Genomic DNA, 46,356 nt, shown 5'->3' with positions numbered 1-46,356 from the left:
CCACCGTGCCATGGCCGCTCGCCCCTCAGAGCAGGCGCCGTTCTCTCTCCAAAACTTTTTGCAGAACCTTCAGCACACTATCTTTCTGAGAAATTTCCGATACTTCATGCAAAACAGGCCAGCTGACCGGCTGGAACTCCTGCCGATACTGCGATCGAGCATGGTTACCGTTTGTCGTCTCTCCGTCATACACCCTGCCTATAGGCTGTGCGAAAGACCCGCTTCCGAGCAAACCGGAACCGGCAGGCAAACAGCCAGATCAGGACATGACCGGGACTTGGAATCGCATCGACCCCATCCGTCAGATCGAGTTTGCAAACGCCGTCGCTGTTGAGATCGAGCGCGTGCTGGCGCGGCAAGGCAAGGTGACGAACAGCGATGCGGTCGTTGCAGCGGGCAGGGTCGCCGGCGCCGTTGCCGTCGCCGTCGCCGTCGCTTTGCTTGCGCCGACCGACATCAGTGCGATCGACACCATGCAGGAAAGACTACCCGGCATGGCGTCGCGTTTCGTGCGGATATTGGCTGCCGAAGCTGCGGAACGCCGTGCCCGGACGCATCTGTCGACGGCGCACGACGGCCAAGGGGCAGACATCCAACGCCTGGCCGGAACGGGCGACCTCGACTCGATGCGGGTCGAGGACTGGGCCGGTCGGGTCGCCGGGTCGACGTTCCTGCAGCAAAATCTCGGCATATCGCGCTCGACCCTGCATCGCTGGCAGCGGAGCGGCACGGTCGTTGCGTTGCGCACCGGTGGCCGCAAACATGTATTTCCCTTGGCCCAGTTCATCGACGGCAGGCCGGCGCCGGGTATCAAGGAAGTGTTATCCGCGATGCCCGATCCACGGCATGCCTGGTCGTGGCTGATCGGCCCCGCGCCCGGCCTCGCCGGACGTATTCCCATTGAAATGCTCAAACGGGATCTGGTGGCGGAAGTCGTTCTTGCCGCACAGAACGCAGCGATGGCGAAGTCGGCTTGATCTCGCTGCCAACGTTAAAAGCCTATTCAAAAAAAAGAACACGTAGAAGGAATGTATGTCGGATTCAGATCGGTTTTCCGGCTAATGTCATAAGTATATTTTCGTACAATTGTGACAGTGTCTCGTTTGTGCCGGAGGAAAATGTGAAGAAAATATGAAGTGATATTTGTGCAACATGGATTTATTCTGTTATGCAAACATTGATTATTTTTGGAATCGTCATTGAGACTGGAATGCGGATGAGTATGTTCGCCGCCTGAAGAGGGGTGCGGTGCGCGCCTTTTTCGACGTGGGTGAGGCGTTCAGCCGTTCAACCCATGAATCCAAGCCATTTTTAACTTTGACTGGAGAGGTCAGAAAATGAATATCAAGAGCCTTCTTCTCGGCTCAGCCGCGGCATTCGTCGCGGTCTCCGGTACGCGCGCCGCCGACGCTGTTGTGGTCGCCGAGCCGGAACCCGCCGAATACGTCAAGATTTGCGACGTCTACGGCGCCGGCTACTTCTACATTCCCGGCACCGAGACCTGCCTGCGCATCGGCGGCTATGTCCGCTATGACGCCAGCTTCGGCGACGCCGGCCGCGTTTTCGATGGCGCGACGACACATGACCTTTTGGACGGTGACGAGCAGCAGACCTGGAACAAGAATGCCCGCTTCAATCTGAAGACGTGGACCGGCCAGGAGACTGAGCTCGGCACGTTGAAGACCTATACCGAGACCCGTTTCAACTTCGGCAATACCAAACGCACCGTGAGCGGTGTTGATTTCAGCGTGCAGGACAACAAGGCGGTTACCCTGAACTTCGCCTGGATCCAGCTTGGAGGTTTCCGTGTCGGTAAGGATGAAACTGTCTATGATTCGTTCATCGGCTACGCCGGCAACGTCGTCCAGGACACTATCATTCCTTACGGCACCAAGGACACCAACCTGATCAGTTACTACTTCGACTGCGGTAATGGCTTTACGGCAGTCGCCTCGGTCGAAACGGGCTCCGGCGCTGACCAGTCGATCGACAGCTACGTTCCGTTTGTCGCCGGCGGCGTGAAATACAAGGGTGACTGGGGTGCGATCACCGCGGTCGGCGCCTATAACAGCACGTCGGAAGAATGGGCCGGCAAAGCTCGCCTCGACGTCAAGCCGATTACTGACCTGACCCTGTTCGTGATGGCGGGCTACGGCAGCGACGACAACGTCGCGAAGAACTTCTACAAGCCGTGGACTGGCAACTTTGCCGTCTGGGGCGGCGGCAGCTATGCCGTCAACAAGAAGACCTCTTTGAACGCCCAGGTCTCCTATACCGACGACCAAGACTTCGCCGTTGCGGCCAACGTCGCCTACACCATCGTTCCTGGTTACACGATCACCGCCGAAGTCGATTATTACGACAATTTCGATGCCGACGATGCCGACGCAATCGGCGGCATCTTCCGCTTCCAGCGCTCGTTCTGATCAAACGACGATCTCGCAAAAACGGCCCGTAGCGATACGCTACGGGCCGTTTTGGTTTAAGGCGGATAAGTCGCTCATCTTGATTTCGCCATGCAACCGGTGACAAGCTCTCGTCATGGAATGGCGCGACGAGGGAATCATTCTCGGCACCCGCAAGCATGGCGAAACCAGCGCCATTCTTGAGGTGATGACACGCGCGCATGGCCGCCATCTCGGCCTCGTGCGCGGCGGCCGTTCGCGCAAGCAGCAGCCGGTCTTGCAGCCGGGCAATCGCGTCGACCTGTTGTGGCGGGCGCGGCTCGACGAGCATCTCGGCACTTTCCAGGCCGAGGCTATCGAGATGAACGCCGCCCGGCTGATGGACAGCGCCGTTGCCGTCTACGGCCTGCAGACGATGGCCGCGCATTTGCGTCTTCTGCCTGAGCGTGACGCCCATGGCGGCCTTTACGAGACGCTTGCGGTGATGATCGCTCATCTCGACGATGCCGATGCCGCCGGCGAGCTGGTGGCCCGCTTCGAGCTGCTGGTACTCGACGAACTCGGTTTCGGCCTCGATCTCAGCCAGTGTGCGGCGACCGGCACCAGGCAGGACCTTGCCTATGTCTCGCCGAAATCCGGCCGCGCCGTGTCGCGGGCGGCGGGCGCGCCGTGGCGCGACAAGATGCTGGCGCTGCCTGCCTTCCTGCAGCGCGGCTCCGGGCTGCGCGCCGATCCGGCGGCGATCGAGGACGCCTTCCGGCTGACCGGCTTCTTTTTGACCCGCCATGTCTACGAACCGCGCGGCATCGAGCCTCCCGGCGCCCGCGCCGGGTTTCTCGCCGCCTTGCGCAGGCATCATTCACCCGGCCATGAATCCGGCAAGGCAAGCGCCGGGGAAACCGCCACCGGGGAAACCACCAGATGAGCGAAGTTGAACCTGATCCCGAAAACGTTTCGCCGCTCGGCCTTGGCACCATTTCGCAGGTGGGCGAGGCCTATGCGACGGCCGAGTTCAAAGTGAATTTGACGCGGCCGATCACGCCAAGGACGGGCGAGGTGGTGTGCGAGGGCAAAATGGTGCACAAGGGCCGCACGCTGACGGTTTCGGAAGCGGCGCTGAAGGACGCCAACGGCAAGCTGCTGGCTTTCGGCACCGAAACATGCTCGATCTTTCCGGCCAATCTGGCGGCACGTTGAATGGACCGGCCGTTTGGCCGCCGCATTTGAATGTCACTGAACATTGAATGTCAGTGACAACTGGCCTGGTTTGGGGGAACCGCCATGTTTGAAAGCCTGATTGGCCTCGTCGCCATCATCGTGCTGTTCGTCATCATTTCACGCCAGCAGAGCCGCATCGGCCTGATCGAGCGCGAGCTTGGCGCCTTGCGCAGCCTTGTGCTTTCGGGCACGCCTGCGCTGCCGCCGCAAGCCAAGGAACCGGCTGCAAACGACAGCAAACCGGCGGATGCCGCAATCCCGCTTGCGGCCGCAGCCGATATGGCCGTATCGCCACGGACCGCAGCGGTCGTGTCAGCTACAGAGGCCGATGCCGATAGAACGGCGCCGTCCGCGCCGGAGTCGGCGCAACCGGCGGCAGCGGCGAAGGCAGCTCGCCAGTCCGACGTCGAAACGGCGCTCGGTACCCGCTGGGCGGTCTGGGTCGGCGGCATCGCGCTGGCGCTGGGTGGCTTGTTTCTGATCCGCTACACCATCGAGGCCGGCATTTTCGGGCCACGCGTGCGGCTTGTCATGGCGGCGGCACTCGGGCTGGTGCTGGTCGCCGGCGGCGAGTTCATCCGGCGCACCGGCTTCAGGGTGCCGGTGCAAGGTGCCGCCGGTGCCTATATCCCGGCGATCCTGACGGCGGCCGGCGCTTTCATCCTGTTCGGTACCGTCTACGCCGCGTACAGCGTTTACGGCTTCATCGGCCCGACGCTCGCTTTCACGCTGCTCGGCGCCATCGGGGTGGCGACGATCGCGGCAAGCCTGGTGCACGGTCAGGCGCTGGCCGGCGTCGGCCTGCTCGGTGCCATGGTGACGCCGCTGCTGGTCGCCTCGCAGGCGCCCAATCCGTGGGCGCTGTTCGGCTATCTGGCGATCGTGCTCGCCGCCACCTGCGTCATTGCCCGCATCCGCGACTGGAGGCTTTTGATGGCCGCAGCCTTCGTCGCCACGGGCATCTGGACCATCTTCTACATGACCGACGCGCCGGGGGCGAACCTTGCCGTCATCCTCTTTATCGACGGGGTGACACTGGCCGTGCTCGCCTTCGTCTGGCTTGGCCGCCGCGCCGAAGCGGTCGCCGGCACCGGCTTCGACTGGCCGTCGATCGCGCCGGGCTTCTTCGTCGGCCTTTCGGCGCTGGCCCTGTTTGTCGATCCGGCCTTCGCCGCCATCCGCGGTGCATTGCCGGGGGCCGCCCTTGTCGCAGCCCTGGTGGCGGTGGCGCTCTACCGGCCGCGGGCGCTTGCACTGCTGCACGCCGCCGGGCTGGCGACGGTACTGGTCTATCTCGGCACCATTCCGCCGACCACGATCGCTTCCGATTTTTCGGGTGGCGCTCTCGGCGTCGACGGCATGCCGGTCGTGGCGTCCGATGCCTTGATGCTCAGGGTCGGCATCGCGCTCGGCCTGGTCTTCATCGGCGCCGGCTTTTGGGCGGCGCGCCGTTTTGCGGCCTCTGGCTGGCTGCGCGCCGCCGCATGGGCGGCCTGGAGCGCTGTCGCGCCACTGGTCATCCTGCTGGCGCTCTGGTCTGCCTTCGGCAATCTCGACCGTGACCTTGCTTATGCGGCGGTCGCAGCCGTTTTGGTCGGCGTCTTCGTCGCCGGCGGCGAATGGATAGCGCGCGGCGAAGCGCCGCCGCTGACCGGCGGCGCTGCCGTCTCCTTCGCGCTCGGCGGCGCGGCGATTGCCGGCCTGCTGATGCTGCACATGGCCTTCGGTTCAGGCTGGACAACCACCCTGCTCGGAGCAGCCGCCGTCGTGCCGGCGCTGGCGACGCGCTCGCGCAGCTATCCGGTGCTTGGCTGGATTTCGGTCGGTGCGGTGATTGCAGTGCTCGGCCGCGCTGCCTTCGACCCGACCATCGTCGGTGCCGAGTTCCTGTCGAAGACGCCGGTGTTCAACTGGCTGCTGCTTGGATATGGCGTGCCGGCGCTCGCTTTCGGTTTTGCCGCCTGGCAGCTTGCCCGAACCACCAACGGCCGACCGCGCCTCGCAATGGAGGCCGGCGCCGCGCTGTTTGCCCTGCTCACCGTCGCCATGCTGGTGCGCCATGCCATGCATGGCGGCGTCATCGATACCGCTGCTGCGACGCTTGCCGAACAGGCGATCTACACGCTGATCGCGATCGGTGGCGGTGCCATCCTGGTCGCCATCGACATGCGCTCGCCAAGTTCGGTGCTGCGCTACGGCTCGATTGCAGCGGGCGTGGTCTCGGTCGCCTTCATCGTCCTCCAGCATTTTCTGGCGCTGAACCCGTTGCTGACGGATGAATCGACCGGCAGCATTCCGGTGTTCAACCTTCTGTTGCTCGCCTACCTCTTGCCGGCAGTCGCGACAGGCGCACTGGCGCTCTATACCCGCGACAAGCGGCCGAAATGGTATGCGGCCATGCTGGCGGTTATGGCGGCGGTGCTCGCCTTCGCCTATGCGACGCTGTCGGTCAGGAGGCTGTTCAAGGGTGAGTTCATCGGCCTGTGGAGCGGTCTCGGCCAGCTCGAGACCTATACTTATTCGGCACTGTGGCTGGTCATCGGCGTGGCGCTGCTCACCGCCGGTGTCTGGCTGAAGTCCCAGGTGCTGCGCATAGCGTCGGCGGCGCTGATCTCGATCGCCGTGCTCAAAGTCTTCATTTTCGACATGTCGGAACTGGAAGGCGTGTTGCGGGCGCTGTCCTTCATCGGCCTCGGCGCGGTGCTCATCGGCATCGGCCTGTTCTATCAGCGGCTGCTGACAAGGGCGGCGAGAGAGGTAAATTAGTGTGAGTCTATGATCACGGGAAAAGGCTATTGACAGATGGCTGTTCAGCATACGGACGTCGTGGATATTGTCGCAAAAGGCAAAAATGGTGAATATTTGCTCAGCATTGTAGATGATCTCGGTTGGGATGATGTAGAAAATCATCTTGAGCTTCTAGAGAATAAACTGAATCTATATTGTGTTTTCGTTTTAGAAGGGCAATTCTACAAAGAACATCCGGATGCTGTGGGGCGACCCGTTATGATTTCGGTGGCATTGTTGTCTATTATGCCAGCCGAGGTACAATGGTTCTTTACCGCAGCTGCGGTATCAGTCGAAAAGGCCGGATTGCAATTTGAAGTTCAGCACCTCTCGAAGGGGAATTTGTAGAGGGGTCTTCAGGTGGGGATCGGCCGGGAATAAACCTGCCGCTGGCAGCGTTATTCAGATGCTTGGGTGACCGGGGCGGCGGACCGCTTCGCGCTGGCCGCTTGCGCCGCGCCGCGAAGGCGCGTTCAATCACCACGGACAGGGCGCCAGAACCAGCGGTCATGGACGAAAAGAAGGCAGCAATCCTTGGCGAAATACCGCGTCTGCGCCGCTATGCACGCTCGCTGTTGCGCGACCGCGATTCCGCCGACGATCTCGTCCAGGATTGTCTCGAGCGGGAGCTTGTGCGGCTCGACAATTGGCAGACAGGAGAAAGCCCCAGGAGGTGGCTGTTTACGATCATGCACCATTTGTTCATCGACCAGATGCGCAAGGTGAACCGGCGCGGCGAGGCGGCGATGCTGCCGCTCGAGGCAAGCGAGGCGCAGGCAGCACCCGCCGAGCAGGTCGAGAGCATCGCTTCCCGCGAGATCGTCGACGCCCTGCAGGCGATCAGCCCTGACCGGCGGGCGGCACTTGTGATGGTCGCCATCGAAGGGTTTTCCTATGCCGAAGCCGCCAACATCCTTGGAGTCCCCGCCGGCACTTTGATGTCGCGCATCGCGCGCGGGCGTGAGGAGTTGCGCGGGCTTTTGGACGACACCGCGCGCCGCCGCTCGATAAGGATCGTTGAGAAATGAGCCGGCGCGATTTCTCCGAACGCGACATCCACATGGCCCTCGATGGCGAGTTGCCGGGCGACGAGCGGACGGCCTATGAGGCATGGCTCGAGGCCAATGCCGAGATGAAGGCCAAGAGCGCACGCTACGCCGCTGACCGGGCAGCGTTGCGCGCGGCCTTTAACGGCGTGCTGGACGAACCCATCCCGGTGCGGCTGAATAAGGTGGTGCTCGGCGAGGCGCCGGTGGTCAAAGCGGCGGCGTCGCGCTCGCGTTGGTGGCTTGCGGCCGCCGCTGCCGCCATGCTGGTGATTGGCGGTGCTGGCGGCTATCTTGCCGGCATCGGCGGCCTCGGCCTGGAAAATACGGCCGAGGACCAGCTTGCCGAAGAGGCGATTGCCGCCCACGTCATCTATGCCGCTGAAAAGCGGCATGCTGTGGAAGTGCCGGCAAGCGACAAGGATCATTTGCAGAACTGGCTGTCTAGCCAGGTGGGTTTGAAGCTGGTGGCGCCAGATCTGGCGGCGCAGGGATTCCAACTGGTCGGTGGCCGGCTGCTGCCTGCCGGCCAGGGTAAGGCCGCGATGCTGCTTTACGAGGACGACAAGGGCGAGCGCATATCGCTCTTCGTAATCGCCGAATCGGCGGCCAAGGCCAAGGGCACCTATGGGTCCGAGGAAAATGGTCCTGAGGCCGTCTACTGGCTGGACAAGGGTTATGGCTGCGCCGTCGTCGGATCGCTGCCGCGCGAGCAGCTGTCTGCGGTGGCCAAGAGCGCCTATGGCCAGCTTCTGGCGGGCTTGAAAAGCTGAGCAGGAGCTCGTTTTTCCGGAGCCGCGCCGATGCCGAAACACGAAGGTCGTTTCAAAGCCTTTGCGCGACCTGCCTGCCTTGAAAACTGTCACAATTCGGCCCTAATCGAGGTGCGATAGCGCTTGCTGAATGCTGGCACTTCGGCTGGTGTGACCGATGTTTAGACTAGGGCCGTTTCCACAACCCAATCGAGGTTTTCTGAGCCCGCATGCCTGCCGAGATTCGCAAGGCCCGCGCGTCCGACGTCGATGACCTCGCCGCCATCGAAAAAGCCGTTTTCTCGAGCGATCGCATTTCTCGCCGCTCCTTTCGCCAACTGATCGAACGCGACACCGCCGAACTGCTGGTTGGCGAGAACGATGGTCACGTCGCCGGCTATGCGGTCGTGCTGTTTCGCAAGGGCAGCGGCGTCGCGCGACTCTATTCGATCGCCGTCGGTCCATTTTTCGGCGGCCGTGGCGTTGGCCGCCTGCTGCTGGAAGAGGCTGAAGCCGCCGCTTTCGAGCACGGCCGCATGATGCTTCGTTTGGAAGTCCGCGAAGACAATCCGCGCGCCATCCAGATCTACGAGCAGAGCGGCTACCGTAAGATCGGCCGCGAACCGGACTATTACGAGGACGGCGCCACGGCGCTGCGCTATGAGAAGACCTTGCGCGGCGACATTCCGGTCGCCACCGAAGTGCCGTTTTATCAGCAGACTTGCGAATTCACCTGCGGACCATGCTGCCTGATGATGGCGATGGCTTACTTCGGCCCCGGCTTCGTGCCGGACCCGGTGATGGAAATCCGGCTGTGGCGTGAGGCGACGACCGTTTTCATGATGTCGGGGCCGGGCGGCTGCGAGCCGTTCGGGCTTGCCGTCGCCGGCTATGAGAGCGGGCTTGCTGCTGAGATCTATGTGTCCTTCTACGGCGCGCTCTTCCTGCAGTCGGTGCGCAGCGAAGACAAGCGCCGGGTCATGGAACTGGCGCAGGTCGACTTTCGCCGCCGCGCGGAACTTTACGGCATCCCGGTGAATTACCGTTCATTCGGGCTTGACGACATTCGCACCGCGATCGCAGAGGGAAAACTGGTGCTGGTCCTGATCAGCGGCTTCCTGATGTTCGGCAAGAAGGTTCCGCACTGGGTATTGGCCATCGGTGACGACGGCGATCATATTCTGATCCACGACCCTTGGGTCGAGGACGAGCGGCAGGAGACGATCCTCGATGCTGCCAACATTCCCGTGCCTTACGGCATCTTCATGAACATGGCGCAATTCGGCCGCGACGGATTGCGCGCCGCCATCATTCTCGGAAAGCGCGACAGCCAATGACCTGGGTCATCCTTACCGGCCGGCAGAACGATCTCGACCAGGTGGCGACGCCGCACAAGATCATCACCAATCGCGACTACCTTGCCCATCCGGCACTGTTTCGCGGTCAGCGGCCGAAGGTCATCAACCTGTCGAACAATTATGGCTACCAGAGCCGCGGCTATTACGCGTCGCTGCTTGCCGGTTCGCGCGGCCATAAGGTCATCCCGACGGTCGAAACGATGATCGACCTGTCAGAACGCAAGCTCTATGAGCACGCGTTGCCGGAACTCGAACTCGCACTCAACAAGTGCCGCAAGGACCTGGGTGGCGCTTTTCCGCAGAAGGTCTGCATCTTCTTCGGCATCGGACCATCCAGGATCTGGGACCGCTTCGCAAAACTTCTGTTCGACTGGTTCCGTGCCCCGGCGCTCGAGGTCCACGTCAGGGACAGCGCCGAATGGGCCTCGATCCGCAAGATTGGCTTCCATCCGCTGGCCAGGATGACCGAGGACGAGGAAACGCACTTTCTCCAGTGCCTGGAGACCTACACCAACCGCGAGTGGCGCGACACCAAGGGCCGCACGCCGGCGCGCTACACTTTCGCAACGCTGGTCGATCCGCATGAGGAACTGCCGCCGTCGGAGATTTCGTCGCTGCGCCACTGGGCCAAGATCGCTGAAAAGATGGGCGTCGAAATCGAGCCGATCACCAAGCGGGATCTGGCCAAGCTCGCCAACTACGACGCGCTGTTCATCCGCGAGACCACTTCGATCTCCAACCACACCTACCGCTTTGCCCGCCGCGCCCAGCAGGAAGGCATGCCGGTCATCGACGATCCGCTGTCGATGATCCGCTGCACCAACAAGGTCTATCTCAACGAGCTGATGACCTACAACAAGGTGCCGGTGCCGCCGACGGTGATGATAGCCGGCCCTTCGGATCTGGAACTTGCGGCGCAGACGCTGGGCTTCCCGCTGGTGCTGAAGATCCCGGACTCCTCGTTTTCGCGCGGCGTCAAGAAATGCGGCACCTTTGAAGAGTTGAAGACGCTCGCAACCGAATGGCTGGAGGATTCCGACCTCCTGATCGCGCAAAAATTCATTCCGACGGAATATGACTGGCGCGTCGGTGTCCTCGGCGGCCAGCCCTTGTTCGCCGTCCATTATCTGATGGCCAAGAAACATTGGCAGATCGTCAATCATAAGGCCAACGGCAAGCCCGACCAGGGCGGCATCAAGACCTTCACCCTGAAGGAAGCACCGGCCCATGTCGTCGAGACGGCGGTGAGCGCGGCGCGCTGCATTGGCGACGGCCTCTACGGCGTCGACCTCAAGGAAACCAGGGACGGCGTCTTCGTCATCGAGGTCAACGACAACCCCAACCTCGACCACGGCTGGGAAGACTCCGGCGAAAAAGACGAGGTCTGGGTGCGGCTGACGCAGTGGTTCCTGGAGCGGCTGGACCGGCCGGGGCGATAATATCCGAACTGAGGGGAAAAAGATGCTGTTCTTCGTAACCGAGGATTTTCGCGGCTGCGACCGCAAGGAGATCTACCGCCGTTTCCGCGACCAGGGCCGACTGAAGCCGGACGCGCTTCTCGTGCACCACAGCTGGATCGCAGCGGATATGAGCCGCTGCTTCCTGCTGGTGGAGGCCGATGACGTCACGCTCCTGCAGCGGTGGGTCATCGAATGGGCGGATCTGGTCGAATTCGAGATCGTTCCCGTGGCGACGAACAAGGATATGGTGGAGGCATTGAGCGGACATCTCTGACCCGTTGGGAACCTCCTGGTTCGCCACACCTGAATGCCGCCTTCTCCTATCAAGGAATTAACACGCGGATCGAGCGTCATCTCAAGGAGATCTGAGCCGGTTGCCCGCGCTTCGCACTTAGCCGGACTGCCGGATCGTCGCGCTCGACTTCAGCAGCCGATTAATGTCCGACGCCTTTGACGGCACCCCGATCAAATAGCCCTGGGCCTCGACACAACCCTCCTTTTGCAGGAATTCAAGCTGCGCTTCGGTCTCGACACCTTCGGCGGTGACGGTGATGCCCAGCTGTGCGCCAAGCCCGATGATGGTGCGCACGATCGCCGCGGTATCGCGACTGTCGATGTCACGGGTGAAAGAGCGATCGATCTTGATCTTGTCGACGGGAAAGCGCCTGAGGTAGCCCAGCGACGAATAGCCGGTGCCGAAATCGTCCAGCGCGATGCGGACGCCCAGATCGCGTAGCTGCCTGAGTGTCTTGAGCACCAGATCGCTCTCGTCCATCAGCACCGTTTCGGTGATTTCCAGTTCAAGCCGGTTGGCCGGCACGCCCGAGAACGCCAGTGCCGAGATAACACTGCGGGCAAAGGTACCGCTTTTGATCTGCACGGCGGAGACATTGACTGCGATGCGCCAAGCCGCCCAGCCTGCCGCGGTCGTGCAGGCTTTTCGCAGCGCCCATTCTCCAAGCGGCACGATCAGCCCGGTCTCCTCGGCGGCCGGAATGAAGTCGTCCGGCCGTACCAGGCCGCGCACCGGCGAACGCCACCGCATCAAGGCTTCGGCGCCGACGATTTCGCCGGAGGCGATGTTCATGATGGGCTGGAAATCCAGCTCGAATTCGCGGCGCGACAGCGCGGCCCTGAGATCGATTTCGAGTGCCCGGCGTGCCCGCACCATCGCGTCCATGGCTGGTTCGAAGAAGCGGTACAGGTTGCGCCCTTCGCTCTTTGCCCGATAGAGCGCCATATCGGCATTTTTCAGCAAAGTGTCGGCGTCCTTGCCGTCATTCGGAAACAGCGCAATGCCGAGACTGATGCCGACACGCATGTCGTGTCTTTTGTCGCGAAACGGCTTTCCGATGATCTCGACGATGCGTTTGGCCAGCTTTTCCGCGTCGCCCGGGCTTTTGAGATTGAACTGGATGATGACGAATTCGTCGCCGCCGAAGCGGGAGACAACGTCCGTTTCATTGCGCAGGCACCGTTGCAGCCGTTCGGCCACGCATTTCAGCAGCCAGTCGCCGGAAGGATGGCCCCAAGTGTCGTTGACCGCCTTGAAGTGATCGAGGTCGAGCGAGAATATCGCCAGCGATCCGTCTCTCGTGTCGCTCAGGGCTTGGTCGAGCCGTTCGCGAAGCATCGAGCGATTGGGCAGGTTGGTCAGTGTGTCGTGGTGCGCAAGATGGGTCATGCGCTCTTCCACACGCCTGCGCTCGGTGACGTCGTCGAACGTCGCGACCCAGCCGCCGCCGCTCATCGGCCGCCGCGCAACCAGCAGCGTTCTGCCGTCAGCGAGATGGCGATGCGTTACGTGTGTTTTCCCCGCCCGCAGGCAGGCTTCGATTTGCGAGATTTCGCTGTCGGGGTCGAGCTTTGTATAAATGCCCAGTTCCAGCAGCCGCTTGAACGCATCATGGTGACTCATGCCAAGCGGGAAGTCGGCCGGCCTGACATGATAAAGTTCCAGGAAACGTTCGTTGCGCACGATCAGCTTGCCATCCGCATCGTACATCAAAAGGCCTTGCGACATGTTGGCAAGTGCCGCGTCGAAACGGCGGTGCTGCTCCTTCAACTCCTGCTCGGCGCGCCGTTGCTCGGTGATGTCCTCGTAGATCGATACCCAACCGCCTGACGCCAGCGGCCGGTGCGAAATGTTGACGATACGCCCGTCTGCAAGCGTTTCCTCATAGGTGGAAGGTTTTGCCTGGTCGATATAGGGCTTGCGGATGGCATAGAGTTGCTCAGCGCTTTGCGAGGCGATGCCGATATCCACGCTGTGCTGGAGGATGTCGAAAAACCGGATGCCGGGCCGCACCACTTCGGCGTCGAGGCGAAAGATGCTGATGTAGTTCCTGTTGCAGATGATCATCCGTTCATCGGCATCGAACATGCACAGGCCATGCGACATGTTCTCGACCGCTGCCGAAAAACGCTCGTTCTGTTCGCGCAGCTCGTCTTCAATAGGTTGCGGCTGACCAACGCCTTTGGCCCTCCGTAGGCGGACGGACGAAGCAGCCTTGATACCGGCAACGGGCATGAGGCAAGCCTATGGACCATGGTTAACCATGGCACTGTTGTCCCTGCCGGTTAATTTACCGTTTTCAGCCGGCTGGAACGGCAGTCTGGCGTCGCGACTTTTCGATCGCCGCAAAGCGTTTGAGAAAGGCATTCTGCGCCCAAGTCACCGAGCGCGGCGTGACGTCGAAGCGCTCGGCATTGAAGCCGCGCGGCCTGCCGAAGAACTCCGTCGCCTCTGCCGTCGAAAAACCCGCAAGCAGCGTTGCTTCGAAATAAGCGGCGATCTGATCCGCTCGCTTGATCTCCTTGCGCAGTCCCGCGTCGAGTTCGGCCGGCAGTGAAAAGCGCAGATGGATGGCGCGCTGCAGCCTGATCTCGCAATCCCTGTAGCTGCCGCCCATCACGGATTTGAACGGCGAGATCATGTCGCCGATGACATATTCCGGCGCGTCGTGCAGCAGCGCCGCCAACCGCGCGTCGGCGTCGGCATCCGGCATCAGCTCGCCGACAAGCGTTTCGACCAGCAGCGAATGCTGGGCGACCGAAAAGGCGTGATCGCCTCTGGTCTGGCCGTTCCAGCGTGCGACGCGGGCAAGGCCATGGGCAATATCGGAGATCTCGATGTCGAGCGGCGAGGGATCGAGCAGATCGAGCCGTCGGCCGGACAGCATGCGCTGCCAGGCGCGCGGCGGCGCCCCGGCGCGATCGGCAGCCATCAGGCGTCCTCCGCGCCGATGGCTTCCTGCGGAAAGCTGAATTTCGCCCAGGACGGGATAGCGAGCGACACGGCGACGTCCTCCGCCAGGATCGGCAGGCCGGCGTCGAGCGCTGCCTTGACCCGGTCGATGCGGGCAATGGCAAGGCCTGTCCTGGCCGCGGTCGAGCCAAGCGTGCCGACCGGTCGCCCCTCCACGGTCAACTCTGCGCGCGAAGTGGGCAGGGTGCGTTCGGCCGAGACAATCAACACCCGACGCCTGGCAGTGCCGCGATGCTGCATGCGCGAGACGACCTCCTGGCCGACGTAGCAGCCTTTCTTGAAGCCGATACCGCCGATCTGGTCGAGCAGCACGTCATGCGGAAAAGCGTCGCCGAGTTGGTAGTCCGCACCGCTTTCGGCAATGCCATGGGCGATGCGAAAGGCTTGCCATGCGGCAAGGTCGCCGCCATCTGCGGTGTCATCGTAGAAGCGCTTGACGGCAGTATCGACAAACCGCGCATCAGCAAACGGTGCTGATTCAAATTGCGAAGTGGCTGAATCGCTTCCCCATGCGACGGCCACAACCGGCTGATCCAGCTTGGCAATTTCGACCTTGGCGCGCAATTTGTAGAGCGTCAGCCGGCGCATGAAATCATCGGCGGTCTCGGTACGGCATTCAAGTCGGAAAGCATTTTCGCCGGCGCGCGAGATCAGGAAGTCGAAAAGGATCTTGCCTTGCGGCGTTAGCAGCGCACCGGGCTTTGCTTCGCTGCTGCCGAGCACGTCGAGGTCGGTGGTCAGGATGTTCTGTAAAAAGTGCTCGGCGTCCGGCCCGGACACGGAAACGAGTACGCGATCTCTGAGCGAGGCAAAGGGCATGGTGGGAAAACGAGCCTGATCTTGCAAAACTATCGGCCATTACGTAAGCCGCTGGCACTTCCCCCGCAAGAGACCGGATCCGTATGGCCCCCATCTACGATCTCATCCTGACAGGCGGCACCGTGGTCAATCACGACGGCCAGGGTTTTCGCGACGTCGGCATCAATGGTGGGCGCATCGCTGCCATCGGCGACCTCCGCGAGGCGTCGGCCGGTGAGACGATCGACTGCCGTGGGCTGCACATCCTGCCGGGCGTCGTCGACAGCCAGGTGCATTTCCGCGAGCCGGGCCTGGAGCACAAGGAAGATCTGGAGACGGGCTCGCGGGCAGCGGTGCTCGGCGGCGTCACCGCCGTCTTCGAGATGCCGAACACCAACCCGCTGACCACCAGTGAGGCAACCCTTGCCGACAAGGTGCGGCGTGCCACCGGCCGCATGCATTGCGACTTTGCCTTCTGGGTCGGCGGGACCCGCGACAATGCAAAGGACGCTGGCGATCTCGAGCGGCTGCCTGGTGCGGCCGGCATAAAAGTTTTCATGGGCTCGTCCACCGGCGACCTGCTGGTCGAGGACGACGAAGGCGTTGCCTCGATCCTGAGGAACACACGCCGCCGCGCCGCCTTTCACTCCGAGGACGAGTTCCGGCTGCGCGAGCGGCTTGGCGAGCGCATCGCGGGCGATCCGTCCTCACATCCGGTGTGGCGCGACGAGATCGCTGCGTTGCGCTGCACCGAGCGCCTCGTGCGAATCGCGCGCCAGGCCCGCGCCCGGATCCATGTGCTGCACATCTCGACCGCCGAGGAGATAGGCTTCCTCGAACAGCACAAGGATGTCGCGACCTGCGAGGCGACGCCGCATCATCTGACGCTGAGCGCCGATGATTATGCGCAGTTGGGCACCCTGATCCAGATGAACCCGCCGGTGCGCGCCACGCGCCAACGCGACGGGGTCTGGCACGGCGTTGCGCAAGGCATCGTTGATGTGCTCGGCTCCGACCATGCGCCGCACACGCTGGCCGAGAAGGCAAAGCCTTATCCGGCGTCGCCGTCCGGCATGACCGGGGTGCAGACTTTGGTGCCGATCATGTTGGATCATGTCAACGCCGGCCGGCTGACGTTGCAGCGCTTTGTCGACCTGACTAGCCACGGCCCGCAGCGTATTTTCGGCATCGCCAGGAAAGGCCGCATTGCCGCCGGCTACGATGCCGATCTGACCATCGTCGATCTGAAGCGCCGCGAGACCATCGCCAACGCCCAGCAAGGCTCCAAGGCCGGCTGGACGCCTTATGACGGCAGGCAGGTGACCGGCTGGCCGGTCGGCACCATCGTGCGCGGCCGGCGCGTGATGTGGGAAGGCGAGATCGTCACGCCGGGCCAGGGTAGGGCGGTGGAGTTTTCCGAGGCGTTGGCGGGCTAAGCTCCTGTCTCCAAGAGACCATGCTTAGCCACTCAATCGCCGGCGACGAAGAACGTCCATTGTCCGGTCGGCGTGATGCCGACGCGGTAGAAAATGTAGGCACCGAACTGCTTCATGTCGTCATAGTCGCTGGCGGTGACGATCTTGAACAGCTCGACCCGTTGTCTGGCGTCGAGCTTGTCCAGCGGCAGGGCGAAGAAATAGGGCCAGACATAGAGATCCTGCGGCGTGCCGGCATCGACATGGACAAAACCGGCACTGAGCACTTCTTCCAGGATGGCGAGGATCTCCTGGCCTTCCGTATCGCCCGAAAGGCCCTTCAGGAAGGCGATCGGGTCGCCCTCGATGTCGCCCAGCGACAATTGGGTCATCATGTCTCCCGTGCCGATCAGCGGCCGAAGTTTTTCGATGTCGCCGCTTTTGCACGCCTCGACGATCAGATCGTGCATGCGCCTGACCGGTTCCGGCAACTTGGCCAGGTCGTAGACGACTTCGGGCACGGGCGCGTCCGGATCGACATGCGGATTGGCCATGCCGCCATCGTTGGCCGGCCCTTTCGGTTCGGTTTGTTCCGGCTCGTCGGATGGCGTCGGCTGGCTGGTCGGTGGTGGCGTCGTGCCGAGCGGGCCGGGCATCGGCACGGTACTTCCGGGCGGCGACATGTCACCGTCGGGTGGCGGCGTGACCGGTGAGGGAAGGTCTTCGCGCTTGATCTCGCTGAGGGCTTGAGAGGGACTGCTCGCAAGAAACAGTGCAAGGGGAATCGTGGCGCAGGAAGCAGTAAGCCAAATGCTGAGGACCAGGCCGCGCGGCTTGCCTGATATCGAAAAATTCACCGCCTGCTACTCCCTGGTTCCAGCCCATCCATGTGCCCGGACATGATGTCCGGCGGCGCGCCGTCGTCAAAGAACCGGGGTCAGTGCCGCAGTCTTTCGGGCTCGAAGGCCCCGGCAATCACCTTTTCACGCATGCGATCGAGCAGGGCAAGCGCCGAGGTCTCGCCATTGGTGCGCAGCATTTCGCCGAATGCCGTTTCGAGGGCTGCCTCGGCGATGATTTCCGGCTCGATCCCGGCCGACAATCCTTCTGCCCAGGCTTCGCTGTGGCTTTCCACGGCGGTCAGGCGCTTTTCTTCCCTGACCAGCGCGTCGATGTCGTTGACGCCATGTTCCATTGCGATTTCCACCCTTTCAAGCGGTGATCCGTTGGACAGGGATCAAGCTTGAGTTGTCCCTTTTACACGCAGGCGCAGTAAGTATTTGTAAATACGACATTTTTTTGGTCGTCTTCTACAATTCCGTCGCGTCCAGCAAACCTGCGTCCGATCCGTTTCAAACTTAGCCGATTAGGCCGGCCAAGGGGACGGAAACCTTCAGTTTGAGTTAATTTCACATTCGCGCGCTAACGTTTCGTTAACATAGTTGCAAAAGTGCAACATCAGGTTTGCACCAAGACCTCACCCGAGGCAAGCGGAGAAGTGTCGAACGCGTCCGCCGCCCACAGCGCCGCGGTTGATGCCGGTTTGCCGGAACGGCAGCTGCCGTCGTCAGTTTCCGTAGCGCGAAGCGATGTCGCGAGACAGCGTCTCGCCTTCCTTCATGTAGCGGCTGATGGCTTCCGTGGCCGAGGCGGTGCATTGCGTATAAGTACCGCCGAACGACCGGTAGCCGCGGTTGAAGCTGGCGATGAAGCGGGCGCGCCGCTCCGGGTTCGGATTTTCCGATGCGATCAGTTTTTCCATCTCGGCTCGCCACCGATCGCCCTTCTCGCCACACAGATTACGCAGGAAATGCAGCGAGCCAAGCACTTCCGCCAGCCGCATCAGACCAGGCTCGAACGGTGCTTCGGCAGCAATCGCCGGGCGCGCACCGACAACCACGCTGGCGGCGAGGCATGCGGCGAGAAACGAAGACGTGCGGCTCATGAGTCCTTGTGCTGAAACAATTTGTCGCCTGCAAGGCGATTCTCTGGCTCAGGTCTCGCCGTCTTTGTTGGGACCGAGTAGATCGTCCGCAATTTCAAACACCGCATCGGCGAGCGGCATCGCTGTCATTTCGGCCAGCGTATAGAAAGCCGCGGTTTCGGCGTCGTCGCTGGCCACCGCCTCGCCGCCAGCATAATTGGCCCCAAACACCGTCAGCCAGTAGTCGACCGGATGCCCGTCGCCGCTGCCGTCGATGTGGATTTCCCGCAGCGGCTGGTAGCTGCGCGCCTGCAATCCGGTCTCTTCCAGCAATTCGCGCCGTGCTGCCTGTTCCAGCGTCTCGCCGGCTTCGACCTTGCCGCCGGGAAAGGCATGGAGGCCTTGCGAGGGCGGCCTGGCCCGCTTGACCAGCAGCACCGTGTTCTCGCGCACGACGCAGACCGAGACTGCCGGAATGATCTTGCGTGCTTCCATGGGCTTCGGATCGCTCGATTGGCATAGCCCGTTGTGGACCGGCCGTCGGCGAACAGCTTTAGCGGTTGCGAAAGGCGGGTTCCATGGCCACTTTCACATGCCACCAATTCGAGAGCTGAATTCATGTGCGGACGCTTTGCCTTGACCGCCACTCCGGACCAGACCGCCGCCTTTCTCAGCCTGGCGGAACTTGAGGAGTTTCCGGCCCGCTACAACATCGCGCCGACGCAGCCGGTGCTGATGGCGCTCGCCGGATTGCCGCAGGCGCCGGGCTCGAACCTGCCCGACCGCCGCTCGATGCTGGTGCGCTGGGGCCTGATCCCGGCCTGGGTCAAGGATACGCGTAACTTCCCGCTGCTGTTCAACGCGCGTTCTGAGGGGGCTTCGGAAAAGGCGTCGTTTCGCGCTGCCATGCGCCATCGCCGCGCCCTGGTACCGGCTTCGGGATTCTACGAATGGCACCAAACCGGTGGCAGAAGAGGGCAGCCCTATTGGGTGCGACCAAGGCGTGGCGGGCTTGTCGCCTTCGCCGGGCTGATTGAGACCTATGCCGAGCCGGGCGGCTCGGAAATGGACACCGGCGCCATTCTGACCGCCCACGCCAATGCCGATACTGCCCATATCCACGACCGCATCCCGGTGGTGATCCATCCCGAAGATTTCGCGCGCTGGCTGGATTGCAGCACGCTCGAGCCGCGCGATGTGGCCCATCTGCTGAGACCCGCCCAGCCCGATTTCTTCGAAGCGATCCCGGTTTCCGACCTCGTCAACAAGGTCGCCAATACCGGGCCGGAGATTCAGGAGAAGGGCGTCGTCGAGCCTGAGCCTGAGAAGGTCAGGCGCCAGAAGTCCGGCGCGAACGACAGTCAGATGAATTTATTTTAGCAAAAGCTACTATTGCTGGTGCGCCGTGAGCGCCTCAATCTTCCCGACGGCATTCTCAGGCAGCGCGCGGCGAAACGATCTTCTGCGCCGGCTTCTTCTTCTTCGCGGTGTGCAGAAGAGCTGCGACGATTGCTGCCGGGCCGATCGCCCGGTAGTGGCTGGCGAGCGCCGGTTGCTTGGCGCGGTTGGATTCTTGCTTAGGCATTGTTCTCTTCCCTGGTAACGTCTTCATGTCTGCGTTTGCTGGCCGAATCCGACCAAATCGTGACGCTTGCTGATCTAGCCGGCGAATGTTTCATCACAGTGCCGACCTGTTTAATAAAATGTTTCAGTGGCTCAATTCCTGTGAGCCAACGATATTTTTGGCGAAGGTAGCGACTTGACGGCAACACCGGGCAAGGCGATAAAGCCGGCCATGAAAACGTCTTTCGCCATTTGTGGCATTTGCATTATCGGCTAGCCTCGCGCTGGTCCTGGACGTTTTCGCCTCATCTCCTCCCAGATTGGACAAACGCCCCGGCCAGCAGGCTGGACCCCGATTTGCGCCTCGGCGTAACCGACTCCATCCAGAGCACGATCCCAAAAGATCATGCCAAAGTAACGCACCGGGAACGCACGTATGTCTGACGCATCGAAGAGCCTGCGCCTCTACAACACGCTAACGCGGAGCAAGGAGGATTTCTTCCCGATCGATCCGCGCAACGTGCGCATGTATGTCTGCGGCCCGACGGTCTACGACTTCGCCCATATCGGCAATGCGCGGCCGGTGATCGTCTTCGACGTGCTGTTCCGTTTGCTGCGCCATCTCTACGGGCAAGCGCACGTCACTTACGTCCGCAACATTACGGACGTCGACGACAAGATAAACGCCCGCGCACTGCGCGATTTCGGCGGCGAGATTGCCTCTGGCAGGCTGTCGCTGAACGAAGCGATCAGGCGGGTCACCGAAAAGACCGCCGGTCAGTTCCACAAGGACGTGGCGGCGCTCGGTTGCCTGGAGCCGACGGTCGAGCCGCGCGCCACCGAGTTCGTCGAGCCCAGGCCCGACGGCAAGGTCGACATGATCTTCTTGATTCAGCGCTTGATCGAACGCGGCCATGCCTATGTCGCGGCTGGAGAAGTCCTGTTCGACACCGCTTCCATGCCGGATTACGGGCAGTTGTCGAAGCGCAATCTCGACGAGCAGCAGGCAGGCGCCCGCGTCGCCGTCGATGCGCACAAGAAGAACCCGCAGGATTTCGTGCTGTGGAAATTGTCTTCGCCCGAGGAGCCGGGCTGGGACAGCCCGTGGGGCAGGGGTCGGCCAGGCTGGCACATCGAGTGCTCGGCGATGTCGGCCGCCTATCTCGGCGAGGTGTTCGACATCCATGGCGGTGGTCTCGACCTGATCTTTCCGCACCACGAGAACGAGATCGCGCAGTCGCGTTGCGCCCACGGCACCGAAACGATGGCCAAGGTGTGGATGCACAACGGTTTCCTGCAGGTCGAGGGCCAGAAGATGTCCAAGAGCCTGGGCAATTTCTATTCGATCACCGAATTGTTGGAGACGGAGACTTTTGGCGGCCGCAAATGGCCTGGCGAGGTGCTCAGGCTGGCGATGCTGATGACGCATTATCGCGAGCCGATCGACTTTTCCGTACGCAAGCTGGAAGAGGCTCTGAAGATCGCAAACGATCTCATAACGCTCGGTTCCCAATATCCTAACGGCGTTCGAGATACAGAGTTTTTACGGGTTTTGGGCGACGACTTAAATACGACCGAGGCAATCAAATATATCCAAACGTTACGGAACAAAATTGTCCACGACGTTGAAGGCGCCTTTGGATCAAGGCTACGGTTCTGCCTCGATGTACTCGGCTTCGAACATCAATCTATCCAGTCCTGGACTAGTAAGAGAGCTGCTAGCGCAGGTGTGGATATCGAGCAGCTTAGGGAGACAATCAACGACAGAATCGCCAAACGCCTCGCGCTGATCGCCGCCAAGAAATGGGCCGAGGCCGACCGCATCCGCGACGAGTTGCTGACGCAAGGCATCCAGTTGAAGGACGGCAAGGACCCCGTCACCGGCGAACGCATCACCACCTGGGAGGTAAAAAGATGATCGATCATCTCGGCATCACCGTTTCGGATTTCGACGCGTCGAAGGCTTTTTACGACAAGGCGATGGCGCCGCTCGGCGCCTCGCTGCTCTACATGGTGCCGCAGGAATATACCGGCGGCGCCAAGGTCGGCGGCTACGGCCGCGACCGGCCGGTGTTTTGGCTGCATGCCGGCAAGGACAAGCCGAAGGATCATCAGCATGTCGCCTTCACCGCTCGCAGCCGCGCCGAGGTCGATGCCTTTCACGCCGCGGCGATTGCCGCCGGCGGCAAGGACAATGGCGGGCCGGGCCTGCGCCCGCACTACCATCCGAACTATTATGGCGCCTTTGTTTTCGATCCCGACGGCAACAATGTCGAGGCGGTTTGCCATGCCCCGGAGTAGTGCGCGATGAGCCTCGACAACAGACCGGTCTATACAGGCGGCTGCCAGTGCGGCGCGGTGCGCTTCCGCGTCGAAGGAGCGCTCGGCGATGCTTCCGTCTGCCATTGCCGCATGTGCCAGAAGGCGAGCGGCAATTTCTACCTGCCGCTGGTCTCGGTGCGCGGCGCAAGGCTGGACTGGACGCGCGGTGAGCCCAAACGCTTCCGCTCGTCCAACGCGGCTTTGCGCGGTTTCTGCGCCGAATGCGGCACGCCGCTGACCTTCGAAGCGCCCGACGGGGTGGCCCTCGCCATCGCCACATTCGACCACCCCGACGAGATCGCCCCGACCATCCAATGGGGTGTCGAAGCCAAGCTCCCGTACGTGGATCACGTCCACGAATTGCCAGGTGAGGAAACGATGGCCGACGTCTCGTCGGCCTCCTATCTCGCCGATCTCGTCTCCTACCAACATCCCGACCACAACACCGAACAATGGCCGCCGGAGGAAAAATCATGACCGAAACCGTTCGTACCGGCGGCTGCCAGTGCGGCGCCGTGCGCTTTCGCATCCACGGGGCGCTCGGCCGCCCGTCCATTTGTCATTGCCGCATGTGCCAGAAACAGTTCGGGTCGTTTTTCGGCGCGCTGGTGACAGTGCCGAGCGACGGCGTCGAATGGGTGCGCGAGGAGCCGAGTTACTTTCAGTCGTCGGTCAACATCGATCGCGGCTTCTGCGCCCGCTGCGGCACACCGCTGACCTACCGCCAGCCCGGCGCGCTGGAGATCGCCATCGGCGCCTTCGACGACCGTTCCGATCTGGCGCCGCAGATCCAGGTTAACTACGCCGCCAGGCTGCCTTGGGTCGAGACGATCTTCGACGCGCCGATCCATGACGACCCGGATTTCTACGCGCGACAGGAATCCATCATCTCCTTCCAGCATCCAGATCACGAGACGGCCAACTGGCCGCAGCAGGGCCTGAAATTATGAGCAGCGAATTCCGTACCCTCTATCCCGAGATCGAGGCTTTCGAGTCCGGCATGCTCGACGTTGGCGATGGCCATCAGGTCTATTGGGAGCGCTCCGGCACCAGAGGGGCCAAGCCGGCTGTCTTCCTGCACGGCGGGCCGGGCGGCACCATTTCGCCAAAGCACCGGCGGCTGTTCGATCCGAAGCTGTACGATGTCATCCTGTTCGACCAGCGCGGCTGCGGAAAATCGACGCCCAATGCCTCGCTTGAAGCCAACACCACCTGGCACCTGGTCGCCGACATCGAGCGCCTGCGAAAAATGTGCGGCTTCGACAAATGGCTGGTGTTCGGCGGTTCGTGGGGTTCGACGCTGGCGCTGGCCTATGCCGAGACCCACCCCGAGCGGGTCAGCGAACTGGTCGTGCGCGGTATCTACACGCTGACCCGCGCCGAACTCGAATGGTACTACCAGTTCGGCGTGTCGGAGATGTTCCCCGACAAGTGGGAGCGGTTTCTGGCGCCGATCCCGGAGGCCGAGCGCGGCGACATGATGGCCGCCTACCGCAAACGGCTGGTCGGCAGCGATCCTGTGGCGCAGGTCGAGGCCGCCCGCGCCTGGAGCCTGTGGGAGGGCGAGACGATCACACTGCTGCCGGAACCGGAAACCAGCGGTCCCTTCGGCCAGGATGATTATGCCCTGGCTTTCGCCCGCATCGAGAACCACTATTTCGTCCATGCCGGCTGGCTGGAAGAGGGACAGCTGCTGCGCGATGCATGGAAGCTTAAGGATATCCCGGGTACCATCGTTCACGGCCGCTACGACATGCCGTGCCCGGCGCGTTACGCCTGGGCGCTGCACAAGGCGTGGCCGAAAGCGGATTTCCATCTGATCGAAGGCGCCGGCCACGCCTATTCGGAGCCGGGCATCCTCGACAGGCTGATCCGCGCAACGGACATGTTTGCCGGGAAATGACCATGGCTCGCGAGCGCCTTTATCTGTTCGACACCACGCTGCGCGATGGTCAGCAGACGCCGGGTGTCGACTTCTCCGTCGAGGACAAGATCGCCATCGCCAAGCTGCTCGACGAGTTCGGCATCGACTACGTCGAGGGTGGCTACCCCGGCGCCAATCCAACCGACACCGCCTTCTTTGCCGAGCGTCGCACGGCCGATGCCAAGTTCGTTGCCTTTGGCATGACCAAACGGGCAGGAGTGTCGATCTCGAACGATCCTGGGCTTGCCGCGCTGGTCCAGTCGAAGTCGGACGCCATCTGTTTCGTCGCCAAGAGTTGGGACTACCATGTCCGCGTCGCGCTCGGCTGCACCAATGAGGAGAACCTCGAGGCGCTCAAGGCCTCGGTCGAGGCGGCGCTCACTACCGGCAAGGAGGCGATGGTCGACTGCGAGCATTTCTTCGACGGCTTCAAGGCCAACCCCGATTATGCGCTGGCCTGCGCCAGGACGGCCTACGATGCCGGCGCGCGCTGGGTGGTGCTGTGCGACACCAATGGCGGCACGCAGCCCTCCGAGGTGCGCGTCATCGTCGAAAAGGTGATCGCGGCCGGCATACCGGGCGACCATCTCGGCATCCACGCCCATGACGACACCGGCCAGGCGGTGGCGAATTCGCTTGCCGCCGTGGAGGCCGGCGTGCGCCAGATCCAAGGCACGCTGAACGGCATCGGCGAGCGCTGCGGCAACGCCAACCTGATCTCGATCGTGCCGACACTGGCGTTGAAGCCGGCCTTTTCGGGCCGCTTTGCAACCGGCATTTCGGCAGAGGCGTTGACCGGTATATCGCGCCTATCCCGCGCCTTCGACGAGTTGCTGAACCGCGCGCCCGAAGCGCAAGCGCCCTATGTCGGCGCCTCCGCTTTCGCCACCAAGGCCGGCATCCATGCCTCGGCGCTGGCCAAGGAGCCGGCGACCTACGAGCATGTGCCGCCAGAGACTGTCGGCAACCGCCGCCGCGTCATGGTTTCGGACCAAGGTGGCAAGGCCAATTTCCTGGCCGAGCTGAAGCGGCGCGGCATCGACATGCCCCGGGATGACCATCGCCTCGACGCGCTGATCGCTGTAGTCAAGGAACGTGAGGCGGAGGGCTACGCCTACGAAGGCGCCGACGCCAGCTTCGAGCTTCTGGCGCGCAAGATGCTGCATGGCCTGCCGGAATTCTTCCGCGTCACTTCGTTCCGCTGCATGGTCGAGCGCCGCTTCGACGCCAACGGCCAGCTGAAGACGGTCTCGGAGGCGATCGTGAAAGTGCTGGTCGAGGGCGAGGAGAAGATGTCGGTCGCCGAAGGCCATGGCCCGGTCAACGCGCTCGACATTGCGCTGCGCAAGGATCTCGGCAAATTCCAGAGCGAAATCGCCGATCTCGAGCTGGCCGACTTCAAGGTGCGTATCCTCAATGGCGGCACCGAGGCGATCACCCGCGTGCTGATCGAATCGCATGACGGCACCGGCGCGCGCTGGTGGACGGTCGGCGTCTCCGAAAACATCATCGACGCTTCGTTCCAGGCGTTGATGGATTCGATCGTCTACAAGCTGATGAAGAACCGCGACATGGCGGGATTGGCAGCGGCGGAGTGAGGAAATGGGCTTCTCGATAAGCTGGCTGGGCTTTCGTGGTTACGGAATAAAAGAGGCTGCGGCCTTGTTCGGGCGCGAGATTGGCGATCCATCGGAGATTTTCGAAGCACCGGTGAATGCCCATGCCAGCAAAAAGAACTGGGCGATCATCGTTCTCGATCCCTGCAGCTTTCCGAACCCGCCTCAGCAATATCTGGCCGCGATCTCGCAAGGGCGAGAAGTCATTATCGCGCACGTAGAAGAACATGTCATGTTTGCACGCGCCGAATTCTGGCGTGACGGAAGGAACATCTGGAAAGTCTGGCATAGCGGAGACAAGACCGTTAGGGACCTGCATGTCACGGGTGATCTACCCGCGTCGTTCGAAGCGCTGAAGCGGCAGTGTTTTTCAAAACAAGATCAACAAGATACCGAAGGTGCCGAGGTCGATCTTGTTTTTGACCTTCCCCTCGATCTCGCGGCGGAGCTGACGGGCTTCAGACACGATGAAGGCACGCCCGACAGTGTCTTTTTCGAACTCAAGGAAAAGCCTGCTCAGCGTTGAGAGATCGTTTTGTGCTGGGGTAGGACCGCGGCACTCACTCTCGCATGCAGCGGCAATTGTCGAAATCGACAGTTGCGTTGAACCATCAGCGAGACTCCATTGATCCATCAGCAATTTGCGATGGTTTTGGGCAAGCCGCTGGCGCATAGCCTTGGGCCATGGCTACCCAAGCACTTCAAATCGAGCCCGATACCAAAGCTCGTCGCGGCTTCCTGCTGGCGCTCGGTGCCTACCTGCTTTGGGGGCTGCTGCCCTTCTACATGAAGGCTGTCGCGCATCTGCCGCTGGCCGAAGTCATTGCCCACCGCATCGTCTGGTCGGTGCCGATCGCGGCCGCTGTCCTGGTCTGGGCCGGCCGCACTGCCGATTTCAAAGCGGCAGTTCGTTCGCCGCGCATCATTTCGATGGCGGTGCTGACGGCGGCGCTGATCTCGGTCAACTGGGGCATCTATGTTTGGGCGATCGCGGTCGACCGCACCATCGAGACCGCGCTCGGCTATTACATCAACCCGCTGGTCAGCGTCGTTGTCGGCGCGCTGCTCCTCGGCGAGCGGCTCGACCGCCTGCAGATCGCGGCGGTGGTGCTGGCGACAATCGCGGTCGCGGTGCTGACCATCGACGCCGGCAAGCTGCCCTGGGTATCGCTGGTGCTGGCCTTTTCCTTTGCCGCCTATGGCTTCTTCCGCAAGACGCTGCCAATCGGCCCGAGCCAGGGCTTCCTGCTTGAAGTGCTGCTGCTGTCGGTGCCGGCACTCGGCTACATCATCTTCCTGATCGCCACAGGACAGGATCATTTCGTCTCCAGCTCGCTGAACGACACCGCGTTGCTGATCGGCTGCGGTCCGGTCACCGCCGTGCCTCTGCTGTTGTTTGCGTTCGGCGCCAGGCTGCTGCGCCTCTCCACCATCGGCATCATGCAATATATCGCGCCGACGATCGTCTTTTTGATCGCGGTGCTGATTTTCGGCGAACCCTTCGGCAGTGTTCAGGCCATAGCCTTCGGGCTGATCTGGGCGGCACTGGCGATGTACTCCTGGTCGATGTTTTCTTCGGCGCGCAAGACCGTTTCCGCATCAGCTCGAGCCGCATAACGAAGAAAGGCGGCTGGCCGGTCTTAATGCCGGCAGCCGCGTCTTTCACGAGCGCTCAGCGCTTCGGCCCGAAGCCGGGATATGGCTGCAGCGGCACGACGGCGGCAATAGCCATCATGCCGGCCTTGACCAGCGGCAAAGTTGCAAGATGGTGGCGCACGTCGGCATCGCTGCCGGCTTCGAACATCATGCCGCTGCCGGGAATGTCGCCCCGATTCCACACCTGACGCACGGCGCCTTCGGCATAGAGCGTGCGGCGCTGCTCGGCCTCGCCAAGCAGCAGCGGCGCGAAATCGGCGTCGGTGAACTTTTCGGTGTTGCGCGCTAGAAGGGCAAAGAACTGCATCGGAATCTCCTGATGTTGGCCGTTGGAATGGCGGAAATATTCGCTTCTGCTGGCCAGACAGTCCAAGACTGATTAGGCTAAATTTGAGACCTCACGGGACTTGAGCATCGAAGCAACAATGTTCGACCTGCGCCAGCTCCGCTATTTCATCACGGTGGCCGAAACCGGCAACGTCGGGCGTGCCGCCGAATTGCTGCACATCTCGCAGTCGCCGCTCAGCCGTCAGATCATTCAGCTGGAGGAGCAGCTGGGCGTCGCACTGTTCGAGAGGGCGAGGCAGCGTGTTCATCTCAATGCCGAGGGCCGCGCTTTTCTTGCCGAGGCGCGTGCGCTGCTGGCCCATGCAAGACGGCTCGAGGAACTCGGCCGCAATCTCGCCAGCGGTACGGTCGGTCGTCTCGCCATCGGTTATGTGGAAGGTGCGGTCCATGCCGGGCTTGTCGCTCGGATGCTGCGCCAGTTTCGCCGCGACCGGCCCGAATTTCATCTTCAACTGAAGGGTCAGCGTTCCGCCGCCCAGATCGAAGCGCTGCGCGAACGATCGCTCGATCTGGGCCTCGTCTACACGCCTCCTCCTGCCGACGATCCCGACATCGCCGCCATGCTCATTATGCGCGAGCCGCTGGTTCTGGCGATGCCGGAAGGCGATCCATTGGCAGAAATCGCGGAGATACTGCCGCAGCAACTGGACGGACGCACCTGGATCACGGTGGTGCGCCAGCCTGACGACACCAACCGCAGCCAATTTCTCGCCGCCTGCGCGAAGGCGGGCTTCCTGCCCGACATTGCCTATGAGACGACCGATCCGTTGACGTCGTTGGGCCTGGTCAGCGCCGGGCTTGGGCTGGCGACGGTGCAGGCCAGCCTGCGGAGTGCCGCGCCGCCTCAGACCGTGTTTCGCGATCTGCCGTGGTTTGGACGCACCGTCTCGATCCATCTCGCCTGGCGGCGTCAGGACAAGCGTGCGGTCATCGGAGACTTGAGGAAGGCAGTAGGCAAGGAGTGAATAGTGAATAGTGAATAGACAGGCGCCGGTTTGGAAAGTCTTCTACTTCACCATTCACCATTCACCATTCACCATTCACCATTCACCATTCACTCTACATCTTATCAATCACCGACTGCACGCCCTCCGTCGGTGCATCGACGGAGGATCCCGCCACCATGATAGCGGCGACGATTGCTTCCGGATCCTCGACCACCAGCGGCTTGACCCGTTGCGCCGTGTGGATGAAGCCCTCCGTTGCCATGTGGTCGAGCAACGCCAGCATCGGATCCCAGAACCCGCCGACGTTGCCGAAGACGATCGGCTTGCGGTGATGGCCGAGCTGTGCCCAAGTCATGATCTCGACGATCTCTTCGACGGTGCCGATGCCGCCGGGCAACGCCACAAAGGCGTCGGATTTCTCAAACATCCTGTGCTTGCGCTGGTGCATGTTGTCGGTGATGACGAGCTCGTCGAGCCGGTTAAGCGCGGTTTCGGTCGCCTCCCGGTTGATCAGAAAACGCGGAATTATGCCGGTTACCTTGCCACCGGCCTTTAATGCCCCTTCAGCGACGGCACCCATGATCCCTTTAGTGCCGCCGCCATAAATCAGACGCAGGCCGGACTTGGCGATCGAGCGGCCAAGCAGGTGTCCGGCCTTGATATAGGTCTCATCTCGGCCCGGGGACGAGCCGCAATAGACGCAGACAGATCGAATCGTGTTCATGTTATGATTGGTGATAGGGACTATAGGCATGGTCAAGCCCCGGGGCGGGCTTTTTCTTGTCGGCTTTGGCAAAACAGGCTAGACCGAAATTAGGTGGCTAAGGGGCAGGGAAACATGGCAATTAATCCATTGAAGGCGTTTTTGTTCGCGGCTGGCGGCTCTGTCGCAGCAGCGGGAACCGGCTATGTATCGGGCGCACTCGACCCGTATCTCAATTCTACCCGGCCTGCGGAGGTCGCGGCGCTGACGCCGCCGGCTTCGAAACCGGCCGCTCCGGCGACCGAGGCCCGGGTGCCGCCTGCGTCTGCCGCGTCCACCGATGCGGCAGCGCCTGCCGCGCCGGCCACAGCAGGTGCAATCGTGCCGACCTTCGACATCGTGCGCGTCGAAAGCAACGGCTCGATCGTCGTCGCCGGCAATGCGGCGCCCAACGCCAAGGTCGAGATTCTCAACGGTTCGGCTGTGCTCGGCTCGACGGTCGCCGGCCCTGACGGCGCCTTTGCCATTGTTCTCGACGATCCGTTGAAGCCCGGCGACTATACGATCACGCTGCGCTCTACAGCTGGCAATGTCGTGACCGCCTCGGCGCAGACCGCCGTCGTTTCGATCCCCCAGAATTCCACCGGCCAGGTGCTGGCAATGGTCGAGGAGCCGGGCAAGCCGTCCGAACTGCTCACTGTTCCGGCCCCTCAGGCGAAATCTGACGCCTCGCCGTCTGTCGGCGAACAGGCGGCCGTTCAGCCACCCGCCACGGGCACCGAATTGCCGGCTGCCGCAGCGCCGGCGCCAGCCGCCCCGGCGGCTGATGTTCCAGCAGCGTCTGCTCCTGCCGCGCCGGCCGCTGTTGAAGCCGCGCCGGCTACGGCAGCGCCCGCCACTCCCGCGGTGGAGCCGAAGATCGTCGTCGAAGCTGTCGAAATCGACGGCAACAAGATTTTCGTTGCCGGCGTCGCCGATCCCGGCCGCAAGGTGCGTGCGTATGCCAACGATATCCTGCTCGGTGACGCGAAGACCTCGCCCGACCGCCACTTCCTGGTCGAAGCGACACGCGACATCCCGGTCGGCACCTACACCATCCACGTCGATGCGCTCGATGCCGACGGCGTGACGGTGGTTGCCCGTGCGGCTGTGCCGTTCGAGCGCGAGCCTGGTGAGGCGGTTGCGGCCGTGGCGCCGGCCGAGCAGAAGCCTGCCGGGATAAAACCAGCCGAGCCGAATGCTCCGGCGACCGAAGGCGCACCGGCAACGGCCACCGAAACGCCCGCAACTGCCCCCACTCCTGCAACCGAGGCCCCGGCCGAAACGGCTGTCGCAACGCCTCCGGGCGAAACGCCCGAGACCGTGGCGCCAAAGCTCGAACATGCCGATGGCGCAGTCATCATCCGCCGCCATGACACGCTGTGGCGGATTTCGCGGCGGGTCTATGGCCAGGGCATGCGCTACTCGACCATCTATCTCGCCAACCAGGACCAGATCAGCAATCCGAACCGAATCTGGCCGGGGCAGGTGTTCAAGGTGCCGGAGAAATCGAAGGAAGGCGAGCCCGCCGATCTCAAGGCAATGGGCGACCAGATGACGACGGCGCCAGTCAAGGCCGAATAGCCGTTCTGCCCATCAGGATAGCTTGCGGCAGGGCCAGTCATCGTTTATCGCCGATGGACGATGACCGAATCCCCCCTCGTAACGGACCGAAGCCGCGCGGCAGATGAACGCGCGCCGGCCAACTGCACGCCGGCCAACTGCATGCCGGATAGCCGCGCTGTCGCTGTCCGGCTCGCGGCCCTTTCGCATCCAGCGCGGATCGAAATTCTCAAACACCTTTCCGCAAGCCGTTCCTGCTGCTGTCGCGAGGTCGTCGAACATCTCGACCTGGCGCAGTCCACCGTTTCCCAGCATTTGAAGATCCTGGTCGAGGCCGGGCTGATCCGCTTCGAGCCTGACCGCCAGCGCTCGCGCTATGAGCTCGACCGCGCCGCGCTCGCCGATGTTTCGGCATCGCTGGCCGCGCTGGTCGATTCCTGCTGCTCCGGCCGCTGAAATCATAAAGGTAAACAAGAATGGCCGAGAAAACCGTTTCCGCAGATTCCGGCTCGACCTTCAGAACGTTGCGCAATCTCTGGCCCTATATGTGGCCGGCCGACCGCGCCGACCTGAGGGCCCGAGTGGTATGGGCCACCGTACTGCTGGTTGTCGCCAAGCTGACCCTGGTGGCCGGACCCTATTTCTTCAAATGGGCGACCGACGCACTGGCCGGCGATAGCAAATCGCCGCCGCCGCTGCCGGCCCTGCTGCTGGCGCCGGTCATGCTGGTCGTCGCCTACAATGCCGTGCGGCTGGTGCAACTCGGCTTCAACCAGTTACGCGATGCCCTGTTTGCACGGGTCGGCCAGCATGCGGTGCGCCGGCTCGCCTTCCGCACCTTCGTGCACATGCACGAACTGTCGCTGCGCTTCCACCTCGAACGGCGCACCGGCGGACTGTCGCGCGTCATTGAGCGCGGCACCAAGGGCATCGAGACGATCGTCCGCTTCACCATGCTGGCGACGGCGCCGACAATCGTCGAATTCGCGCTCACCGCCGGCATCTTCGCCGTCACCTATGGCTGGCTATACGTCTTGGTGATCGCGGTCACGGTCTGGCTCTATGTCTGGTTCACCGTCAGGGCGAGCGATTGGCGTATTTCGATCCGCCGTGAGATGAACGAAAGCGACAATGAAGCCAGCACGAAGGCGATCGACTCGCTACTCAACTACGAAACAGTCAAATATTTCAATAACGAAACCATGGAGGCCGAGCGGTTCGACCGGTCCACGGCGCGCTACGAGTTGGCGGCGACCAGGACCTGGACCTCGCTTGGCTGGCTGAACTTCGGCCAAGGTGTGATCTTCGGTATCGGCATGACCGTCGTCATGGTGATGTCGGCGCTCGAGGTGAAGGCGGGCACACAGAGCGTCGGCGATTTCGTCTTCGTCAACGCCATGCTCATGCAGCTTTCGGTGCCGCTGAATTTCATCGGCATGATCTACCGCGAAATTCGCCAGGGCCTGACCGACATCGAAAACATGTTCGATCTGCTCGACGTCAAGCGTGAGATCGTCGATCGGCCGGGCGCCAAGCCGCTGGTCGTCGATGCCGGCAGGGTCGAGTTCCGCGACGTACATTTTTCCTACGACCCCAACCGCAAGATCCTGAAGGGCATCAGCTTCGAGGTGCCAGCCGGCAAGACGGTGGCCATCGTCGGCCCCTCCGGAGCCGGCAAGTCGACCATTTCGCGGCTTTTGTTTCGCTTCTACGACATCCAGCGCGGCAAGATTCTGATCGACGGCCAGGACATTCGCGACGTGACGCAGGAGAGCTTGCGCGCCGCCATCGGCATGGTGCCGCAGGACACGGTGCTGTTCAACGACACCATCGCCTACAACATCCGCTACGGCCGCGTCGGCGCCAGCGAGGAGGATGTGCGCAAGGCGGCAGAACTGGCCCAGATCGGACCGTTCATCGAGCGGCTGCCCGACGGCTATCGCTCAATGGTCGGCGAGCGCGGATTAAAACTGTCCGGCGGCGAGAAGCAGCGGGTGGCGATTGCCCGCACCATTTTGAAGGCACCGCCGATCCTGATGCTCGACGAGGCGACCTCGGCGCTGGACAGCCACACCGAGCAGGAGATCCAGGCGGCACTCGACCTGGTCAGCCAGGGCCGCACCACCCTCGTCATCGCCCATCGGCTGTCCACAGTGATTTCGGCCGACGAGATCATCGTCCTGCAGGATGGCCAGATCGCCGAGCGCGGCACCCATGTCGCCTTGATAGCCAAGCGCGGCCTTTATGCATCGATGTGGGACCGCCAGCGCGAGGCAAGCGAGGCCGAGGAGCGGCTGCGCATTGCCCGCGAAAGCGACGAGTTCGGCGTCGTCGTCCGCCGCCGCACCTCGGAGGTGAGCTGAAAATTCGTGCTTGACCTCAACTTAAGTTGAGATCGTAGGCCGTTTTGGATCGCAGCAAGATGCGTCGTTCAAAAACGGAGACAATCGATATGAATGGGATAAATCAGGCAGTTAGTGGCGGCAGTGTATTCCGGGTGGACAAGTTTGTCGTTCCGGCCAACGCCCGCGAGGAGATTCTTGCCAAGGTCCGGATGACGCATGAATTGCTGCGCCAGCAGCAAGGGTTCGTCCAGGATTTCCTGCTTGAGCAATTCTCGGGGCCGGGCGAGTTCAACCTCGTGACCATTGTCGAATGGGAAGGGCAGGCCGCCGTCGACAAGGTCGTGCCGATCATCAAGGCCGCGCATGAGCGCAGCGGCTTCAAGCCTCAGGAGACCATCGCGCGACTTGGCGTCAAGGCCGATATTGCCAACTATCAGCGGATTCCCGGGATGTAAGCTCTCTACGGCCAGCCGGCGCCCGGCGCGGTAGCGTCGACGCTGAGCACTTGGCCGGTACGGGCATCGCTGATCATATGTTCGAAGCCGCGCCATTCGGCTGCGACGATGAACAGCGTTTTTCCCTCGCTGCCGCCGAGCATGCAGGCAAAGCAGCCGCGGTCGACATCGACACTTTCGAGCATCGCGCCGCCCTCGCGCACCCGCACGCAATGCCGGTTGGGAACGTCGGCGTACCACGCCGCACCTTCGGCATCTAGGCAGATGCCATCGGGAAAACCGTTGCCGAGATTGGCCCAGACCCTGCGGTTGGAAAGGCCGCCATCGGCAGCGATGTCGAAGGCGGTCAGCCGGTTGGCGTGGGACTCGGCAACGACCAGCGTCTTGTTGTCAGGCGTCACCGCCATGCCATTGGCGAAGGCGAGGTTATCAGCCACCTGCTGAACCGAGCCATCAGGTGCGACCAGCACGATGGTGCCGGGGCCGAAATGCTGGCCGGGACCCGGAGCAGGCCCACCGCCATTGACGTATATGTTGCCGCGCCCATCGACCACGATCTCGTTCCACGGGCTCTTCGAGAGGTGTCTCAGATCGGCATGGGTGACCAGCCTCCCGTCTGCCTCCTGCCTGAGGACCACCCCTTCGCAGCCGGAGACGACAAGCAGCCGCCCGTCCGGAAGCCAGTCAATGGAATAGGGCAGGGTGGCCGGCACGGTGAGCGCGATCTCGCTGTTGCCCAGAGCGTCAACGGCGATGATCTGGCCTGTGCCCCAGTTGCAGAACCACAGCCGGCCATCGTGCCAGCGCGGCGACTCGCCGAAGGCCAAGCCGTTCATCACCACTTGCACTTGCCTAGCTGCTGATTTCTGCATGGGCCGAGAACCTCCGGGTTTGCGCCAATCGTCATGGCCGAAAGGCCGATGAGAGGCGCTGTCTTGCCAAGGACGGGCGAGAGTGCTGCGTTCCGACAATCGCAATGAACATTTTCCGGTTGATCACTTCGGCAGTCCGGATGCTACTAACGGCATCCTGAAACGGCGGCGACCGCCACCCCCCGAGCGCTCTCATTGTCGCGTTGCGACCGCGGGGTGTTTCCGCTATTGAGGCCGGACTTGGAACCAAGGTTGCCCTCATCCCATGAGCCTCGTTGATACGATCAAGAATGCGTTCGTTCCGATCCATCGCGAGGGTTATCCCTTTATCGCTGCGTTCGGCGCGGCGACGCTCTTTCTTGGCTACTTCTCCTCGACCCTGTTCTGGATCGGTCTCATCCTGACGGCCTGGTGCGCCTATTTCTTCCGCGATCCCGAGCGTGTCACGCCGATCGATGACCGGCTGGTTGTCAGCCCGGCCGACGGCATCGTCTCGGCGGTTGGCCCGGCCGTGCCGCCGCGCGAGCTTGGCCTCGGCGGCGGTGAAATGACCCGCATCTCGGTGTTCATGAACGTCTTTTCCTGCCACGTGAACCGCTCCCCGGTGCGCGGCCGCATTTCCAGGATCGAGCATCGGCCAGGAAAATTCCTCAACGCCGAACTCGACAAGGCAAGCACCGAGAACGAGCGCAACGGGCTGGTCATCGAAAGCCCCAATGGAACGGTCGCCGCGGTACAGATTGCCGGCCTGGTGGCGCGGCGCATCGTCTGCTGGGCCGAGCCCGGCGGCGCCATCGGCATCGGCGAGCGCTTCGGGCTGATCCGCTTTGGCTCGCGCGTCGATGTATTCCTGCCCTCGACCGCGACGCCGCGTGTCGCCGTCGGCCAGACCGCGGTTGGCGGTGAGACGGTGCTGGCGGAATTCGGCGGCGTTGCCGCAACGCCGCTCGTGCGGATCTCCTGACCGGTGGCCCCGCCGTTCAAGAAATTCGAGGCGCATGGCGGCGGTGGCCCGCGCATTCGCGAAATCCCGATGCGCATGGTGCTGCCCAATCTGGTCACGGTGCTCGCCATCTGCGCCGGCCTGTCCGGTATTCGCTTCGGCTTCGAGGGCCGCTTCGAGCCAGCGGTGGTGATGGTGCTGCTCGCGGCCTTCCTCGACGGTATCGACGGCCGTCTGGCGCGAATGCTGAAGGCGACTTCCAAATTCGGCGCCCAGATGGATTCGCTGGCCGATATCGTCAATTTCGGCGTGGCACCGGCGCTGGTGCTCTATGCCTTTCTGCTCGACAGGGCAGGTTCGCCGGGCTGGATCGCCGCGCTGCTGTTCACCATCGCCTGTGGGATGAGGCTTGCCCGTTTCAACGTGCTCGACGAAGAGCTCGACCGTCCGCAGTGGCAGACCGAATATTTCGTCGGCGTGCCGGCGCCGGCGGGTGCGGTGCTGGTGATGCTGCCGCTCTATCTGTTCTTCCTAAGGCTTGGGCTTGAACCCAGCCGCCTGGCAGCCTTCATTGCCACCGGCTTTACAATATTGGTGGCGTTCCTGCTGGTCAGCAGACTGCCCGTCTATTCCGGCAAGAGCGTCAGGATACCGGGCGACAGGGTGCTGCCGATCATCCTCGCAGTCGTCCTCTACGTCCTGCTTTTGATGACCTATCCCTGGTATACGCTGACGGCCTCGGTTGCCGGCTATCTGGTCTTCTTGCCGTTCAGCGTGCGCGCCTATTCGAGACGCGCCAAGCGCGAAGGCGAGAAGGTGCCGTCCTCGGATATTGGCTGACAGATTTGGTGCCAGTTCGCGTTGCGCCTGGCAGTGCATGATTCCGAAAAGGGTCGTCCGTTTAGACTCAGGACCGGCTCACACAGCGCGCGGCGCTGTGGAACGCACCTCAAAAACCCCGTTTTCGGAACTTGCTGGGCGGCTAGACCGTTTGTGTTTGGTAGGTCCGTCTGAGCGGCTGCTCGTGGTCAAGCTGCCGCATCGGGCGCAGAACCATCGGAAACGAGGAGAAATGGCTGTCATCCTCATCGGCGTGTTACTGACTGTCGCCGGCCTCGTCTATATGGCGGTTGCGGCCATCATGCGCGGGCGGCTCAGTGAACCGGCCGCTGTCTCCACCGCGCCGGACAGTCCGACGCCTAATCTCGCGACACCAGGTCCGACCCTGGAGCCGCGGCGGCGCGGGCTCCGTTTTCTCGGCCTGTCGCAGAACTGGCCGGGCTTGCTGATGATGGCCGTCGGCGCCATTCTGCTGTTGTCGGTGGTGGTCTTCTAATGCATTCGCGCAAAAGTGTGCAGCGGTTTTGCGATAACGGCATGCATAAAAGCAAGGATCTAAAGCGCGTCGCACAAGGCCGGTCGAACGCGACGCGCTTTAGAGTTCTCGACAGCAAACCTCAGGCGGCTGCGCTCAGTCCCAGCCTCTCGAGTGCCAGCTTTCTAGTCGAGACATAGTCGGTCTTGCCGGAGCCCAGTACAGGGATCTCCTCGACCTTGACGATGTCGTTCGGCACCATCAGTTCGGCCGCGCCGGCTTTTTTGCCAAATTCGCGCAATTCGTGGGGATCGGCATTGTCGGCGGTGGTGACCAGAACGAGGCGCTCGCCGCGCCGCTTGTCCGGCACCGCTACCACGGCGTGATGCTCTTCCGGCCACAGCGACTGCACCAGCATCTCGACCGCACCAAGCGATACCATCTCGCCGGCTATCTTGGCGAAGCGCTTGGCGCGGCCGCGAATGGTGATGAAGCCTTCGCGATCGACCGAAACGATATCGCCGGTGTCGTGCCAGCCTTCGAGCGGCTGCAGCTCGCCAGGCCGGTCGCCGGTCATGTAGCCCATCATCAGGTTCGGCCCGTCGAGCCACAGCCGGCCGGCGTCGCTGATGCCTTCGACCGGTTCGAGTTTCATGCGCATGGCCGGCAGCAGCCGCCCGACCGTTCCATCGCGGCCGTGGATGGCGGTGTTGACGGCAACCACTGGTGCGGCCTCGGTCAAGCCAAAACCTTCGATGATCTCGGCCTGGAAGCGCTCGCGGTAAACGCGGCGCGTCTCCGGCTTCACCGCCTCGGCACCGGCCACGACGAAGCGCAGGCTGGAAAAATCGCCGTCCTTGGCGGTGCGGGCATAGTTGGCGAGGAACGTGTCGGTGCCGAACATCACCGTCGGCCGGACCTTGCGCGCCACCTCCGGAATAAGTTTGTAGTGGAGCGGTGACGGGTAGAGGAACAGCTTTACTCCGGTGACCAGCGGCAGGATGGTGCCGCCGGTCAGCCCGAACGAGTGGAACACCGGCAGCACGTTGAGCAGGATATCGGCCGGCGAGATGGTGATGCGAGCTTCCGCCTGCATCGCATTGGCAAGAAGGTTCCGGTGCGACAGCACCACGGCCTTGGGCGTGCCTTCCGAGCCGGAGGTGAACAGGATCACCGCCGGCTTGGCTGCATCCTGGCGCTGCAACGGCCGGCGCCACAGCAAGCCGGCTGCGGCCTTGTCCAGCACGGTCACGCTTGCGCGGACATCCTCCAGCCACAGCAGTTTCGCCCCGCCCTTTTCCACCGCCTCGACGATGTCGGCGAGGTTGGCCTTTTCGACAAAGGCGCGTGAGGAGACCACGGTTCGGATCATCGCCGTGCGGACGGCGGCGGTGACGCTCGCCGGGCCGGCGGTATAGTTGATCATTGCTGCCACCCGCGCAGCCGACAAAAGTCCGACGAACGACAGCACGACGCCATTGGCGTTGGGCAGGAGCAGCCCAACCGCTTCGCCCGGCGCTGTTATTGCCTCGAACCGTCGGCCCAAAACCCTGGCGCCGATGAACACTTTCCGGTAGCTCAGGGGACCGCCAATGACGTCCTCGATTATTGGGTGCGAAGCGCCAACACGGTCGGCCGCATCGCGCATGGCGAGGAACAGCCCTCGGTCGAGATCACTGCCGAAAAGCCTGGCCTCGGCGAAGCGATCAAACAGCGCATTGGTGTTGGAGGCCTGATCTGGGTTCCGCGCCACCAGCTCGGCGATGGTCATCGGCTCCAGCGCGCTGATCGACAGCTGCGGAAACCAATGGCGCGGCGCCTTGTCCGCCGGCGTCAGCGAGGCCGGCAGGCTGCGTGCGCCGGCAACGAAGACCGGCACGATACGGGCATCGGCCTGCATGGCGATACGGGTGATGGCGCGAAACAACCGAAACGACTTGACGTCTGGCTCGACCGCATCCGGCAGGTAAACGGCGAGCCGGCCCTTGCCCTTCAGCACCCGCACCAATCTGCGGCTGACGAAGACATGCTCGGCGTTGAAGGCGATGGTGCGGCCGAGCTCGCGCCACGGCTCCAGCCACGGCGATCTGGCCGAAGCCTGGTCGAGGATGTGCAGCGTGTCCTCCGGCAGCAGCGACAGCATCAGCGCCGGCTCGATGCGTGACTGATGCCAGATGACATAGATGACCGGGGCCACCGACCTGCGCGCAATCTTGATGCGCTCGTCGCTGATCCGGTAGGCGAGCTTGAACGGCACGTAGAGCAGCGCCTGGCTCAAACGCAGGCCGAGGCGGAACTTCTCCACCACGCCGATCAGCAGCCAGGCCGCGACAAGACCCGCAAGCAGCGCCAGTGTCAGGATCATCGCCGCATCTCCCAACGATCTCACGTCACGGCTCTTCAGTGGCCGCTTCGGGTGAGAACCTAGCCGAAGTTGGATCAACGTCAATGCGGCTCCATTTTTCCTTCTTGATTCGGCTCGGCTGCCTATCGCAGCTACGCCGCTTTCATCCTTCCGCTGATGAAGCGGAATTCCTGCGTCTTGCCGCCAAAGCCATAGGCGGCTGCAGGCACTTCATGCACGAGGGCGTAGCTTTCCTCATGCACCTTACCCAGCAGCCGGCCGAATGCCGCGAAAATTGCCTGCAGATACGCCTCCAGTTCGAGCTTGGTGTTGGTGCCGTCGACAACCTTGATGTCGAGCCAGGCCGTGTTGGTGCCATGCTCGGCCAGCGACTTGCCGCCGGCGAACCAGTGCTCGGGGTCGTGATAGGAAATGGCAACAGCTGTGATCGTCGCGTCCTTGCGCAGATGCGTGGCCGTCAGTTCGGTCACTTCCTTGGCAATGGCGGCGGACAAAGCGGCATCGGGCTTGCCGGTAACGCTGACATTGATGATCGGCATATTTCTTCTCCTCGGTTTCAAGCGGCGCCTCTTCGCCGTCGAGAAAATCATGCCATCGTCCTTTGCTCAAAAAAATCGAATTGTTTTTGATAAACACTTTGATAGTATCGAATTATGCAGGTGTTCGATCCCGACCTCCTCAAGACTTTCCTCGCTTTCGTCGATGGCGGTTCCCTGGCGCGGGCCGCGTCGATCGTCAGTCGCTCGCCGTCCGCAGTGACCGCGCAGATGCAGCGGCTGGAGGATGTTGTCGGCGAACCGCTGCTGGTGCCGCAGGGGCGAGGGCGCGGCCTGACGCCGGCAGGCGAGGATCTGATCGTTCACGCGCGTCGCATCCTTGCCGCGCACCGCGAGGCGTGGCTGGCCCTCAAAGGCGCGCACGCCGACGGACGCGTCGCCATCGGCACCACGCAGGATTTCGCCGACAGCGGCTTGCCGCAGCTTCTCAGGGCTTTTGCTGTCAGCCATCCACGCGTCCGGATCGAACTGCGCGTCGGCCGTTCCGCCGAACTGGCGCAGGCTTTGCAGGCCGGCACCCTTGATCTGGCCATTGCCATGCGGCAGGTGCCGACACGGGACGAAGTCGGTGTGCTCAAGGAACCAATGATCTGGCTTTGCTCACAGACCGGGCTGGCCACCCGCCACGACGAACTGCCCTTGGCGCTGCTCGATCCCCATTGCGGGTTTCGCGAAGCGGCGACCAGCGCACTCGATGCGGCCGGCCGTCGCTACCGCATTGCTGCCGGCAGTGCCAGCCTTGCCGGCTTGCGCACGGCGGTGCACGCCGGCATCGCCTTGACGTTGAGGACGGCGCGCTTCGCTCATTCCGGCATCGTCGAGGCGCCGCGCGATCTTGATCTGCCGCCGGTGCCGGTCGCCGAATTCGCCGTCCGCTTGCGTGAGGATGCCGACCGGCCGGCGCAGGATCTGGCCGCGTTGTTCAGCGGCAACCTGGCCTTGGCCAATTGAGCCAGCAAAGAAAAAGCCGACCTTGCGGTCGGCTTCTGAGTAGGACGGGCCGAGGGGTTTGGGGGGACTTGGGGTGGCCCGTCGCAGCCATAATGCCTGAGCCCTATGATGGTTCCATGACTTTTCAAATTAATTTTCAGGACCGGATTTCTCGTGATCGGACCACCAACTCGCGCTCGGACGCGGCGAGGATTGGTCATGCATCCGCTGCGCGCTGCCTGGCCATCAGCCAGTCGCGGCCGGCGTGAGCGAACACCGCGCAAAGCACGATGGCGCCACCGACCATGCTGGCTACCGGCGGGATCTCCGCCAGGAACAGGAAGGCAAACAGGATCGCGAATGGCACTTCAGCTGAACCCAGCAATCCGGACTCGGCCGCCGGAATAAGCCGGGTGCCCTCCGTCCACAGGATCGAAGCCAGCGCGAACGAGGCGCCGAAGGTGGCTAGAAGCACAGCGTCCCTGGCCGAGACAGCCAGCGGATCGGCGACGAACCAGCCGAGCACGAACAGAAGGAATGCCGACACCGCACCTGCCCACACCACCGGCGTGTCGCGGAAGGCGCGCACCATGATCATGTAGAGCGCGCTGCCGATCGTCATCAGCAGCGCCAGCCCGTCGCCGAACAAATGGCCGGTGCCGAAGCCGGACCAGACCATGATTGCCACACCGCATAGTGACACAGCAGCGGCGGCAAGCGTCTGCAGCCGGAACGGCTCGCGGACCAACAGGAGGGCCAGCAGCGCGGTGACGAACGGGGCCGTGGCATAGATGATCGCGACATTGGCGACAAAGGTGAACTTGAACGCCGAGATAAAGGCGATGCTCGCGAGCGCGCCCTCGATCGCCAGCAGCCAGCCTCGCCAGCCGAGCCGCAAGCTGTCGCGACCGCCGGAGCGCTGGCGGCGCCATAGGACATAGAGGCTGATCAGGATCGATCCGACGAAGCCGCGCCAGCAGGTAATGGTCAGCGGGTCGGCATGGATCGATTTGGTCAGCACGCCGGTGAGGCCGAAAACGGCCGCCGATGCCGAGACCAGGATGATGCCGAGGGTACGCTCGCGGGCGCTTTCCACTGTGCATGGCATGTCCAGCGATCCCGTCATCTCACCAGCCTACGCTGCCCCTTCCTGACACCATAGTGTCAGCTTGAGGCGTCCTGCATCGAAAACAGCAGGTAGGCAGCCCCGGTGAACAGGATTCTGGCAAGAACCCGTTCGCGGGTTTCCACGATGGCGATATCGGCCATATGTCCGGCGGCCTTACGAATGTGTTGCGAGAGACGGTGTGAAGGCGTTGGATGCTCCCCGAATCGTCAGGCTATACGGGCGAAACCCTGCCAAGCGCTACGCCAGCGGGGACTTGCGTTTGGGCAGGCGGCATCGCCGTTAAGCAGCGAAGCCAGGCAACTATGGGAGAGAAACGAAATGGACGCGATCGCATTGAAGGCCATGCAGGCGCCGCTGAAGGTGGCCTATCGCGACGACGCCTCGCGCGCGCTGATTACTCTCCGCGCCAAAGGCTCGATCGACGACCAATCGATCGCCTGCAAGGTCGAGACAGGCAGGGCGATCGCCATTGCCGGGCTGCATCCGGCGACCGGCGGCACCGGGCTCGAACTCTGCTCCGGCGACATGCTGCTGGAGGCACTGGTGGCTTGCGCCGGCGTCACGCTGAAGGCGGTAGCGACGGCGCTGGAATTCAAGCTTGGGGCCGCCACGGTGGAAGCCGAAGGCGACCTAGACTTTCGCGGCACGCTTGGCGTGGCAAAGGATGCGCCGGTTGGCTTCCGCGCCATCCGGCTGACATTTGGCCTCGACACCGACGAGCCGCAGGAGCGCATCGATGCGCTGCTCAAGCTGACCGAGCGCTACTGCGTCGTGTTCCAGACCATCAGCCAGAAGCCGGAACTGACGGTAAGCGCGCGACGCTGACGATCTCCCCCTTGAGGGCCCTTGAGGGGGAGATGTCACCGAAGGCGACAGAGAGGGTTGTCTCGCGTGAAGCGCCAACCGCTGCAGCAGGCCGAGCCCGGTCGGACCAGCCCCCTCTGGCCTGTCGGCCATCTCCCCCTCAAGGGGGGAGATCACGCTGTCCTACTGCGCCGACGGCTCCTCGGCGTCGCCCTCGTCGGCGAAGGGCGAGGCGCTCGGCACGCACTGCACCGACCAACCGGCCGGCGTCGGTTGCTTCTGGTATTCGGTTATGGCGAAGGCGCACTGTTCGCGGGTGTCGAATGTGCTGGGCAGCACGACCATGCCGCCTTGCGGGCCGGCGATCACCAGATACCAGACTAACGCTACGCTCGGTGCCGCCATGAGTATTTCCTCGCTCTGCTTGTTTTGGGAGTCGCACGATCCTAGCAACTCCGGCCCAGGGGCGAAAGCTGGGCCAAAGCGCGGCGTTAAGCCACGGCATCACAGCCACGTGATGTCGGGTCGTTTTGGTTCAGTTCACCGCAAAACAATAGAACAGGCCGTCGCCGCCGGTGCCCTTCAGCGCTTGCTGGCTGCAGCCACCGCGTGACGCATGCGAGGAATTCCACGATTTGGCGGCTGCCGAGCCATCGAGGCCGGTACGATCGTGATGACCCATCATCGCCACACCTTCTGCTCCGCTCAGCGTCCAGTCGCCGCAGGTCTGGTCGGCAATTTTCGTGCCATCCGGCTTGGAGCCGGTCAACACGTCGTGCCGGTTGGGCGTGTCGCCGCGGCCGTTGACCATTTGGCCCTTTTCGTCGAGTGCCGTCTGTTTGGTGATGGCGTTGGCATCGCTATGCAGGGAAGCGACATCATCGGCGATCTTGACGCCCTTGGCGTTGAACCACGGGCCTTTGCCGATACGGTCGCGTGCATCGGTATCGCTGGTCGAGAGATAGGCGCGCCATGTCTTGCCGGTAACGCCCGCGGCTTCAGCCAGTGAACTACAATGGGCGTCGGCGCCGGCGAGACCGCCGAGATCGGCGCCTTTGCCGGAGCCGACGCTGGTGACGAAAAAGCTCATCGTTGCCTCCTGCGACGACGCGGCGCCGATCACTGCAAGCAGCGCGGTGGCAGTCAAGAGAAGCAGTCTCCGCATATGGTCCTCCGTTTCTCGAATTGTGGCACCCGAACAACGTTGGTGCCGGCGCAATTCTTCCGGCAAAATGCGATGTGTGGCTACTCCGGCTGCCGGTAGGCGACAAAGCGATTGTGCTTGGCCTGGAAGATCAGCCCGGTCTCCTTGAGCTTAGGGCTGGCCAGCGGCACGATACGCTTGGCGATCTCCGAAGGGTGCGGCAGTGTTTCAGGATCCTCGCCGGGTACGGCCTGCGCCCGCATCGCGGTGCGCGTTGCCCCGGGATCGGCGGCATTGACCCTGAGCGGCAGGTTTTCGGTCTCATGCGCCCATGAACGCGTCATGGCCTCGACCGCCGCCTTCGACGCCGCATAAGGCGCCCAGAAGGCGCGTGCGGAGTGGGCAAGGCTGGAGCTCAGCACGATAGCACGGCCGGCATCGGAAAGCCTGAGCAGCGGGTCGACCGAGCGGATCAGCCGCCATGTTGCGGTGACGTTGATGGTCATCACCTTCTCGAAGGTCTTGGCCTCGACATGGCCGATCGGGGCGATGACGCCGAGCACAGCGGCGTTGGCGACCAGTATGTCGAGCTTGCCCCAGCGCTCGTGGATGGCGCCGCCCAGCCGGTCGATCCCCGCCATGTCGGCAAGATCGAGCGGTACCAGCGTCGCCTGTCCGCCACCTGCCTTGATCTGGTCGTCGAGTTCTTCCAACCCGCCGACGGTGCGAGCAACCGCAATCACATGCGCACCGGCCGCGGCAAGCTCCCTGGCGATGAAATAGCCGATGCCGCGCGAGGCGCCGGTGACGACCGCAACGCGGCCGGAGAGATCAAGGCTCATACGATGGATTCCGACAGGCAAGGTGAAACCGCCGTGAGGGGCTAAGGGGAGGGAGACAAACGGACCGGCAAGGCCTACGACCCGCCGGCCGCTAACAGCGACAGCGTGCGCACATTGTCGGAGCCTTCGAAATCGGCAAGCCGGGTCGGATACTGGCCGGTGAAGCAGGCGTCGCAGAATTGCGGCTGCTCGTTGTCGCGGCCGACCTCGCCGACGGCGCGGTAGAGCCCGTCGATCGACAGGAAGCCGAGCGAATCGACGCGGATGAACTCGGCCATCTCCTCCACCGACATGCGCGACGCCAGCAGCTTCGATTTTTCCGGTGTGTCGACGCCGTAAAAGCAGGAGGCGCGCGTCGGCGGCGAAGCGATGCGCATATGCACTTCCTTGGCGCCGGCATCGCGCACCATCTGGACGATCTTCTGGCTGGTGGTGCCGCGCACGATCGAATCGTCCACCAGCACTACGCGCTTGCCTTCGATCATGCGGCGGTTGGCGTTGTGCTTGAGCTTGACACCCATGTGGCGGATCGAATCGCCGGGCTGGATGAAGGTGCGGCCAACATAGTGATTGCGGATAATGCCGAGCTCGAACGGAATGCCCGCGGCCTGCGAAAAGCCGATCGCCGCCGGCGTGCCCGAATCCGGCACCGGCACGACGATGTCGGCCTCGACCGGACTTTCCTGCGCCAGCTCGGCGCCGATGCGCTTGCGCACTTCATAGACGTTGCGGCCTTCGACCGACGAATCCGGCCGCGCGAAATAGACATATTCGAAAATGCAGAAGCGGGTCTTCTGCGGCTCGAACGGGAACAGGCTTTCGATGCCCTTGCTGGTGACGACGACCATTTCGCCGGGCTTCAGGTCGCGCACGAAACGCGCACCGATAATATCGAGCGCGCAGGTCTCGGAGGCGAGAATCCAGGCGCCGTCGAGATCGCCGAGCACCAGCGGGCGGATGCCGAGCGGGTCGCGGCACCCGATCATCTTCTTGGACGTCATCGCCACCAGCGAGAAGGCGCCTTCGACTTGGCGCACCGCATCGATGAAGCGCGAATTCAGGTCGCGCTCCTTGCTGGTGGCAACCAGGTGCAGGAGCGTTTCGGTGTCGGAGGTGGAAGAGAAGATGGCGCCTTGCTTCTGCAGGGCGCGCTGAACGGTCATGGCGTTGGTGAGATTGCCGTTATGGGCGACGGCAAAGCCGCCATCGGCAAGTTCGGCGAAGAAAGGCTGGATATTGCGCAGACCGGCGCCGCCGGTGGTGGCATAGCGTGTGTGGCCGATGGCACGGTTGCCTTGCAGGCTGTCGATGACACGCTGCTTAGTAAAGGTGTCGCCGATCAGGCCGACATGGCGTTCGACATGGAATTGGGTGCCGTCATAGGAAACGATGCCGGCCGCTTCCTGGCCTCGATGCTGCAACGCATGCAGACCGAGCGTTACGATGGCTGCGGCGTCCTGCCGGCCGAAAATGCCGAACACGCCGCATTCGTCGTGGAAATGGTCGTCGGCTTCGGCGGAAAGCACGTCGTCTGCGTCTGCCA

Annotated in this window: 49 protein-coding genes (1 of these 49 only partly in view); 31 read left to right on the top strand and 18 right to left on the bottom strand. The window is 62.7% G+C overall.

What is annotated here, in order from left to right; translation table 11 throughout:
* Positions 1-266: 266 nt before the first annotated feature.
* From NKJ23_RS15220 to NKJ23_RS15170, 11 genes are all read left to right on the top strand, one after another.
* The gene (locus tag NKJ23_RS15220) at positions 267-977 is read left to right on the top strand and encodes an antitoxin Xre/MbcA/ParS-like domain-containing protein (protein ID WP_352569628.1); all 711 of its coding nucleotides are present in this window, start codon (positions 267-269) and stop codon (positions 975-977) included.
* A gap of 360 nt (positions 978-1,337) precedes the next feature.
* Complete coding sequence (locus NKJ23_RS15215; protein ID WP_352680801.1) at positions 1,338-2,426, top strand: porin; 1,089 nt, start codon at positions 1,338-1,340, stop codon at positions 2,424-2,426.
* Positions 2,427-2,541: 115 nt separating this feature from the next.
* Positions 2,542-3,330, top strand: a complete 789-nt coding sequence (gene recO, locus NKJ23_RS15210) for a DNA repair protein RecO (RefSeq protein WP_352680800.1) — start codon at positions 2,542-2,544, stop codon at positions 3,328-3,330.
* Positions 3,327-3,602 carry a PaaI family thioesterase gene (locus NKJ23_RS15205; protein WP_352680799.1) on the top strand — a complete coding sequence of 92 codons (276 nt, stop codon included), beginning with the start codon at positions 3,327-3,329 and terminating at the stop codon, positions 3,600-3,602. Before recO ends, NKJ23_RS15205 begins: the two co-directional genes overlap by 4 nt.
* Positions 3,603-3,686: 84 nt before the next feature.
* Positions 3,687-6,389, top strand: coding sequence for a DUF2339 domain-containing protein (locus NKJ23_RS15200; protein WP_352680798.1), 2,703 nt, complete (start codon positions 3,687-3,689; stop codon positions 6,387-6,389).
* A gap of 36 nt (positions 6,390-6,425) precedes the next feature.
* Positions 6,426-6,758, top strand: a complete 333-nt coding sequence (locus NKJ23_RS15195; protein ID WP_352680797.1) for a DUF6572 domain-containing protein — start codon at positions 6,426-6,428, stop codon at positions 6,756-6,758.
* A gap of 161 nt (positions 6,759-6,919) precedes the next feature.
* The gene (locus NKJ23_RS15190) at positions 6,920-7,438 is read left to right on the top strand and encodes a sigma-70 family RNA polymerase sigma factor (protein WP_352680796.1); all 519 of its coding nucleotides are present in this window, start codon (positions 6,920-6,922) and stop codon (positions 7,436-7,438) included.
* Complete coding sequence (locus NKJ23_RS15185; RefSeq protein WP_352680795.1) at positions 7,435-8,229, top strand: anti-sigma factor family protein; 795 nt, start codon at positions 7,435-7,437, stop codon at positions 8,227-8,229. The genes NKJ23_RS15190 and NKJ23_RS15185 overlap by 4 nt, the downstream gene beginning before the upstream one ends.
* 209 nt (positions 8,230-8,438) lie before the next feature.
* The gene (locus NKJ23_RS15180) at positions 8,439-9,545 is read left to right on the top strand and encodes a peptidase C39 family protein (protein WP_352680794.1); all 1,107 of its coding nucleotides are present in this window, start codon (positions 8,439-8,441) and stop codon (positions 9,543-9,545) included.
* Positions 9,542-11,005: a RimK family ATP-grasp domain-containing protein gene (locus tag NKJ23_RS15175; protein WP_352680793.1), complete on the top strand. Its 1,464-nt coding sequence runs from the start codon at positions 9,542-9,544 to the stop codon at positions 11,003-11,005. Before NKJ23_RS15180 ends, NKJ23_RS15175 begins: the two co-directional genes overlap by 4 nt.
* Positions 11,006-11,027: 22 nt before the next feature.
* On the top strand, positions 11,028-11,300 hold the full coding sequence (locus tag NKJ23_RS15170; protein ID WP_023719871.1) for a DUF3303 domain-containing protein: 273 nt from the start codon (positions 11,028-11,030) through the stop codon (positions 11,298-11,300).
* Positions 11,301-11,417: 117 nt separating this feature from the next.
* Here NKJ23_RS15170 and NKJ23_RS15165 read toward each other — a convergent pair whose 3' ends face one another.
* From NKJ23_RS15165 to ygfZ, 3 genes are all read right to left on the bottom strand, one after another.
* Positions 11,418-13,556, bottom strand: a complete 2,139-nt coding sequence (locus tag NKJ23_RS15165; RefSeq protein ID WP_352680792.1) for a putative bifunctional diguanylate cyclase/phosphodiesterase — start codon at positions 13,554-13,556, stop codon at positions 11,418-11,420.
* Positions 13,557-13,620: 64 nt separating this feature from the next.
* On the bottom strand, positions 13,621-14,253 hold the full coding sequence (locus tag NKJ23_RS15160; RefSeq protein WP_023677753.1) for an HD domain-containing protein: 633 nt from the start codon (positions 14,251-14,253) through the stop codon (positions 13,621-13,623).
* The gene (gene ygfZ / locus NKJ23_RS15155) at positions 14,253-15,113 is read right to left on the bottom strand and encodes a CAF17-like 4Fe-4S cluster assembly/insertion protein YgfZ (RefSeq protein ID WP_352680791.1); all 861 of its coding nucleotides are present in this window, start codon (positions 15,111-15,113) and stop codon (positions 14,253-14,255) included. The genes NKJ23_RS15160 and ygfZ overlap by 1 nt, the downstream gene beginning before the upstream one ends.
* Positions 15,114-15,196: 83 nt before the next feature.
* Here ygfZ and NKJ23_RS15150 point away from each other — a divergent pair, with 83 nt between their 5' ends.
* Entirely contained in the window at positions 15,197-16,528 is a 1,332-nt protein-coding gene (locus NKJ23_RS15150; RefSeq protein ID WP_352680790.1) for a dihydroorotase, read from the top strand.
* A 32-nt stretch (positions 16,529-16,560) separates the two neighbouring features.
* On the opposite strand, the gene NKJ23_RS15145 is transcribed toward NKJ23_RS15150, so the two are convergent.
* The 4 genes from NKJ23_RS15145 to NKJ23_RS15130 form a co-directional block, all read right to left on the bottom strand.
* Positions 16,561-17,364: a hypothetical protein gene (locus NKJ23_RS15145; RefSeq protein ID WP_352680789.1), complete on the bottom strand. Its 804-nt coding sequence runs from the start codon at positions 17,362-17,364 to the stop codon at positions 16,561-16,563.
* A gap of 80 nt (positions 17,365-17,444) precedes the next feature.
* Complete coding sequence (locus tag NKJ23_RS15140) at positions 17,445-17,702, bottom strand: hypothetical protein (RefSeq protein WP_023677749.1); 258 nt, start codon at positions 17,700-17,702, stop codon at positions 17,445-17,447.
* Between the two features lie 372 nt (positions 17,703-18,074).
* A complete protein-coding gene (locus tag NKJ23_RS15135) occupies positions 18,075-18,452 on the bottom strand; it encodes a TIGR02301 family protein (RefSeq protein WP_352680788.1) in 378 nt (125 codons plus the stop codon).
* Between the two features lie 48 nt (positions 18,453-18,500).
* Complete coding sequence (locus NKJ23_RS15130; RefSeq protein ID WP_352680787.1) at positions 18,501-18,926, bottom strand: NUDIX hydrolase; 426 nt, start codon at positions 18,924-18,926, stop codon at positions 18,501-18,503.
* Between the two features lie 123 nt (positions 18,927-19,049).
* Between NKJ23_RS15130 and NKJ23_RS15125 the strand changes: the two genes are divergently transcribed.
* Complete coding sequence (locus tag NKJ23_RS15125) at positions 19,050-19,811, top strand: SOS response-associated peptidase (protein WP_352622565.1); 762 nt, start codon at positions 19,050-19,052, stop codon at positions 19,809-19,811.
* A gap of 55 nt (positions 19,812-19,866) precedes the next feature.
* Here the strand turns inward: NKJ23_RS15125 and NKJ23_RS15120 are convergent, their stop codons facing one another.
* Entirely contained in the window at positions 19,867-20,016 is a 150-nt protein-coding gene (locus NKJ23_RS15120) for a hypothetical protein (RefSeq protein WP_023677745.1), read from the bottom strand.
* A 414-nt stretch (positions 20,017-20,430) separates the two neighbouring features.
* Here NKJ23_RS15120 and cysS point away from each other — a divergent pair, with 414 nt between their 5' ends.
* The 8 genes from cysS (at position 20,431) to rarD (ending at position 27,473) form a co-directional block, all read left to right on the top strand.
* Positions 20,431-21,912: a cysteine--tRNA ligase gene (gene cysS / locus NKJ23_RS15115; RefSeq protein WP_352680786.1), complete on the top strand. Its 1,482-nt coding sequence runs from the start codon at positions 20,431-20,433 to the stop codon at positions 21,910-21,912.
* Positions 21,909-22,295, top strand: coding sequence for a VOC family protein (locus NKJ23_RS15110; protein ID WP_352454382.1), 387 nt, complete (start codon positions 21,909-21,911; stop codon positions 22,293-22,295). The genes cysS and NKJ23_RS15110 overlap by 4 nt, the downstream gene beginning before the upstream one ends.
* 6 nt (positions 22,296-22,301) lie before the next feature.
* Entirely contained in the window at positions 22,302-22,793 is a 492-nt protein-coding gene (locus tag NKJ23_RS15105; RefSeq protein ID WP_352680785.1) for a GFA family protein, read from the top strand.
* Complete coding sequence (locus tag NKJ23_RS15100) at positions 22,790-23,266, top strand: GFA family protein (RefSeq protein ID WP_352448982.1); 477 nt, start codon at positions 22,790-22,792, stop codon at positions 23,264-23,266. The genes NKJ23_RS15105 and NKJ23_RS15100 overlap by 4 nt, the downstream gene beginning before the upstream one ends.
* Positions 23,263-24,219 (top strand): prolyl aminopeptidase, encoded by a 957-nt coding sequence (pip, locus tag NKJ23_RS15095; RefSeq protein ID WP_352540787.1) that lies wholly within the window; start codon positions 23,263-23,265, stop codon positions 24,217-24,219. The genes NKJ23_RS15100 and pip overlap by 4 nt, the downstream gene beginning before the upstream one ends.
* A complete protein-coding gene (cimA, locus tag NKJ23_RS15090; RefSeq protein WP_352680784.1) occupies positions 24,216-25,838 on the top strand; it encodes a citramalate synthase in 1,623 nt (540 codons plus the stop codon). Before pip ends, cimA begins: the two co-directional genes overlap by 4 nt.
* Positions 25,839-25,842: 4 nt before the next feature.
* Complete coding sequence (locus NKJ23_RS15085; protein WP_352680783.1) at positions 25,843-26,382, top strand: hypothetical protein; 540 nt, start codon at positions 25,843-25,845, stop codon at positions 26,380-26,382.
* Positions 26,383-26,540: 158 nt separating this feature from the next.
* Positions 26,541-27,473: an EamA family transporter RarD gene (gene rarD, locus NKJ23_RS15080; RefSeq protein WP_352680782.1), complete on the top strand. Its 933-nt coding sequence runs from the start codon at positions 26,541-26,543 to the stop codon at positions 27,471-27,473.
* A gap of 55 nt (positions 27,474-27,528) precedes the next feature.
* On the opposite strand, the gene NKJ23_RS15075 is transcribed toward rarD, so the two are convergent.
* Entirely contained in the window at positions 27,529-27,819 is a 291-nt protein-coding gene (locus tag NKJ23_RS15075) for a muconolactone Delta-isomerase family protein (RefSeq protein WP_352680781.1), read from the bottom strand.
* Between the two features lie 100 nt (positions 27,820-27,919).
* Between NKJ23_RS15075 and NKJ23_RS15070 the strand changes: the two genes are divergently transcribed.
* Positions 27,920-28,825 carry a LysR substrate-binding domain-containing protein gene (locus tag NKJ23_RS15070; RefSeq protein ID WP_352637878.1) on the top strand — a complete coding sequence of 302 codons (906 nt, stop codon included), beginning with the start codon at positions 27,920-27,922 and terminating at the stop codon, positions 28,823-28,825.
* Positions 28,826-28,919: 94 nt separating this feature from the next.
* Here NKJ23_RS15070 and NKJ23_RS15065 read toward each other — a convergent pair whose 3' ends face one another.
* A complete protein-coding gene (locus NKJ23_RS15065) occupies positions 28,920-29,531 on the bottom strand; it encodes an LOG family protein (RefSeq protein WP_023677735.1) in 612 nt (203 codons plus the stop codon).
* A 114-nt stretch (positions 29,532-29,645) separates the two neighbouring features.
* Here NKJ23_RS15065 and NKJ23_RS15060 point away from each other — a divergent pair, with 114 nt between their 5' ends.
* The 4 genes from NKJ23_RS15060 (at position 29,646) to NKJ23_RS15045 (ending at position 33,912) form a co-directional block, all read left to right on the top strand.
* Entirely contained in the window at positions 29,646-31,133 is a 1,488-nt protein-coding gene (locus tag NKJ23_RS15060; RefSeq protein WP_352680780.1) for a LysM peptidoglycan-binding domain-containing protein, read from the top strand.
* A gap of 60 nt (positions 31,134-31,193) precedes the next feature.
* A complete protein-coding gene (locus NKJ23_RS15055) occupies positions 31,194-31,568 on the top strand; it encodes an ArsR/SmtB family transcription factor (protein ID WP_352637880.1) in 375 nt (124 codons plus the stop codon).
* A gap of 20 nt (positions 31,569-31,588) precedes the next feature.
* Complete coding sequence (locus tag NKJ23_RS15050) at positions 31,589-33,475, top strand: ABCB family ABC transporter ATP-binding protein/permease (protein WP_352501837.1); 1,887 nt, start codon at positions 31,589-31,591, stop codon at positions 33,473-33,475.
* A gap of 89 nt (positions 33,476-33,564) precedes the next feature.
* Complete coding sequence (locus tag NKJ23_RS15045) at positions 33,565-33,912, top strand: antibiotic biosynthesis monooxygenase (RefSeq protein WP_352680811.1); 348 nt, start codon at positions 33,565-33,567, stop codon at positions 33,910-33,912.
* A gap of 5 nt (positions 33,913-33,917) precedes the next feature.
* Here the strand turns inward: NKJ23_RS15045 and NKJ23_RS15040 are convergent, their stop codons facing one another.
* Positions 33,918-34,784, bottom strand: coding sequence for an SMP-30/gluconolactonase/LRE family protein (locus NKJ23_RS15040; protein WP_352637881.1), 867 nt, complete (start codon positions 34,782-34,784; stop codon positions 33,918-33,920).
* Positions 34,785-35,049: 265 nt separating this feature from the next.
* Between NKJ23_RS15040 and NKJ23_RS15035 the strand changes: the two genes are divergently transcribed.
* The 3 genes from NKJ23_RS15035 (at position 35,050) to NKJ23_RS15025 (ending at position 37,063) form a co-directional block, all read left to right on the top strand.
* The gene (locus tag NKJ23_RS15035; RefSeq protein ID WP_352680779.1) at positions 35,050-35,748 is read left to right on the top strand and encodes a phosphatidylserine decarboxylase; all 699 of its coding nucleotides are present in this window, start codon (positions 35,050-35,052) and stop codon (positions 35,746-35,748) included.
* Between the two features lie 3 nt (positions 35,749-35,751).
* Entirely contained in the window at positions 35,752-36,567 is an 816-nt protein-coding gene (locus NKJ23_RS15030; protein WP_023677728.1) for a CDP-alcohol phosphatidyltransferase family protein, read from the top strand.
* A 232-nt stretch (positions 36,568-36,799) separates the two neighbouring features.
* Positions 36,800-37,063: a hypothetical protein gene (locus NKJ23_RS15025; RefSeq protein ID WP_352578953.1), complete on the top strand. Its 264-nt coding sequence runs from the start codon at positions 36,800-36,802 to the stop codon at positions 37,061-37,063.
* Between the two features lie 121 nt (positions 37,064-37,184).
* Here NKJ23_RS15025 and NKJ23_RS15020 read toward each other — a convergent pair whose 3' ends face one another.
* Positions 37,185-39,407: an AMP-binding protein gene (locus NKJ23_RS15020; protein ID WP_352680809.1), complete on the bottom strand. Its 2,223-nt coding sequence runs from the start codon at positions 39,405-39,407 to the stop codon at positions 37,185-37,187.
* 131 nt (positions 39,408-39,538) lie between these two features.
* Complete coding sequence (locus tag NKJ23_RS15015) at positions 39,539-39,946, bottom strand: tautomerase family protein (RefSeq protein WP_023677725.1); 408 nt, start codon at positions 39,944-39,946, stop codon at positions 39,539-39,541.
* A gap of 114 nt (positions 39,947-40,060) precedes the next feature.
* Here NKJ23_RS15015 and NKJ23_RS15010 point away from each other — a divergent pair, with 114 nt between their 5' ends.
* The gene (locus NKJ23_RS15010; protein ID WP_352680778.1) at positions 40,061-40,915 is read left to right on the top strand and encodes a LysR substrate-binding domain-containing protein; all 855 of its coding nucleotides are present in this window, start codon (positions 40,061-40,063) and stop codon (positions 40,913-40,915) included.
* Between the two features lie 196 nt (positions 40,916-41,111).
* Here NKJ23_RS15010 and NKJ23_RS15005 read toward each other — a convergent pair whose 3' ends face one another.
* Positions 41,112-42,020, bottom strand: a complete 909-nt coding sequence (locus NKJ23_RS15005) for a DMT family transporter (RefSeq protein WP_502902537.1) — start codon at positions 42,018-42,020, stop codon at positions 41,112-41,114.
* Between the two features lie 321 nt (positions 42,021-42,341).
* Here NKJ23_RS15005 and NKJ23_RS15000 point away from each other — a divergent pair, with 321 nt between their 5' ends.
* Positions 42,342-42,848 carry an OsmC family protein gene (locus tag NKJ23_RS15000; protein ID WP_352448969.1) on the top strand — a complete coding sequence of 169 codons (507 nt, stop codon included), beginning with the start codon at positions 42,342-42,344 and terminating at the stop codon, positions 42,846-42,848.
* Between the two features lie 162 nt (positions 42,849-43,010).
* Here the strand turns inward: NKJ23_RS15000 and NKJ23_RS14995 are convergent, their stop codons facing one another.
* The 4 genes from NKJ23_RS14995 to purF form a co-directional block, all read right to left on the bottom strand.
* Positions 43,011-43,232 (bottom strand): hypothetical protein, encoded by a 222-nt coding sequence (locus tag NKJ23_RS14995; protein ID WP_254820234.1) that lies wholly within the window; start codon positions 43,230-43,232, stop codon positions 43,011-43,013.
* Between the two features lie 130 nt (positions 43,233-43,362).
* A complete protein-coding gene (locus tag NKJ23_RS14990; RefSeq protein WP_352680777.1) occupies positions 43,363-43,992 on the bottom strand; it encodes a hypothetical protein in 630 nt (209 codons plus the stop codon).
* Between the two features lie 80 nt (positions 43,993-44,072).
* Entirely contained in the window at positions 44,073-44,813 is a 741-nt protein-coding gene (locus NKJ23_RS14985) for an SDR family NAD(P)-dependent oxidoreductase (protein ID WP_352680776.1), read from the bottom strand.
* 74 nt (positions 44,814-44,887) lie between these two features.
* Positions 44,888-46,356, bottom strand: the 3' portion of a protein-coding gene (gene purF, locus NKJ23_RS14980) for an amidophosphoribosyltransferase (RefSeq protein WP_352680775.1). It continues 1 nt past the right edge of the window; 1,469 of the gene's 1,470 nt are visible here — the last part of the coding sequence; the start codon is cut by the window's right edge — 2 of its three bases fall inside, at positions 46,355-46,356; the stop codon is at positions 44,888-44,890.

The organism is Mesorhizobium sp. M0184 (genome assembly GCF_040322215.1).
In the GTDB taxonomy this organism is placed as follows: Bacteria; Pseudomonadota; Alphaproteobacteria; order Rhizobiales; family Rhizobiaceae; genus Mesorhizobium.
This window is presented reverse-complemented; position numbering and strand designations above follow the sequence as displayed.

Bases quoted from the DNA above. Each gene is read 5' to 3' on its own strand.
- NKJ23_RS15180 (WP_352680794.1), top strand. From the start codon at position 8,439: ATGCCTGCCGAGATTCGCAAGGCCCGCGCGTCCGACGTCGATGACCTC.
- NKJ23_RS15065 (WP_023677735.1), bottom strand. From the start codon at position 29,531: ATGAACACGATTCGATCTGTCTGCGTCTATTGCGGCTCGTCCCCGGGC.
- NKJ23_RS15085 (WP_352680783.1), top strand. From the start codon at position 25,843: ATGGGCTTCTCGATAAGCTGGCTGGGCTTTCGTGGTTACGGAATAAAA.
- NKJ23_RS15160 (WP_023677753.1), bottom strand. From the start codon at position 14,253: ATGGCTGCCGATCGCGCCGGGGCGCCGCCGCGCGCCTGGCAGCGCATG.
- NKJ23_RS15185 (WP_352680795.1), top strand. From the start codon at position 7,435: ATGAGCCGGCGCGATTTCTCCGAACGCGACATCCACATGGCCCTCGAT.
- NKJ23_RS15165 (WP_352680792.1), bottom strand. From the start codon at position 13,556: ATGCCCGTTGCCGGTATCAAGGCTGCTTCGTCCGTCCGCCTACGGAGG.
- NKJ23_RS15015 (WP_023677725.1), bottom strand. From the start codon at position 39,946: ATGCCGATCATCAATGTCAGCGTTACCGGCAAGCCCGATGCCGCTTTG.
- NKJ23_RS15150 (WP_352680790.1), top strand. From the start codon at position 15,197: ATGGCCCCCATCTACGATCTCATCCTGACAGGCGGCACCGTGGTCAAT.
- NKJ23_RS15060 (WP_352680780.1), top strand. From the start codon at position 29,646: ATGGCAATTAATCCATTGAAGGCGTTTTTGTTCGCGGCTGGCGGCTCT.
- recO (WP_352680800.1), top strand. From the start codon at position 2,542: ATGGAATGGCGCGACGAGGGAATCATTCTCGGCACCCGCAAGCATGGC.
- pip (WP_352540787.1), top strand. From the start codon at position 23,263: ATGAGCAGCGAATTCCGTACCCTCTATCCCGAGATCGAGGCTTTCGAG.
- NKJ23_RS15190 (WP_352680796.1), top strand. From the start codon at position 6,920: ATGGACGAAAAGAAGGCAGCAATCCTTGGCGAAATACCGCGTCTGCGC.
- NKJ23_RS14995 (WP_254820234.1), bottom strand. From the start codon at position 43,232: ATGGCGGCACCGAGCGTAGCGTTAGTCTGGTATCTGGTGATCGCCGGC.
- NKJ23_RS15105 (WP_352680785.1), top strand. From the start codon at position 22,302: ATGAGCCTCGACAACAGACCGGTCTATACAGGCGGCTGCCAGTGCGGC.
- NKJ23_RS15040 (WP_352637881.1), bottom strand. From the start codon at position 34,784: ATGCAGAAATCAGCAGCTAGGCAAGTGCAAGTGGTGATGAACGGCTTG.
- NKJ23_RS15215 (WP_352680801.1), top strand. From the start codon at position 1,338: ATGAATATCAAGAGCCTTCTTCTCGGCTCAGCCGCGGCATTCGTCGCG.
- cysS (WP_352680786.1), top strand. From the start codon at position 20,431: ATGTCTGACGCATCGAAGAGCCTGCGCCTCTACAACACGCTAACGCGG.
- NKJ23_RS14985 (WP_352680776.1), bottom strand. From the start codon at position 44,813: ATGAGCCTTGATCTCTCCGGCCGCGTTGCGGTCGTCACCGGCGCCTCG.
- NKJ23_RS15050 (WP_352501837.1), top strand. From the start codon at position 31,589: ATGGCCGAGAAAACCGTTTCCGCAGATTCCGGCTCGACCTTCAGAACG.
- NKJ23_RS15045 (WP_352680811.1), top strand. From the start codon at position 33,565: ATGAATGGGATAAATCAGGCAGTTAGTGGCGGCAGTGTATTCCGGGTG.
- NKJ23_RS15195 (WP_352680797.1), top strand. From the start codon at position 6,426: ATGGCTGTTCAGCATACGGACGTCGTGGATATTGTCGCAAAAGGCAAA.
- NKJ23_RS15125 (WP_352622565.1), top strand. From the start codon at position 19,050: ATGTGCGGACGCTTTGCCTTGACCGCCACTCCGGACCAGACCGCCGCC.
- NKJ23_RS15200 (WP_352680798.1), top strand. From the start codon at position 3,687: ATGTTTGAAAGCCTGATTGGCCTCGTCGCCATCATCGTGCTGTTCGTC.
- NKJ23_RS15110 (WP_352454382.1), top strand. From the start codon at position 21,909: ATGATCGATCATCTCGGCATCACCGTTTCGGATTTCGACGCGTCGAAG.
- NKJ23_RS15140 (WP_023677749.1), bottom strand. From the start codon at position 17,702: ATGGAACATGGCGTCAACGACATCGACGCGCTGGTCAGGGAAGAAAAG.
- NKJ23_RS15055 (WP_352637880.1), top strand. From the start codon at position 31,194: ATGACCGAATCCCCCCTCGTAACGGACCGAAGCCGCGCGGCAGATGAA.
- cimA (WP_352680784.1), top strand. From the start codon at position 24,216: ATGACCATGGCTCGCGAGCGCCTTTATCTGTTCGACACCACGCTGCGC.
- NKJ23_RS15075 (WP_352680781.1), bottom strand. From the start codon at position 27,819: ATGCAGTTCTTTGCCCTTCTAGCGCGCAACACCGAAAAGTTCACCGAC.
- NKJ23_RS15205 (WP_352680799.1), top strand. From the start codon at position 3,327: ATGAGCGAAGTTGAACCTGATCCCGAAAACGTTTCGCCGCTCGGCCTT.
- NKJ23_RS15020 (WP_352680809.1), bottom strand. From the start codon at position 39,407: ATGATCCTGACACTGGCGCTGCTTGCGGGTCTTGTCGCGGCCTGGCTG.
- NKJ23_RS15175 (WP_352680793.1), top strand. From the start codon at position 9,542: ATGACCTGGGTCATCCTTACCGGCCGGCAGAACGATCTCGACCAGGTG.
- NKJ23_RS15005 (WP_502902537.1), bottom strand. From the start codon at position 42,020: ATGACGGGATCGCTGGACATGCCATGCACAGTGGAAAGCGCCCGCGAG.
- NKJ23_RS15120 (WP_023677745.1), bottom strand. From the start codon at position 20,016: ATGCCTAAGCAAGAATCCAACCGCGCCAAGCAACCGGCGCTCGCCAGC.
- rarD (WP_352680782.1), top strand. From the start codon at position 26,541: ATGGCTACCCAAGCACTTCAAATCGAGCCCGATACCAAAGCTCGTCGC.
- NKJ23_RS15220 (WP_352569628.1), top strand. From the start codon at position 267: ATGACCGGGACTTGGAATCGCATCGACCCCATCCGTCAGATCGAGTTT.
- NKJ23_RS15135 (WP_352680788.1), bottom strand. From the start codon at position 18,452: ATGAGCCGCACGTCTTCGTTTCTCGCCGCATGCCTCGCCGCCAGCGTG.
- NKJ23_RS15025 (WP_352578953.1), top strand. From the start codon at position 36,800: ATGGCTGTCATCCTCATCGGCGTGTTACTGACTGTCGCCGGCCTCGTC.
- NKJ23_RS14990 (WP_352680777.1), bottom strand. From the start codon at position 43,992: ATGCGGAGACTGCTTCTCTTGACTGCCACCGCGCTGCTTGCAGTGATC.
- NKJ23_RS15100 (WP_352448982.1), top strand. From the start codon at position 22,790: ATGACCGAAACCGTTCGTACCGGCGGCTGCCAGTGCGGCGCCGTGCGC.
- ygfZ (WP_352680791.1), bottom strand. From the start codon at position 15,113: ATGCCCTTTGCCTCGCTCAGAGATCGCGTACTCGTTTCCGTGTCCGGG.
- NKJ23_RS15130 (WP_352680787.1), bottom strand. From the start codon at position 18,926: ATGGAAGCACGCAAGATCATTCCGGCAGTCTCGGTCTGCGTCGTGCGC.
- NKJ23_RS15000 (WP_352448969.1), top strand. From the start codon at position 42,342: ATGGACGCGATCGCATTGAAGGCCATGCAGGCGCCGCTGAAGGTGGCC.
- NKJ23_RS15035 (WP_352680779.1), top strand. From the start codon at position 35,050: ATGAGCCTCGTTGATACGATCAAGAATGCGTTCGTTCCGATCCATCGC.
- NKJ23_RS15170 (WP_023719871.1), top strand. From the start codon at position 11,028: ATGCTGTTCTTCGTAACCGAGGATTTTCGCGGCTGCGACCGCAAGGAG.
- NKJ23_RS15010 (WP_352680778.1), top strand. From the start codon at position 40,061: ATGCAGGTGTTCGATCCCGACCTCCTCAAGACTTTCCTCGCTTTCGTC.